The organism is Pseudarthrobacter kochi, assembly GCF_055412805.1.
Genome location: NZ_JBVAYV010000006.1, coordinates 1 through 57,011, shown reverse-complemented (window position 1 = coordinate 57,011; position 57,011 = coordinate 1). Strand labels below are relative to the sequence as shown.

At 66.9% G+C, this 57,011-nt stretch carries 51 protein-coding genes and 1 pseudogene (1 of these 52 running past the window's edge); 32 read left to right on the top strand and 20 right to left on the bottom strand.

The window, feature by feature from the left end; genetic code table 11:
- The 17 genes from ACZY0Y_RS05135 to ACZY0Y_RS05055 all read left to right on the top strand — a co-directional run.
- Positions 1-1,135 carry the 3' portion of a site-2 protease family protein gene (locus ACZY0Y_RS05135; RefSeq protein ID WP_463885027.1) on the top strand. Its footprint begins 74 nt before the window's first position, so the window shows 1,135 of its 1,209 coding nt (coding positions 75-1,209); its start codon lies beyond the left edge, outside the window; the stop codon is at positions 1,133-1,135.
- Between the two features lie 128 nt (positions 1,136-1,263).
- Positions 1,264-2,427 (top strand): tRNA (adenine-N1)-methyltransferase, encoded by a 1,164-nt coding sequence (locus tag ACZY0Y_RS05130; protein WP_463957012.1) that lies wholly within the window; start codon positions 1,264-1,266, stop codon positions 2,425-2,427.
- A gap of 82 nt (positions 2,428-2,509) precedes the next feature.
- Positions 2,510-4,306, top strand: a complete 1,797-nt coding sequence (gene arc, locus ACZY0Y_RS05125) for a proteasome ATPase (protein WP_160665856.1) — start codon at positions 2,510-2,512, stop codon at positions 4,304-4,306.
- A gap of 59 nt (positions 4,307-4,365) precedes the next feature.
- Positions 4,366-5,976, top strand: a complete 1,611-nt coding sequence (gene dop, locus ACZY0Y_RS05120; RefSeq protein ID WP_463957042.1) for a depupylase/deamidase Dop — start codon at positions 4,366-4,368, stop codon at positions 5,974-5,976.
- A gap of 88 nt (positions 5,977-6,064) precedes the next feature.
- Entirely contained in the window at positions 6,065-6,268 is a 204-nt protein-coding gene (locus ACZY0Y_RS05115) for a ubiquitin-like protein Pup (protein ID WP_354186615.1), read from the top strand.
- An 80-nt stretch (positions 6,269-6,348) separates the two neighbouring features.
- Positions 6,349-7,182 (top strand): proteasome subunit beta, encoded by an 834-nt coding sequence (prcB, locus tag ACZY0Y_RS05110; protein ID WP_160665854.1) that lies wholly within the window; start codon positions 6,349-6,351, stop codon positions 7,180-7,182.
- 1 nt (position 7,183) lies between these two features.
- Positions 7,184-7,891: a proteasome subunit alpha gene (gene prcA / locus ACZY0Y_RS05105; protein WP_463885022.1), complete on the top strand. Its 708-nt coding sequence runs from the start codon at positions 7,184-7,186 to the stop codon at positions 7,889-7,891.
- Between the two features lies 1 nt (position 7,892).
- Entirely contained in the window at positions 7,893-9,257 is a 1,365-nt protein-coding gene (pafA, locus tag ACZY0Y_RS05100) for a Pup--protein ligase (RefSeq protein WP_463957011.1), read from the top strand.
- A 110-nt stretch (positions 9,258-9,367) separates the two neighbouring features.
- A complete protein-coding gene (locus ACZY0Y_RS05095; protein ID WP_463957010.1) occupies positions 9,368-10,306 on the top strand; it encodes an FKBP-type peptidyl-prolyl cis-trans isomerase in 939 nt (312 codons plus the stop codon).
- A 44-nt stretch (positions 10,307-10,350) separates the two neighbouring features.
- Positions 10,351-10,746 (top strand): FKBP-type peptidyl-prolyl cis-trans isomerase, encoded by a 396-nt coding sequence (locus tag ACZY0Y_RS05090; RefSeq protein ID WP_463957009.1) that lies wholly within the window; start codon positions 10,351-10,353, stop codon positions 10,744-10,746.
- Positions 10,747-10,846: 100 nt separating this feature from the next.
- On the top strand, positions 10,847-12,865 hold the full coding sequence (locus tag ACZY0Y_RS05085) for a helix-turn-helix transcriptional regulator (RefSeq protein WP_463957008.1): 2,019 nt from the start codon (positions 10,847-10,849) through the stop codon (positions 12,863-12,865).
- Positions 12,866-12,891: 26 nt separating this feature from the next.
- Entirely contained in the window at positions 12,892-13,290 is a 399-nt protein-coding gene (locus tag ACZY0Y_RS05080) for a hypothetical protein (protein ID WP_463885012.1), read from the top strand.
- A 35-nt stretch (positions 13,291-13,325) separates the two neighbouring features.
- Positions 13,326-13,595 (top strand): Sec-independent protein translocase subunit TatA, encoded by a 270-nt coding sequence (tatA, locus tag ACZY0Y_RS05075; protein WP_160665839.1) that lies wholly within the window; start codon positions 13,326-13,328, stop codon positions 13,593-13,595.
- Between the two features lie 48 nt (positions 13,596-13,643).
- On the top strand, positions 13,644-14,438 hold the full coding sequence (tatC, locus tag ACZY0Y_RS05070) for a twin-arginine translocase subunit TatC (protein WP_463885010.1): 795 nt from the start codon (positions 13,644-13,646) through the stop codon (positions 14,436-14,438).
- Positions 14,439-14,462: 24 nt separating this feature from the next.
- Entirely contained in the window at positions 14,463-17,381 is a 2,919-nt protein-coding gene (locus ACZY0Y_RS05065; protein ID WP_463957007.1) for a DEAD/DEAH box helicase, read from the top strand.
- Positions 17,382-17,469: 88 nt separating this feature from the next.
- Positions 17,470-19,128: an amidohydrolase gene (locus ACZY0Y_RS05060; protein WP_463885006.1), complete on the top strand. Its 1,659-nt coding sequence runs from the start codon at positions 17,470-17,472 to the stop codon at positions 19,126-19,128.
- 441 nt (positions 19,129-19,569) lie between these two features.
- Positions 19,570-20,319, top strand: a complete 750-nt coding sequence (locus ACZY0Y_RS05055; protein ID WP_463885004.1) for a polyprenol monophosphomannose synthase — start codon at positions 19,570-19,572, stop codon at positions 20,317-20,319.
- 103 nt (positions 20,320-20,422) lie between these two features.
- Here ACZY0Y_RS05055 and ACZY0Y_RS05050 read toward each other — a convergent pair whose 3' ends face one another.
- The 4 genes from ACZY0Y_RS05050 to ACZY0Y_RS05035 all read right to left on the bottom strand — a co-directional run bounded on the left by ACZY0Y_RS05050 (position 20,423) and on the right by ACZY0Y_RS05035 (position 23,609).
- Entirely contained in the window at positions 20,423-20,770 is a 348-nt protein-coding gene (locus ACZY0Y_RS05050) for an RNA polymerase-binding protein RbpA (RefSeq protein WP_024367218.1), read from the bottom strand.
- Between the two features lie 297 nt (positions 20,771-21,067).
- Positions 21,068-22,030 (bottom strand): SPFH domain-containing protein, encoded by a 963-nt coding sequence (locus tag ACZY0Y_RS05045; protein ID WP_463957006.1) that lies wholly within the window; start codon positions 22,028-22,030, stop codon positions 21,068-21,070.
- 96 nt (positions 22,031-22,126) lie between these two features.
- Positions 22,127-22,588: an NfeD family protein gene (locus ACZY0Y_RS05040; RefSeq protein ID WP_463957005.1), complete on the bottom strand. Its 462-nt coding sequence runs from the start codon at positions 22,586-22,588 to the stop codon at positions 22,127-22,129.
- A 145-nt stretch (positions 22,589-22,733) separates the two neighbouring features.
- Positions 22,734-23,609, bottom strand: a complete 876-nt coding sequence (locus ACZY0Y_RS05035) for a methyltransferase domain-containing protein (protein WP_463957004.1) — start codon at positions 23,607-23,609, stop codon at positions 22,734-22,736.
- Between the two features lie 107 nt (positions 23,610-23,716).
- Between ACZY0Y_RS05035 and ACZY0Y_RS05030 the strand changes: the two genes are divergently transcribed.
- Positions 23,717-25,780: a S9 family peptidase gene (locus ACZY0Y_RS05030; RefSeq protein ID WP_463957003.1), complete on the top strand. Its 2,064-nt coding sequence runs from the start codon at positions 23,717-23,719 to the stop codon at positions 25,778-25,780.
- On the opposite strand, the gene ACZY0Y_RS05025 is transcribed toward ACZY0Y_RS05030, so the two are convergent.
- Together ACZY0Y_RS05025 and ACZY0Y_RS05020 are read right to left on the bottom strand one after the other, a co-directional pair.
- The gene (locus ACZY0Y_RS05025; protein WP_463884995.1) at positions 25,777-26,439 is read right to left on the bottom strand and encodes a peptide deformylase; all 663 of its coding nucleotides are present in this window, start codon (positions 26,437-26,439) and stop codon (positions 25,777-25,779) included. The two genes, ACZY0Y_RS05030 and ACZY0Y_RS05025, sit on opposite strands and share 4 nt — an antisense overlap.
- 9 nt (positions 26,440-26,448) lie before the next feature.
- Positions 26,449-27,420 (bottom strand): hypothetical protein, encoded by a 972-nt coding sequence (locus ACZY0Y_RS05020; protein ID WP_463957002.1) that lies wholly within the window; start codon positions 27,418-27,420, stop codon positions 26,449-26,451.
- A 70-nt stretch (positions 27,421-27,490) separates the two neighbouring features.
- Here ACZY0Y_RS05020 and ACZY0Y_RS05015 point away from each other — a divergent pair, with 70 nt between their 5' ends.
- Positions 27,491-27,895: a nuclear transport factor 2 family protein gene (locus ACZY0Y_RS05015; RefSeq protein WP_463957001.1), complete on the top strand. Its 405-nt coding sequence runs from the start codon at positions 27,491-27,493 to the stop codon at positions 27,893-27,895.
- 43 nt (positions 27,896-27,938) lie between these two features.
- On the opposite strand, the gene ACZY0Y_RS05010 is transcribed toward ACZY0Y_RS05015, so the two are convergent.
- The 3 genes from ACZY0Y_RS05010 to ACZY0Y_RS05000 are packed head-to-tail and all read right to left on the bottom strand — an operon-like array spanning position 27,939 to position 31,026.
- The gene (locus tag ACZY0Y_RS05010; RefSeq protein ID WP_463957000.1) at positions 27,939-29,072 is read right to left on the bottom strand and encodes an FAD-dependent oxidoreductase; all 1,134 of its coding nucleotides are present in this window, start codon (positions 29,070-29,072) and stop codon (positions 27,939-27,941) included.
- A complete protein-coding gene (locus ACZY0Y_RS05005; protein WP_463957041.1) occupies positions 29,065-29,754 on the bottom strand; it encodes a class I SAM-dependent methyltransferase in 690 nt (229 codons plus the stop codon). Before ACZY0Y_RS05005 ends, ACZY0Y_RS05010 begins: the two co-directional genes overlap by 8 nt.
- 48 nt (positions 29,755-29,802) lie before the next feature.
- Complete coding sequence (locus ACZY0Y_RS05000) at positions 29,803-31,026, bottom strand: type III polyketide synthase (RefSeq protein ID WP_463956999.1); 1,224 nt, start codon at positions 31,024-31,026, stop codon at positions 29,803-29,805.
- A 131-nt stretch (positions 31,027-31,157) separates the two neighbouring features.
- On the opposite strand from ACZY0Y_RS05000, the gene ACZY0Y_RS04995 reads away from it, so the two are divergent.
- Entirely contained in the window at positions 31,158-33,566 is a 2,409-nt protein-coding gene (locus ACZY0Y_RS04995) for an ATP-binding cassette domain-containing protein (RefSeq protein WP_463885495.1), read from the top strand.
- A 13-nt stretch (positions 33,567-33,579) separates the two neighbouring features.
- Here ACZY0Y_RS04995 and ACZY0Y_RS04990 read toward each other — a convergent pair whose 3' ends face one another.
- From ACZY0Y_RS04990 to ACZY0Y_RS04975, 4 genes are all read right to left on the bottom strand, one after another.
- A complete protein-coding gene (locus ACZY0Y_RS04990; protein WP_463885460.1) occupies positions 33,580-35,169 on the bottom strand; it encodes a long-chain-fatty-acid--CoA ligase in 1,590 nt (529 codons plus the stop codon).
- Entirely contained in the window at positions 35,166-36,362 is a 1,197-nt protein-coding gene (locus ACZY0Y_RS04985; RefSeq protein ID WP_463885462.1) for an acetyl-CoA C-acyltransferase, read from the bottom strand. The genes ACZY0Y_RS04990 and ACZY0Y_RS04985 overlap by 4 nt, the downstream gene beginning before the upstream one ends.
- Before the next feature lie 28 nt (positions 36,363-36,390).
- Positions 36,391-37,644 carry an acyl-CoA dehydrogenase family protein gene (locus ACZY0Y_RS04980; protein ID WP_463885464.1) on the bottom strand — a complete coding sequence of 418 codons (1,254 nt, stop codon included), beginning with the start codon at positions 37,642-37,644 and terminating at the stop codon, positions 36,391-36,393.
- Between the two features lie 128 nt (positions 37,645-37,772).
- Complete coding sequence (locus ACZY0Y_RS04975) at positions 37,773-38,483, bottom strand: TetR/AcrR family transcriptional regulator (protein ID WP_463956998.1); 711 nt, start codon at positions 38,481-38,483, stop codon at positions 37,773-37,775.
- A gap of 409 nt (positions 38,484-38,892) precedes the next feature.
- Between ACZY0Y_RS04975 and ACZY0Y_RS04970 the strand changes: the two genes are divergently transcribed.
- The 5 genes from ACZY0Y_RS04970 to ACZY0Y_RS04950 all read left to right on the top strand — a co-directional run bounded on the left by ACZY0Y_RS04970 (position 38,893) and on the right by ACZY0Y_RS04950 (position 43,361).
- A complete protein-coding gene (locus ACZY0Y_RS04970) occupies positions 38,893-39,636 on the top strand; it encodes a hypothetical protein (RefSeq protein ID WP_463956997.1) in 744 nt (247 codons plus the stop codon).
- Between the two features lie 46 nt (positions 39,637-39,682).
- Positions 39,683-40,015 carry a helix-turn-helix domain-containing protein gene (locus ACZY0Y_RS04965; protein WP_463956996.1) on the top strand — a complete coding sequence of 111 codons (333 nt, stop codon included), beginning with the start codon at positions 39,683-39,685 and terminating at the stop codon, positions 40,013-40,015.
- The gene (locus ACZY0Y_RS04960) at positions 40,015-41,727 is read left to right on the top strand and encodes an IS1096 element passenger TnpR family protein (RefSeq protein ID WP_463956995.1); all 1,713 of its coding nucleotides are present in this window, start codon (positions 40,015-40,017) and stop codon (positions 41,725-41,727) included. The genes ACZY0Y_RS04965 and ACZY0Y_RS04960 overlap by 1 nt, the downstream gene beginning before the upstream one ends.
- Positions 41,728-41,979: 252 nt before the next feature.
- Positions 41,980-42,198, top strand: a complete 219-nt coding sequence (locus ACZY0Y_RS04955; protein WP_463885482.1) for a three-helix bundle dimerization domain-containing protein — start codon at positions 41,980-41,982, stop codon at positions 42,196-42,198.
- A gap of 8 nt (positions 42,199-42,206) precedes the next feature.
- Positions 42,207-43,361, top strand: a complete 1,155-nt coding sequence (locus ACZY0Y_RS04950) for a phytase (RefSeq protein WP_463956994.1) — start codon at positions 42,207-42,209, stop codon at positions 43,359-43,361.
- A 70-nt stretch (positions 43,362-43,431) separates the two neighbouring features.
- On the opposite strand, the pseudogene ACZY0Y_RS04945 reads toward ACZY0Y_RS04950, so the two are convergent.
- Positions 43,432-45,170, bottom strand: a pseudogene (locus tag ACZY0Y_RS04945) (GTP-binding protein); the annotation flags it as partial.
- A 189-nt stretch (positions 45,171-45,359) separates the two neighbouring features.
- Between ACZY0Y_RS04945 and ACZY0Y_RS04940 the strand changes: the two are divergent.
- Positions 45,360-45,800 (top strand): DUF3054 domain-containing protein, encoded by a 441-nt coding sequence (locus ACZY0Y_RS04940; protein WP_463956993.1) that lies wholly within the window; start codon positions 45,360-45,362, stop codon positions 45,798-45,800.
- A gap of 97 nt (positions 45,801-45,897) precedes the next feature.
- Positions 45,898-46,179, top strand: a complete 282-nt coding sequence (locus ACZY0Y_RS04935; RefSeq protein ID WP_144670379.1) for an Lrp/AsnC family transcriptional regulator — start codon at positions 45,898-45,900, stop codon at positions 46,177-46,179.
- A gap of 51 nt (positions 46,180-46,230) precedes the next feature.
- Here the strand turns inward: ACZY0Y_RS04935 and trpD are convergent, their stop codons facing one another.
- Entirely contained in the window at positions 46,231-47,289 is a 1,059-nt protein-coding gene (trpD, locus tag ACZY0Y_RS04930; RefSeq protein WP_463884664.1) for an anthranilate phosphoribosyltransferase, read from the bottom strand.
- 112 nt (positions 47,290-47,401) lie between these two features.
- Between trpD and ctaE the strand changes: the two genes are divergently transcribed.
- From ctaE to qcrB, 4 genes are all read left to right on the top strand, one after another.
- A complete protein-coding gene (gene ctaE, locus ACZY0Y_RS04925; protein WP_463884663.1) occupies positions 47,402-48,076 on the top strand; it encodes an aa3-type cytochrome oxidase subunit III in 675 nt (224 codons plus the stop codon).
- A gap of 86 nt (positions 48,077-48,162) precedes the next feature.
- Positions 48,163-48,948, top strand: coding sequence for a cytochrome bc1 complex diheme cytochrome c subunit (gene qcrC / locus ACZY0Y_RS04920; protein WP_463884662.1), 786 nt, complete (start codon positions 48,163-48,165; stop codon positions 48,946-48,948).
- 101 nt (positions 48,949-49,049) lie between these two features.
- On the top strand, positions 49,050-50,120 hold the full coding sequence (gene qcrA / locus ACZY0Y_RS04915) for a cytochrome bc1 complex Rieske iron-sulfur subunit (protein WP_463884660.1): 1,071 nt from the start codon (positions 49,050-49,052) through the stop codon (positions 50,118-50,120).
- A complete protein-coding gene (gene qcrB / locus ACZY0Y_RS04910; RefSeq protein ID WP_463884659.1) occupies positions 50,098-51,777 on the top strand; it encodes a cytochrome bc1 complex cytochrome b subunit in 1,680 nt (559 codons plus the stop codon). The genes qcrA and qcrB overlap by 23 nt, the downstream gene beginning before the upstream one ends.
- A 139-nt stretch (positions 51,778-51,916) precedes the next feature.
- Here the strand turns inward: qcrB and ACZY0Y_RS04905 are convergent, their stop codons facing one another.
- Positions 51,917-52,684: a GntR family transcriptional regulator gene (locus tag ACZY0Y_RS04905; RefSeq protein WP_202129191.1), complete on the bottom strand. Its 768-nt coding sequence runs from the start codon at positions 52,682-52,684 to the stop codon at positions 51,917-51,919.
- Positions 52,685-52,871: 187 nt separating this feature from the next.
- On the opposite strand from ACZY0Y_RS04905, the gene ACZY0Y_RS04900 reads away from it, so the two are divergent.
- Positions 52,872-53,165, top strand: a complete 294-nt coding sequence (locus ACZY0Y_RS04900) for an HPr family phosphocarrier protein (protein WP_463884657.1) — start codon at positions 52,872-52,874, stop codon at positions 53,163-53,165.
- A 106-nt stretch (positions 53,166-53,271) separates the two neighbouring features.
- Here ACZY0Y_RS04900 and ACZY0Y_RS04895 read toward each other — a convergent pair whose 3' ends face one another.
- The 4 genes from ACZY0Y_RS04895 to ACZY0Y_RS04880 form a co-directional block, all read right to left on the bottom strand.
- The gene (locus ACZY0Y_RS04895; protein ID WP_463956992.1) at positions 53,272-53,673 is read right to left on the bottom strand and encodes a cytochrome c oxidase subunit 4; all 402 of its coding nucleotides are present in this window, start codon (positions 53,671-53,673) and stop codon (positions 53,272-53,274) included.
- On the bottom strand, positions 53,670-55,394 hold the full coding sequence (gene ctaD, locus ACZY0Y_RS04890; RefSeq protein WP_463956991.1) for an aa3-type cytochrome oxidase subunit I: 1,725 nt from the start codon (positions 55,392-55,394) through the stop codon (positions 53,670-53,672). Before ctaD ends, ACZY0Y_RS04895 begins: the two co-directional genes overlap by 4 nt.
- Positions 55,395-55,404: 10 nt before the next feature.
- Positions 55,405-56,277: an aa3-type cytochrome oxidase subunit II gene (ctaC, locus tag ACZY0Y_RS04885; protein WP_463956990.1), complete on the bottom strand. Its 873-nt coding sequence runs from the start codon at positions 56,275-56,277 to the stop codon at positions 55,405-55,407.
- Between the two features lie 199 nt (positions 56,278-56,476).
- Complete coding sequence (locus ACZY0Y_RS04880; protein WP_069951776.1) at positions 56,477-56,866, bottom strand: HesB/IscA family protein; 390 nt, start codon at positions 56,864-56,866, stop codon at positions 56,477-56,479.
- Between the last annotated feature and the right edge of the window lie 145 nt (positions 56,867-57,011).

Below are 57,011 nucleotides of genomic sequence, written 5' to 3'. Positions count from 1 at the left end.
GGGACGCATCTCCGGCATCCCGGTGATCCTTGCCTATTCGTGGTTCATCATTGCGGCGTTCACGGTGATCCTGTACGGCCCGGTCCTGCAGAGGAACAACCCGGAACTGGGACTTGGCGCGTACCTTGTGGCCTTCGGCTACGCCGTCCTGCTGCTGGTCTCGGTCCTGGTGCACGAACTCGCGCATGCGCTGACCGCCAAGATCTTCGGCTGGCCCAGCGAAAAGATCGTCCTCAACCTCTGGGGCGGGCACACCCAGTTTGAGAGTTTCACCGCGTCTCCGGGCCGTTCCGTCCTTGTCGCGATGGCGGGCCCCGCGGCGAACTTCGTCCTCGCCGCCGCCGGCTGGCTCCTACTGACCGGCAGCGACCTCACCGGCGTCGCGGGCATCCTCGCTAACATTTTCGTCTGGGCCAACCTCCTGATCGGCATCTTCAACGTCCTGCCCGGGTTGCCGCTGGACGGCGGCCGGCTGGTCGAATCCGCCGTCTGGAAACTGACGGGCAGCCAGGAAAAGGGCACCGTGGCGGCCGGCTGGGGCGGCCGGATCATCGTGATCGCCCTCGTGGGCTGGTTCGTGGCCCTGCCCCTGCTCAGCGGCGGCCGGCCCGACTACTCGCTGATCATCATCACCGCCCTTGTCTGCAGCTTCCTGTGGATGGGCGCCACCGCCTCGATTCAACAGGCGCGGCTGCGGGGCCGGCTGCCCCTCGTGGAAGCCGGCGCGCTGGCCGAAAGGGCCGTGGGCCTCCCGGAATGGGCTACTGTCGCCGAAGTGCTGGCGCTGTCCCCGGACCCCGTCACCGGTGCGGCTCCCGCCGTCGTGCTCTACCGTGCGGACGGGCGCCCGGCTGCCGTGGTCGACGGCGGGGCCGTCGCCACAGTCCCGGCGGCCGCCGCCGCCTCCACGCCCCTCACGGCCGTTTCCTACGCCCTCGGCGCGGGCGCCTATGTGCCCGAGTGGTCCAAGGGACAAGAGCTCATCCAGTACCTGGCCCAACTCGACGGCCTCGAATACGCCGTCGTGGACCGTGACGGAACCATCACCGGACTGCTCCGGCAATCCGCGGTCCTGGGCGCCCTCACCGGCAAGGCCGATGGCCCCGGCAAGCGGATGTTCGGCCAAAACCGGTAGAGTTACCTGCCGGTCGTGTATTTCCGGCCACGTATTTCCCATCCGGGGCCCAACGCCTTGGGCACCAGCAGCCGGACCGCCGGCACCATCCCCGGCAACACAGTTTTCCAGGAGCGAGGAACATCTTCATGAGCAGCGACACCGCCGCCAGCACCAGCCCGGACGACGCCGGAACCTCCGACGGCGCAGCCGTCACAAACGCAGCCGTCACAAACGCAGCCGTCACAAACGCAGCCGTCACTCACACAGCCGTCAGTCACACGGCCCCGGCGAACGGCACGGCACGTGCTGCCGTTGCCCCCGTCGGCGCAGCGCGCCGCCGCGGACCCTTCCGCGAAGGCGAACGCGTGCAACTCACCGACGAGCGCGGCCGGATGAACACGATCAGCCTCGAAGCCGGCGGCGCCTTCCACACGCACCGCGGCTTCCTGAACCACGACGAGATCATCGGCAAGCCGGACGGCTCCGTGGTGGTCAACAACGTCGGCCAGCAGTACCAGACACTGCGCCCCCTGCTCTCGGACTTCGTTCTCTCGATGCCCCGCGGCGCAGCCGTCGTCTACCCCAAGGACGCCGGCCAGATCGTCACCATGGCGGACATCTTCCCCGGCGCCCGCGTTGTCGAAGCCGGCGTCGGCTCCGGCGCCCTGTCCATCTCGCTGCTCCGCGCGGTGGGCGACAACGGCTACCTGCACTCCTTTGAGCGCCGCGAGGAATTCGCCGACATCGCCCGCGGCAACGTCGAGACGATCTTCGGCGGCCCGCACCCGGCCTGGCAGATCAGCATCGGCGACTTCCAGGAGGAAGTGGTCCGCACCGAGGAGCCCGGCTCCGTGGACCGCGTGGTCCTGGACATGCTCGCGCCGTGGGAATGCCTTGACGCCGTGGCCACGGTCCTGGCGCCGGGCGGCGTGTGGATCAACTATGTCGCCACTGTGACGCAGCTGTCCCGTACCGCCGAGGCCATCCGCGCTGACGGCCGCTTCACCGAACCCGACGCCTGGGAATCCATGGTCCGCGGCTGGCACCTCGAGGGCCTGGCGGTGCGTCCGGACCACAGGATGGTCGCGCACACCGGCTTCCTGCTCGTCACCCGGCGGCTGGCCGACGGCGTCACCGGCATCTCCGTGAAGCGCCGCCCGTCCAAGACCGACTTCAACGAAGAGGATGTCAACGCCTGGACGCCCGGGGCCGTGGGGGAGCGCGCCGTCTCGGACAAGAAGCTGCGCCGGGCCGCCCGGGACGCCATCGCCGGAACCAATGTCAAGGACGATCCGGACATTACGAAGTAGTCCGTATTTCGGAAGTCTTCAGCGTCACCCGGCTTCTTGGGGCTAATGTCTTAATAGAAGCGTAGGAAGGGGCTGATGCACGATGGAGACTCCGAACACTGATCCGGGCCTGACGCCGGCAGAGGACGCGGCTGTTGCTGCGGGACGGGCGCAGGCCGCCGACGGTGAGCGCTTCGGCGCCAGCGAACTGTCCGTGGCCGAACGCCAGGTCAACATCCTCCGGGACAAACTCCGGCATATCGACCGCCAGCTCGCGGCCGCCACACAGAACAACTCGAAGCTGGTGTCGATGCTGGAGACCGCGAAAGCGGAAATCCTGCGGCTCAAGAGCGCCCTCGACCAGGAGGGCCAGCCGCCATACAGCTTCGGCACGGTGCTGCAGCTGAACCCGAAGCGCCATCCCTCCGCCGGCAACGGCGGGCAGGCCGCCACCGAGGAATCGGTGGACATCTTCAACGCCGGCCGCAAGATGCGCGTGGGGATCAGTCCGCTGGTCAACATGAACCAGCTCGCGGTCGGCCAGGAGGTCCTCCTCAACGAAGCACTGATGGTGGTCGCCGGCCTGGGCTACGAACGGGCCGGGGACCTTGTCACGCTGAAGGAAATGCTGGGTACCGACCGGGCACTGGTGGTCGGCCGGGCGGACGAGGAACGCGTCATCCGGCTCTCCGGCGCCCTGCTCGCGCAGAAGCTCCGGGTCGGCGACGCCCTCTCGATGGATTCCCGCACCGGCTACGCCCTCGAGAAGATCCCGCGCTCCGAGGTCGAGAACCTCGTCCTCGAGGAAGTCCCGGACATCACCTACCAGGACATCGGCGGCCTGGGACCGCAGATCGAACAGATCCGCGACGCCGTGGAACTGCCGTTCCTGCACCCGGACCTGTACCGCGAGCACGGCCTCAAGGCGCCCAAGGGAATCCTGCTTTACGGCCCGCCGGGCTGCGGCAAGACGCTCATCGCCAAGGCCGTGGCCAACTCCCTCGCCGCCCGTGCAGCCGAACGCACCGGCAAGACGGACATGAAGAGCTACTTCCTGAACATCAAGGGCCCGGAGCTGCTGGACAAGTACGTCGGCGAGACCGAACGGCACATCCGGCTGATCTTCGCCCGCGCCCGCGAAAAAGCGTCCGAGGGCAGCCCGGTAGTGGTGTTCTTCGACGAAATGGACTCGCTGTTCCGCACCCGCGGCACCGGCATCTCCTCCGACGTCGAAACCACCATCGTCCCGCAGCTGCTCAGCGAGATCGACGGCGTGGAGCGGCTCGATAACGTGATCGTGATCGGCGCTTCCAACCGCGAGGACATGATCGACCCCGCAATCCTGCGGCCGGGCCGTCTGGACGTCAAGGTCAAGATCCACCGCCCCGACGCGGAAGCCGCCGCGGACATCTTCAACAAGTACATCACCGCCGACCTGCCCTTCCACGAGTCCGACCTCGCCGAGCACCACGGCGATGTCCAGGCCACCGTGGATGCGATGATCCAGCGCACGGTCGAGGCCATGTACTCCACCGACAAGTCCAACGAATACCTCGAGGTCACGTACGCCAACGGCGACACCGAAATGCTCTACTTCAAGGACTTCAACTCCGGCGCCGTAGTGCAGAACGTCGTGGACCGGGCCAAGAAATACGCCATCAAGGACCTCCTCACCGTGGGCCAAAAGGGCATCCGGATCGACCACCTGCTGCGCGCCGTCGTCGACGAATTCCGCGAGCACGAGGACATGCCCAACACCACCAACCCGGACGACTGGGCCAGGATCTCGGGCAAGAAGGGCGAGCGCATCACCTACATCCGCACCATCGTCCAGGGCAAGGCCGGGCAGGAGCCCGGCAAGTCCATCGAGACGATGCCGAGCACGGGCCAGTACCTGTGACGTCCGCTGTGCCCGGGAAGCCCGCCGGGGTATCCGGCGGGCTTCCCGCAGGCGGCGCCATGCGGGTGATGGGCTCCGAGACCGAATACGGCATCCACGCGCCCTCCGCGCCCGGGGCGAACGCCACGATGATGTCCGCCCGGGTGATCCAGGCCTACGCCCAGGTGACGCGGCAGCGCGCCGCCGGCGGCGCCGAAACCCGTTGGGACTACACCGACGAGGAACCGCTGCACGACGCCCGCGGATGGACGCTGGAGCGCAGCCAGGCCGAACCGGACCAGTTGACCGACCAGCCGCCCGTCCTCGACGCCGAAGCTGTCGCCCTCGCCTACGGGCGGCAGGAGCTGGAGGCCGACGGCGGGGACGAATCCGGCACCCTGCTGATGAACATGGTGCTCGGCAACGGTGCCCGCCTCTACGTCGACCACGCCCACCCCGAGTACTCCAGCCCGGAAGTGACCAACCCGCGCGCCGTCGTCGCCTGGGATGCCGCCGGAGACCTCGTGGCCCTGGCCGCGGTGCGGCGGCTTGCGGCCGACCCTGAACTGCCCCCGGTCAATCTGTACAAGAACAACACCGACAACAAGTCGGTCTCCTACGGCTCGCACGAGAACTACCTCATGCCCCGCAGCGTGCCGTTCGGCGACATTGTCCGCGGACTGACCCCGTTCTTCGTCGCCCGGCAGATCTTCTGCGGCGCCGGCCGGGTCGGCATGAAGCAGGACGGCTCCCGCCCCGGCTACCAGATCAGCCAGCGTGCCGACTTTTTCGAGACCGAAGTCGGCCTCGAAACCACGATCCGCCGCCCCATCATCAACACCCGCGACGAACCCCATGCGACGGCGGACAAGTACCGGCGCCTGCACGTCATCATCGGCGACGCCAACCTCAGCCAGGCCTCCAATTTCCTCAAATTCGGCACCACCGCCATGGTGCTGAGCCTGATCGAGGCCGGCCTGGCCCCCAAGCTCGAAGTCCATGAGCCGGTTGCCTCGCTGCAGGCCGTCAGCCATGACACCTCACTCACGGCCACCCTGCGGCTGCTCGACGGGCGGCGGATCACTGCCCTGGACCTGCAGTGGATCTACTTCGAAGCAGCCGCCAAGCATGCCCAGGACACCGGTGTCGCCGATGCCGTGGACGGTGACGGCCACACCCATGAGGTGCTGGAACGCTGGTCCGCGACACTGACGGAACTTGCCAATGACCGGGCGGCCGCCGCGTCCTCGGTGGAATGGCTGGCGAAGCTCTCGCTGCTGGAGGGCTACCGGGACCGCGACGGACTGGACTGGGGCCACGCGCGGCTGGGCCTCGTGGACCTGCAGTGGGCGGACATCCGGCCCGAAAAGGGGCTCTACTACCGCCTGCTGGCCCGCGACCGCATGCAGCGGATCGTCGACGACGGCGTGATCCAGCGGGCGGTCACGGAGCCGCCGTCGGACACCCGCGCCTATTTCCGGGGCCGCTGCGTCAGCCGCTTCGGGGCCGACGTTGTCGGTGCCAGCTGGGACTCCGTGATCTTCGATGTGCCAGGCCGCGGCAGGCTTCAGCGGGTCCCCACCCGGGAACCCCTGCGCGGAACCGAGGCCCTCACCGGCGGTCTCTTCGCCCGGCACCGGGAGGCCGGAGCGTTCCTTTCCGAACTGCTGGGACTCCCACCCGGTTCCTAGGGACATAGAGCCCCGCGGGGGCTCCGGGCGTGGCAATATGGCTACAGGAAGTCCCTTGCGAAGAAGGGGCGGACAGAAGGAGAAAACAATGGCAGGCCAGGAGCAGCAGAAGCCGCAGTCGCGGGACACCGAAGTCGACGAAGACGTTCCCGCCGCGCCGCCGGCCCCCGCGGAGGGCCAGGCGTCAGCCGCCACCCAGGGCGTCGACGACCTGCTCGATGAGATCGACGGTGTGCTGGAGTCCAACGCGGAGGAGTTCGTCCGCGCTTTCGTCCAAAAGGGCGGCCAGTAGCGCGGCGGCCCCTTAGGTTGTGCCGGCACAGGGCTGAGGGCCGGAAAGTCGTTGATTCACTACGTTGAGGGAGTGCACCAGTGCAGGAAACCACCGCCAACCAGGTAGCAGCCAACGCCACGTCCTCCTTCACTGAACATCTGCAGCGCCAGCGCCCCGACCTGCTCCCGTTCGGCCAGCAGCACTTCGGCCAGCAGCTTCCGGCGGGCAGCGCCGCCACGCCCCTGCAGGCGCCGCACGGGACGACGATCGTCGCCCTGACCTACGCAGGAGGTGTGCTGATGGCGGGGGACCGGCGTGCCACCATGGGCAACGTCATCGCCAGCCGGCACATCGAAAAGGTGTTCCCGGCGGACCAGTATTCCGTGCTCGGAATCGCCGGGACCGCGGGAATCGCCCTCGACATTACCCGGCTCTTCCAGGTCGAACTCGAACACTACGAGAAGATCGAAGGGACCCTCCTGAGCCTCGACGGCAAAGCCAACCGGCTCGGCGCCATGATCCGCAGCAACCTCCCCATGGCGATGCAGGGCCTCGCCGTCGTGCCACTGTTCGCAGGCTTCGACCGTCCCGCCGGCCTGGGCCGGCTCTTCTCCTACGACGTCACCGGCGGCCGGTACGAGGAGCAGGAACACCATACCGTCGGCTCGGGCTCGATGTTCGCGCGCGGGGCGCTCAAGAAACTCTGGCGGCCCAACCTTCCGGAGCAGGACGCCGTCGCCGTCGCTGTCGAGGCGCTCTACGACGCCGCCGACGACGACTCCGCCACCGGCGGACCCGACCCCGTCCGGCAGCTCTGGCCCGTGGTTTACGTCGTCAACCGAACAGGTGCCTTCCGGGTTCCGGAGCGCGAGCTCGCGGCAGTCGCCGGCACCATCATAGAGTCCAGGGCCGTGGCCCAGCGGGAGGCCTGAGATGACCCAGCAGTTCTACGTATCGCCTGAACAACTGATGAAGGACCGCGCGGATTTCGCGCGGAAAGGCATCGCACGCGGGCGCTCCGTGGTGGTCATCAGCTGCCGGGACGGAATCGCCCTTGTGGCCGAAAACCCCTCGCCGTCACTGCACAAGATCGGCGAGATCTACGACAAGATCGCGTTTGCGGCCGTGGGGAAATACAACGAATTCGAAAGCCTCCGCCAGGCCGGGGTGCGCTACGCGGACGTGCGCGGGTACTCCTACGACCGGGAGGACGTCACGGCCAGGGGCCTCGCGAGCGTCTACGCGCAAAGCCTGGGCGCGGTGTTCACCGCGGAACAGAAACCCTTCGAAGTCGAACTGGCGGTGGCCGAGGTGGGGTCCTCCCCGGACGCGGACCACCTCTACCGGCTGACCTTCGACGGGTCGATCGCGGACGAGAAGGGCTTCATCGTGATGGGCGGCCAGGCGGACAAGGTCTCCGAGTCCGTGGCGGCGGGCTGGCAGGTCGAGCTCGACTTCGCCGGCGCCATCAGGCTGGCCCTGGCCGGGCTCGTCGCGGACAAGGAAGCCGACACGCTGCCGGCGTCGGCCGTGGAGGTGGCGGTGCTGGACCGCGGCTCCGAAAGCAGCCGGGGCACCCGCCGCGCCTTCCGCCGGCTCGACGACGCAGACATCACGGCATTGCTGGCTGAGGAGAACTGAGATGGACAAGCGCATTTTCGGCATCGAGACCGAGTTCGGGATTTCCTACTCGAGCCCCGAGTCCCGTCCGCTGGCCCCCGAGGAGGTGGCCCGCTACCTGTTCCGCAAAGTGGTCAGCTGGGGGCGGTCCTCCAATGTGTTCCTGACCAACGGCTCCAGGCTGTACCTCGACGTCGGATCACACCCGGAGTACGCCACCGCGGAATGCGACGACCTCGCCCAGCTGATCGCCCACGACCGGGCCGGGGAACTCATCCTGGACGACCTCGTCGACGAGGCACAGGAGCGGCTCGCGGCCGAGGGCTTCAACGGCACGGTGTACCTGTTCAAGAACAACACCGACTCCGCCGGGAACTCCTACGGCAGCCACGAGAACTACCTCATCCCGCGGCGCGGGGAGTTCTCCCGGCTGGCCGAGATCCTGATTCCGTTCCTCGTGACCCGGCAGCTGATCGCCGGTGCCGGCAAGATCCTCAAGACCCCGCACGGTGCCACGTTCGCGTTCTCCCAGCGCGCCGACCACATCTGGGAGGGCGTCTCCTCAGCCACCACGCGGTCCCGCCCGATCATCAACACCCGCGACGAGCCGCATGCGGACGCCGAGTTCTACCGCCGGCTGCACGTGATCGTGGGCGACTCCAACATGTCAGAGACCACGGCCCTGCTCAAGGTCGGCACCGTTGACCTGATCCTGCGTATGATCGAGGCCGGGGTCATCATGCGCGACATGCGGATGGAGAACCCGATCCGCAGCATCCGGGAAATCTCCCACGACCTCAGCGGCCGCGCCCTGGTCCGGCTCGCCAACGGCCGGCAGCTCACCGCCCTTGAAATCCAGCGCGAGTACCTCGCCAAGGTCACCGCGTTCGTCGCGGAGCAGGGGGCCCACAACGCCCACGTCCCGCTGATCCTGGATCTCTGGGAACGCACCCTGGACGCAATCGAAAGCGGCGACACGTCCAGGATCGACACCGAGGTGGACTGGGCGATCAAGAAGAAGCTCATGGACAACTACCGCGAACGGCACAACCTGGGCCTCGACGCGCCCCGGATCGCACAGCTGGACCTGACGTACCATGACATCTCGCGCACCCGCGGGCTCTACTACCTGCTCCAGTCCCGCGGGGCCGTCCGCCGCGTGGTGGATGACACGGCGGTTAAGGATGCGGTGGACGCCCCGCCGCAGACCACCCGCGCCAAGCTCCGCGGCGACTTTGTCCGGCGGGCGCAGGAACTGGGCCGCGACTACACCGTGGACTGGGTGCATTTGAAGCTCAACGACCGCGCCCACCAGACCCTGTTGTGCAAAGACCCGTTCCGCAATGTGGACGAGCGGGTGGATGCCCTGCTGGACTCTATGGGCTGATACCCAGCTTTCCACGTTATTCTGGAGGGGTGCCGTTCGCGGCCAACGCTTGCTTTGCCGCTGGCATGTGCCCGGCGAGGCGTCCATCCTGCCCCGACGAAAGTTCTTAAGTGCGCCGACTATTAGCAATTCTTCTTCCCGGACTGCTGCTCCTGACCGCCTGCGGCGGCGGCGAACCAGCTGCCCCGGAACCCACCAGCCAGTCCGCCGGCGAGACCGCCAAGCTGGACTCCCTCAAGCTGACGGAGAACGGCGACAAGAAGGCACCAGGTGTTGAATTCACCAAACCCCTCGAGGTCAAGGAACCCACCGTCAAGGTGGTCACGGAGGGCAGCGGCGACCGGGTCAAGGCGAACCAGATCGCCTCGATCTCCATCGTTGCCCTCAACGGCAAGGACGGCTCCACCCTGGAAGACACCTTCCCGAAGGATCCCGAAGAGCTCGAACTGAACGACGAGCTCAAGACCAGCAGCGCCGTCATCTACAACGCCTTCGTTGGCGCCAAGATCGGCTCCCACCTGGCACTTGCCGTTCCGGGTGCCGCGGCCGCTGAGGGCGCAGAAGCGCAGCCCGCCCAGCTCCTCGTCGTCAAGGTGCTCTCCGCCAAGGACGCCCCCAGGGTCCTGGACAAGCCCGAGGGCGAGACCGTCACCCCGCCGGCAGGCCTGCCGGCCGTCAAGGACAATGACAAGGGCATCCCCGAGATCTCCGTCGACGGCGTCGCCGCCCCGACCGCCCTCGTCGCCCAGGACCTCATCAAGGGCACCGGCCCCGTGGTCAAGGAAACTGACACCCTCACCGTGAACTACGTCGGTGTGGCACTGGCCGGCGGCAAGGTCTTCGACTCCAGCTTCGACCGCGGCCAGAAGGCCACCTTCCCGCTCACCGGCGTCATCAAGGGCTGGACCAAGGGCCTGGCCGGCAAGACAGTCGGCTCCCGCGTCCTCCTGGTCATCCCCAAGGACCTTGCCTACCCCGACGCCACGGCTGCCAGCGGCCAGCCTGAAGGCGACCTCGTCTTCGTCGTCGACATCCTCGGCGTCAAGTAACCACCACACCCGCAGCACACAGGACCCCCTAGTAAGGAGCACCCATGTCATTTGGACAGCGCAACATTGACCGCCAGAAGCCGGAAATTGATTTCCCCGCAGGCGCCGTTCCCACGGAACTGGTCATCACCGACCTGATTGAAGGCGACGGCGCCGAAGCCAAGGCCGGCGACACCGTCTCCACCCATTACGTCGGTGTGGCCTGGTCCACCGGCGAAGAGTTCGACGCCTCCTGGGGCCGCGGCGCACCGCTGGACTTCCGCGTCGGCGTCGGCCAGGTCATCCAGGGCTGGGACCAGGGCCTGCTGGGCATGAAGGTCGGCGGCCGACGCCGCCTGGAAATCCCCTCGGAGCTGGCCTACGGCTCCCGTGGCGCCGGCGGAGCGATCGGTCCCAACGAGGCCCTCATCTTCGTCGTCGACCTTGTCGCCGTCCGCTAGCACACAGAACACGTCAAAGCGCGGTAACAATCGGAGAAGTTCTTCCGGCTGTTACCGCGCTTTTGTCAGTTTCGGGCGGGGACTTTAGTACCCTTGCGGGGTGTCAGCCTCACGTACCGAACGCCTCCTGAACCTGCTCATTGCCCTGCTCAACACCAGGTACGGCCTGCGGCGCAGTCAACTGCGCGACAAGGTCTACCACGACACCACCAGCACCGACGTCGCCTTCGGCCGGATGTTCGAACGCGACAAGGTCGAGCTGCGGCGGTTCGGGTTCGACGTCGAGACCGTCACGGACAAAGGCTGGGGCTCGGACGATCCCGCGACCACCCGCTACCGGATCGGCAAGGAATCCAACAGGCTTCCGGACGTCAGCCTCACCCCGGCAGAATGCACCGTGCTTATCCTCGCCGCCCAGCTCTGGGAGCATGCCGCCCTGGGTTCCGCGGCCGTCAACGCGGTGCGCAAACTGCGGGCCTCCGGCGGCATGGTCGACGCCGAACTCCCCGCCGGGCTCCAGCCGCGGATCCGGCCGGCCGGCCAGGCCTTCGAGGACCTCGTCGCCGCCATGCACTCCCAGCACCCCGTCAGCTTCCGTTACCTCGCCGGCAGCACCGGCAAGGAGGAAACGCGGCTGGTGGAGCCCTGGGGCCTCGGCAGCCGCTTCGGCCAGTGGTACCTCGTCGCCCATGACAGGACCCGCGGGGACAAGCGCTTCTTCCGTCTCTCCCGCCTCACCTCCGCCGTGACCGTCCTGGAAAAGGAAAGCTTCACGCCTCCGGCTGATTTCAACGTCCGGGCCGAACTGGCCGGGCTGGCGGAGCTGCCGGTCCGGGCCGCCGTCGTCGACGTCGATGCCGGCACGCTGCGCGGGCTCCGCAAACGGGCCCTCCGGGATCCGGTACCGGAAGCCGGCGCGGGACTGCCCCCGGCCGGGCGGGACCGCCTCAGCGTGCCGTACCGGGACGCCGAGACCCTCGCGGAGGAGCTCGCCTCCTACGGTCCCCGGGTCCGCGTTATGACCCCGCCCGAACTCGTCACGTCCGTGCGCCGCCGCCTCGCCGCCGCCGCTGAGTTCGCGGCGGCGCCCGTTCCGCCGATCGCTTTCCCGGCGTTCGGCCCGGCAGCCGCTTCCTTTCCAGGGGGGGCGCCCCGGCAGGGCCGCAAACGCACGTCCGAGGACCAACTGGCGCGGATGCTGCAGCTCGTGCCGTTCCTGGTGCACAACCAGGGCCTGCACATCAGTGAAGTAGCGGCAAACTTCGGCATCACCCGCAAGGAACTGGAAGCGGACCTGCGGATCCTGATCTGCTCCGGCCTGCCCGAGGGCTACCCGGATGACCTGCTGGACATCCAGTGGGACGACGACCACGTCACCATCACCCAGGACCTCGACCTGAACCGGCCGGTCCGCTTCACCGTGGAGGAAGCCTGCGCCCTGCTGACCGGACTGGAAACCCTCAATGGCCTGCCGCAGCTTGCCGAGGGCGGCGCGCTGGAATCCGTCACGCTCAAGCTCATGGCGGCGGCGGGGGAGGAAGGCCTCCAGGCGGCCGCCCTGTCCGGGCCGGAGGTGGTGCCTGGAAACTCCGCGGCCCTGGAAACGGCCCGCGAGGCCATCCGGACCGGTGCCCAGCTGCGGCTGCGCTACTTCTCGCCGCTCAGGGACACCGTCTCCGAACGCAACATTGACCCGCTGCGGCTCTATTCACTCGACAACACCTGGTACCTGGAGGCCTACTGCCACGCCGCGCAGGGCCTGCGGAACTTCCGGCTGGACCGGATCGAAGCCCTGGAAACCAACGGCCTGCCCGCCTCCGAGCGGTCGGCGCCGGACGGCAGTTTCCCCGTCAAGCTCTTCACCCCGAACGACGACGACACCGTCGTTGTGGTCGAACTCACCCGCCGTGGCATCGGCCTCGCCGACGAGTACTACGCGGAGCAGACGGCTCAACTGCCCGGCGGGGGCCTGCTCGCCGAAATCCGCTTCGGCAGCACGGACTGGCTGCCGATGTTCGTGGCCCAGCACGGCGGGACGGCCCGGATCCTGGCGCCGGAAGAGCTCGCGCGGGCTTCCCGCGAGTGGCTCGCCGCGGCCCTGGCCCAATATGAAGACTAGCCAGTGCGGCGGCTAGACTACTCAGCATGCCTTGGTGGTCCTGGATCGTGATCTGGATAGCGCTCGTCGCGCTGTCGCTGTTGTTCTTCGTCGTGCTCGGGGTCCGGCTGTTCCGGAAGTTCATGGCCACGGTCAAGGAACTCGGGGAAGCGGGGGAGCGGTTCTCCGCCTTCCCGTCCGGCCCGCTCACCTCCGGTTCAGCTGATGTTCATGTGGGCCGGGTAGGTTCGGACGGCGGCGATGCGGGCGGCCAGTCCGGACCGCGTGCTGTACCCGGGTCCGCCGTTTTTGCCTCACCTGTTCAGATGGGGCATGACTACCGCGCATCCAACTTCGCCCGCCAGGAAGCCCGCCGCACGCGGCGCGTCCAGCGCAAGAAGGACCGTGGGCAGCCCCAGCGGCTGAACGACATCGAATTCAGTTAGACGTAGGATGTACTCAAACGAAAGGACCTCCTGTCATGAGGCTTGAAGGCTGGCATCTCATCATCATCATCGTCCTGGCACTGGTGCTTTTCGCTGCACCGAAGCTGCCCGGCATGGCCCGGAGCCTTGGCCAGTCCATGCGCATCTTCAAGTCCGAAGTCCGGGAGATGAAGAAGGACGGCGCCACGGAGGCCACTGACGGTTCTGAGCCCGTCGAGGGCCGGGTCGTGAACCACCCGAAGCCCGCCGGCACGGAAACCCGCGCCGCAGACGGAACCGACGTTCCGCCGCCGAACCGCGCCTAATACCGCGTGGCAGTAACCATGGGCCGCCGGTCGAACCCCGAGGGGAGGATGGCGCTCCTCGATCACCTCAAAGAGCTGCGGAACCGTCTCTTCAAGTCCGCAATCGCCGTCGTGCTGGGTACCGTCGTCGGATTCCTCGTCTACCAGCCCATGCTTGCGGCGCTGATCAAACCGATCAGCGACCTCAACACACATGAGGGCCGGCAGGCGACGCTGAACTTCGACGGCGTGGCAAGTTCTTTTGACCTGATGATCCAGGTCTCCGTCTTCCTCGGCCTGATCGTCGCCAGCCCGGTCTGGCTCTACCAGCTGTGGGCATTCATCGTCCCCGGCCTGCACAAGAAGGAACGCCGGATGGCCCTGTCCTTCGTTGCTGCCGCCGTCCCGCTCTTTGTGGGCGGTGTCCTGCTGGCGTGGCTGGTGCTTCCCAACGCCGTCCGTGTGCTGACCGATTTCACCCCGACCGGCGGCTCCAACTTCATCAGCGCCCAGGTCTATCTGTCCTTCGTCCTGCGGCTCCTGCTGGCCTTCGGCATCGCCTTCCTGCTGCCGGTGATCCTCGTCGGACTGAACCTGGCGGGATTCGTCAAGGGCAAGCAGCTCGTCAAGAGCTGGCGCATCACCGTCTTTTTGGTCTGCCTCTTCGCCGCCATGGCCGCGCCCGGAGCCGACGCGATGAGCATGTTCTACCTTGCCGGGCCCATGCTCCTGCTCTTCTTCGCCGCCATCGGGCTGTGCCTGCTCAACGACCGCCGGCGTGAACGGCGTGCCGTCAAACGGGCCGCCGAGACCGAGGCCACCGCGGACCAGGCAACTCCCAGCTCCGAGCTGGAGAATCTCTAGCCCTTGGCGCACTAGGCTGGAAGCATGTCCTCACTACCCGGGCCGGAATCGCCGTCTGAACGCTACCGAGCCAGTGCCGAGCGGGCCGCAGAAGCCAAAACCTATCTGGGCGGCTTCATCCGTTCGCTCGCTTTCGAACTCGACGACTTCCAGCGTGAAGCCTGCCTGTCCCTCCAGGCCGGCCGTGGCGTCCTGGTGGCCGCCCCCACAGGTGCCGGCAAGACGATCGTGGGGGAGTTCGCCATCTACCTCGCGCTCCAGCGCGGACTCAAGGCCTTCTACACCACCCCGATCAAGGCCCTGTCCAACCAGAAGTACTCGGAGCTGGCGGACAAGTACGGTGCCGACCGGGTGGGGCTGCTGACCGGCGATACCAGCATCAACGGCGACGCCCCGGTCGTGGTGATGACCACCGAGGTGCTCCGCAACATGCTCTACGCCGACTCCAGCACCCTCAGCGACCTCGGCTACGTCGTCATGGACGAGGTCCACTATCTCGCGGACCGCTTCCGCGGCGCCGTCTGGGAGGAGGTCATCATCCACCTCCCCAGCGAGGTCCAGGTCGCCTCGCTCAGCGCCACCGTTTCCAACGCCGAGGAGTTCGGCGCCTGGCTGGACACGGTGCGCGGCCAGACCGACGTCATCGTCTCCGAGCACCGGCCCGTGCCGCTGTGGCAGCACGTCATGGTGGGCCGGAAGATCGTGGATCTCTTCGCCGGCGACACGAGCTTCGATGAGATCGCCCCGGCCGGTGAGGCCGCAGTGTCCGCCGCCGCCGTGTCCGCCGCCGGCACTACGGAAACCGCCGGCCCCAAGGCCGTCATCACCGAGCGCCCCGGCTTCGAGGTCAACCCCGAGCTGCTCTCCATGGCCCGCGCCGAGAGCCAGATGAACTTCCGCGGACGCTTCGGCCACGGCGGCCGCAACCAGCGGCGCCAGAGCAGCCGGCGTGACGACGACCCGCAGGGCGGGCCGCGCAGCCCCGTCCGGAAGGCCAGCCGCCCCCAGGTCATCGCCAGCCTGGACCGGCAGGACCTCCTGCCGGCGATCACCTTCATCTTTTCCCGCGCCGGCTGCGATGCCGCCGTGGCGCAGTGCGTCGCTGCCGGCCTGTGGTTGACCACCGAACAGGAACAGCTCATCATTGCGCGGCGTGTTGATGAGGCAGCGCAGGACATCCCCTCCGACGACCTGGACGTCCTGGGCTTCTGGAGCTGGCGCGACGGGCTGCTCCGCGGGCTGGCGGCCCACCACGCCGGCATGCTGCCCACTTTCAAGGAAGTGGTGGAGAAACTCTTTGTCGACGGCCTGGTCAAGGCCGTGTTCGCGACCGAAACCCTCGCGCTCGGCGTCAACATGCCGGCGCGTTCCGTCGTGCTGGAAAAGCTCGACAAGTTCAATGGCGAGGCGCACGTGAACATCACCGCGGGGGAGTACACGCAGCTGACCGGACGCGCCGGCCGCCGCGGGATCGACGTCGAGGGCCACGCCGTCGTCCTGTGGCAGCCGGGCACGGATCCGGCGGCCGTTGCCGGCCTCGCCTCGCGGCGCACGTACCCGCTGAATTCCAGCTTCCGGCCCACATACAACATGTCCATCAACCTCCTGGCGCAGTTCGGCCGGCCCCGGGCCCGGGAGATCCTGGAGTCCTCTTTCGCCCAGTTCCAGGCCGACCGCTCGGTCGTCGGGCTGGCGAAGCAGGTGCGCGGCCGCGAAGAGTCCCTGGCCGGCTTCAGCAAGGCGATGAGCTGCCACCTGGGGGACTTCACCGACTACTCGCGGCTCCGGCGGGCGCTCTCCGATGCGGAGAAGAACGCCTCGACGACCAGTTCCCGGGCCAGGAAGTCCGTGACCGAGGACTCCCTGAGCCGGCTGCTCCCCGGGGACGTGGTGGATGTGCCCACCGGGCGGGCGCCCGGACTCGCCGTCGTCCTCAGCTCCGACCACCACTCCCGCGAACCACGGCCCGCCGTCATGACCCTGGACAACCAGTTGCGCCGGATCGGCACCCAGGATGTGGAAGGGCCGCTGTCTCCCATCACCAGGGTCCGGATCCCGAAGTCCTTCAACGCCAAGGTGCCCAAGTCACGGCGTGACCTGGCGTCCTCCGTGCGCAACGCCCTTCGGGAGAACCGGCCGCCGGCGCCGCCGGGCCGCAACGACGACTTTGGCCGCGCCGCCGCCCAGCCGGACCAGGAAAAGAAGATCGCCGAGCTGCGCCGTGAGCTCCGCGCCCACCCCTGCCATGGCTGCAGCGAACGCGAGGACCATGCGCGCTGGTCCGAGCGCTACTGGAAGCTCCGGCAGGAGACCGACGGGCTGGTCCGCCAGATCCAGGGCCGCACCAACACGATCGCCAAGACCTTCGACCGGGTCTGCGGAGTCCTGTCCAGCTACGGCTACCTGGAAACCGCCGACGACGGGGTGCTCACCATCAGCCCCGACGGACAGCGTCTGCGCCGGATCTACGGCGAAAAGGACCTGCTGATTTCGCAGTCCCTGCGGCTGGGCGCCTTCGGCGACCTTGACGCCGCGGAGGTCGCCGCCCTGGCCAGCGTCCTGGTCTACCAGGCCAAGCGTGAGGACCGCGGACTCCGGCCCAAGATGCCGAGCATTGCACTGGAATCCGCCGTCGACATTGTGGTCCATGAATGGTCCGCCCTGGAGGACGTCGAGGAAGCCAGCAAGCTCCCGCTGACCGGCGAACCCGAACTCGGCCTGGTCTGGCCGATCTTCAAGTGGGCCAAGGGCCGGCACCTGCAGGACGTCCTCAGCGGCACGGACCTGGCCGCAGGCGACTTTGTCCGGTGGGTGAAACAGGTCATCGACCTGCTGGACCAGCTGGCAAAAATCCCGACGCTGGACCCGCGGGTCTCCCGGCTGTGCGGCGAAGCAATCAAACTCATCAAGCGCGGCGTCGTCGCGTATTCCTCCGTGGCCTGACTGCCACGGCCGCCCGGCCAAACCCTCCCCACCGTCGTCGAACACGTCCGGCCCGTGCCGGTCACCAGTTGCAAGGAGTCCCAGACCCATGACCGATTCACCGGCCGCCCCCGCGCCGCGCAAGGTAACGCTGTACAGGAACGGCTCCGTCTACACCGCCGCTGATCCCTTTGCGTCGGCGATGCTGGTCGACGGCGACACCGTCGCGTGGGTCGGTTCCGAGCAGGCGGCCACCTCGATCGCCGACGCCTCGATGGAGGTCATCGACCTGCACGGGGCGCTCCTCGCCCCCGGTTTCGTCGACTCCCATGTCCATCTCACCGAAACAGGCATCGCCCTGGACTCCCTGCAGCTCGGCAGCGTCCGCTCCGCCCGGGAACTGCTCGACGCCGTCGCCGGCTTCTGCGCCGCCGCTGCCAGCGAGGGCGGCGCCGTGCTGGGTCACGGCTGGGACGAGACCCGGTGGACGGACCCGGCACTGCCCTCCCGCGAGGAACTCGAACGTGCCGCCGGCGGGCGCAACGTCTACCTCTCCCGCGTCGACGTGCACTCGGCCCTTGTGTCCACGTCGCTGGCGGCAGCCGCCGGCCTCGACGGGATCGACGGCTCCGGTGCCGGCAGCCAGGTCAAGAGTGCCGCCCACACCGCCGCCCGGCTGGCGACGCGCCACTTGCCCGCCGCGGCGCTCCGGAGCTACCAGCAGCAGGCCCTCACCGAGGCGGCAGCCAACGGCTATGTGGCCGTCGCGGAAATGGCGGCACCGCACATCGGCAGCATTGAAGACCTCCGGCTCGCCGCCGCCTGGAACACGGGCCCGGACGCCGTCCCGGAAATCCTGCCGTACTGGGGCGAGCTGGCCACCTCGGCGGACCACGCCCGGTCCATCCTCGACGGCCTGGGCGTGCCCGTGCTGGGGCTGGCGGGCGACCTGAACATGGACGGCTCGATCGGTTCGCGGACCGCGGCCCTGCGGGCGGACTACAGCGACGCCCCGGGGGAGCGCGGGAGCGTGTACCTCTCGGTCGCGGAGGCCGCGGCACACGTGGCCGCGTGCTCGCTGCTGGGCATCCAGGCAGGATTCCATGTGATCGGCGACGCCGGCCTCGACGCCGCGCTGGACGCCCTGGACCAGGCGGCGGCGGAAGTCGGCGAGCAGAAGGTCCGGGCCGCCGGCCACCGCCTCGAACACGTCGAACTCGCCGACGCCGAATCCATCCGCAGGCTGGCCGCGTACTCCGTCACCGTCAGCGCCCAGCCCGGCTTCGATGCTGCCTGGGGCGGCGAGGACGGTCTCTACCGGCAGCGCCTGGGCTCCCGGCGGGTCGGCATGAACCCCTTTGCGTCCTTCTACGCCGCCGGCGTCCCTATCTCCTTTGGCAGCGACAGCCCGGTCACGCCCCTGCGGCCGTGGGCCAGCGTCCGGGCCTGCCTGCAGCACAACAACCCCGCGGAACAGATCTCGGCCCGCGCAGCGTTCCTGGGCCATACGCGGGCCGGCTGGCGCGCTGCCCGGTACCGGAACCCGATGGCCGGCCAGCTGGTACCCGGCGCCCCCGCCAGCTTTGCCGTGTGGGAAGTCGATGAGCTTATGGTCCAGGTCGCTGACGGCCGGGTCCAGTCCTGGAGCACGGACCCCCGGGCCCGGACGCCGCTGCTGCCCGCGCTGGACACCGGCTCCGAGCCGGCCTGCCTGCAGACCGTCAGGGACGGCCGCGAGCTGTTCGCCAGCGGCTCCCTGCGGGGCTGACCGCCAGCCGGCCCGGCCGGTGCCACACCGAAACTTCGACAGGCTTGAGGCGCCCCTGACCTGCGACGATGGATGAATCGGCAGGTCACGGAGCGGTTGACAGATCGGGGCGTGCCCGTAGCATTGAGGGTCAACGGAGGGTTGCGTAAGGCGCAGACTCCGGACGTCCCCCCGGTCAGGTCCAGTTGCCGCAAGCGCGGCAGCTCCCTTGGCCGTGGCCATGGGTACCCCCAGGGGGCGGGTCCACTTCGCAGCAGAAAACGGTTCCGGCGGCGCTTTCCGCGGGCTGCCGGAACTGGCCCGAAGCGGGTGGACCTGCCCGGGGGCCGGCATCGGCCCCCGGAGGGTCCGGCGACTCCCTATAATGGAGAGTTGCGCCTGGTGTCAGCTCCTGAGTGACCGCCCGGCGTTTGACCGCTCCCTTCAAGGAAAGGCCTCGCTGTGCGTGTCCTCACGATCATCCCGACCTACAACGAGCTGGAATCGTTGCCCAAGACCCTCGGGCGCCTGCGCACGGCTGTGCCAGGCTCCGACGTCCTGGTTGTCGACGACAACAGCCCCGACGGCACCGGGCAGCTGGCGGACCGCTTCGCCGCCGAGGACAGCCAGGTCCATGTCCTGCACCGTGCGGGCAAAGCCGGACTCGGAGCGGCATACATCGCCGGTTTCAAGTGGGGCCTCGACGCCGGTTACGACGTCCTCGTCGAGATGGACGCCGACGGCTCGCACCAGCCGGAGCAGCTTCCCCAGCTGCTGGAGGCCGTGGAACAGGGTGCCGACCTCGCCATGGGCTCCCGCTGGGTACCCGGCGGGAGTGTCGTCAACTGGCCCCTGTACCGGCAGGCGATTTCCCGGGTGGGCAGCACCTACGCCCGGATCCTGCTGGGCCTGAAAATCAAGGACGTCACCGGGGGCTTCCGTGCGTTCCGCCGGAGCACCCTGGAGAAGCTGAACCTGGACGCCGTCGACTCAGTCGGGTACGGCTTCCAGGTGGACCTCGCCTGGCGCGTGGCCAAGCTTGGCCTGACGATTGTCGAACGCCCCATCACTTTCGTCGAGCGTGAGCTGGGCGCCTCGAAGATGAGCGGAAACATCGTGGTCGAAGCCATGATCAATGTGACGAAGTGGGGCCTGGCCGCCCGCTGGAACACGCTCTCCGGGAAAATCACCGGCAAGGCTGCCGCCAAGTAGTCCCCCTAACGAAGCAACGCGGGGTCACTTCCGGCCCATCCGATGCGTCGGGATGGGCTGGAAGTGACCCCGCGTTGTGTGAAACGGCGGGTGCGCGGGCTGTTTAGGCCGAGCGCCGTTCGCCGCGGCGTTCGCGCAGGATCGTCAAGCGGTCTTCGAGGATCTGCTCGAGTTCGGGCAGCGACCGGCGTTCCAGGAGCATGTCCCAGTGCGTGCGGACTGCCTTTTCGTTGAGGTTCACAGGGCGTTCGCCGTCGACGAGCAAGGCTTCCTTGCCGGTCTTGGATACCCATACCGGGGGGATCTCCGCTTCGGAGGAGAAGGTCACGAATACCTGTTCGCCGTCCGCGCAACGGTACTCAACCCGCTGGCGCGGAGCCGGTTCGACACCGGATTCGGTCTCCATGCTCTGTGCGCCAAGGCGCATACCCCGCAGGCTGCGATCGCTCATCTTTTCTCCCTCTATTCGGTTCGCAGGGTCATGCCCTGCGTTAGCCGGGGGCTGTGAGGCCGCGCCGGACTACTGTTTGCATCGCGCCGTCTCACGGGACCCATACCGGACATATCGTCACTGGATTAAACGCTTTGCGAAGCTTAATTGTTCCGCCGGACTGAACCAGCCGGACAAATACCCAAGTATACGGGCACAGACCACCCCTGGTAAAGCCGGCAGGGACCTGGCAGCGGTTCCGGACAAGCGAAAAGGGAGCACCCGGCGAGCGGGTACTCCCTTCTTTCCTTGAAACGCTTAGGCCTCCGGCGCAGCCGGCCTGGCAGCGGAGGGTTCCGCCGCGGCGTCGGAACCGGGGCCGAACAGCCCGTCATTGGACTGGGCGTCCTTGCTGCCGCCGAGCGCGTTCCCGATGCCCTTGAGGGCCTCGCCGACCTCACTTGGGATGATCCACAGCTTGTTCGCCGAGCCCTCTGCGATCTTCGGGAGGGTCTGCAGGTACTGGTAGGCCAGGAGCTTCTGGTCGGGGTTGCCCTTGTGGATCGCGTCGAACACCTTTTGGATGGCCTGGGCCTCGCCGTCGGCCCGCAGGATCGCCGCCTTCGCGTCGCCTTCGGCCTTCAGGATCGAGGACTGCCGCTGGCCTTCTGCGGTGAGGATGGCGGACTGCTTGGTGCCTTCCGCGGTGAGGATGGCGGCGCGGCGGTCACGCTCGGCGCGCATCTGCTTCTCCATCGAATCCTGGATGGAGTGGGGCGGATCGATTGCCTTGAGTTCCACCCGGGAGACACGGATGCCCCAGCGGCCGGTCGCTTCGTCCAGCACGCCGCGGAGCTGCCCGTTGATCTGGTCACGTGAGGTCAGGGCCTCTTCGAGGTTCAGGCCGCCAACGACGTTTCGGAGCGTCGTGGTGGTGAGCTGCTCGACCGCCTGGATGTAGTTGGCGATCTCATAGGTTGCCGCCCGTGCGTCGGTGACCTGGAAGTAGACCACCGTGTCGATGGAGACGACGAGGTTGTCCTCGGTGATCACCGGCTGCGGCGGGAAGGAGACCACCTGTTCACGCAGGTCAAGCAGCGGCAGCAGCCGGTCCACGAACGGGATCAGGATCGTGAGGCCGGGGTTCAGCGTCCGCTGGTACTTGCCCAGCCGTTCGACGACGCCGGCACGGGCCTGCGGGACAATCCGCACCGACCGGACCAGCACAATTATTACGAACGCAACGAGAACCAGCAGCACGATTGCGACTGCGATATCCATACATCACCTATTCCCCGGATTGGTCTTGCTATGGTGTGCGGCGGTGTCCCGCCGCGTCCCCGGCGCCGGTGGCGGCAGCCGGAATTCTTGTGCGGGCTATTGGATGGCGGTTTCCGGCTGCGGGGCAACGACGGCGGTGGCGCCGTCGATCGCGCTGACGATTGCATGCTGGCCGGGGGCCAGCACTCCGGTCTCAGAACGGGCGCTCCAAACGTCGCCGCCGATTTTGACGAGCCCGCCGCTGGCACTGACGGGCTCCATCACGAGGGCGGATTCGCCGATCAGCCGCTCAACATTGCTCCGACGGTCAGCCGGGCCCTTATGGAGGTGCTTGAGCGCAAGGGGCCGGACGAAGCCGATCATCAGAAGGGACACCACGCAGAACGCCACGATTTGCAGGCCGAGGTCGACGCCGGCGAAGGATGCCACCAGCCCGGCAAGGGCTCCGCCGCCGAGCATGATGAAGAACAGGTCCAGGGTGAGCATCTCCACCACGGCGAACACCAGGAACACGGTGAGCCATAACGCCCACCAATTTTCAGGCAGCCATTCGAACATCATTTCCCCCTTCGCACCGGGATCTGCAGGGGCAGACCCTCAGTAACTGTGATTCCATCCTAAGCCGAACGGCCGCGCGCGCGGAGGGCCAAGGAACGCAGTTGATGAAAGTGCCCAAGTCGTTACCTTCGGGCAGCCCGGCGGGCTAGCGGAGCGGTTCGAAGACACCGATCCGGAACCGGGCCGACACGGCGGTGAGCGGCGGCAGGCCGGCCGCGAGGGTTCCCAACGCGGCCCGGTCAAGGTGGTGCCCGGCCGGGCCCATGAGGGCCAGCCGGGCGACGTCGTCCGGGGACAGCAGGAGGGGCACATCCAGGTCGTCGGCGGAGAGCGCCAAAAAGTGCCCTTCCAGGGAGGCAGCGAGCCGTTCGTCCTTGGCCGGGTCGATGCCGAGCATGCCGGCCTGGCCGGCGACCTCCTCCAGGTGTCCCGGCCGCGGAGTGACCACTATCAGCCGGCCGCCGGGGCGGAGGACCCTGGCAAACTCAACTGCGTTGCGTGGCGCGAAGACCACGGTGACGAGGTCGACTCTGCCGTCGGCCACCGGCAGCGGCTGCCACACGTCGCCGACGAGGTTCACGGCCTCGGGGTTCAGCTTTGCGGCCCGGCGGAGGGCGAACTTTGAAATATCAAGGCCAATCGCCCGGGCGGGCGTCCGGTCCTGCGCCGCCCGGTCCAGCACGGCACGGAGGTAGTGGCCGGTCCCTGTTCCGGCGTCCAGCACGGTCCCGGGGGATCGCGGCGTACCCCCGGCGAGGGTGCGCGCGGCCAGTTCCGCCACGGCGTCGGCGAGGGGACGGTAGTGGCCGGCGGAGAGGAAATCGAAGCGTGCTGCCACCATGTCGGCCGTGTCCGCTTCGAAGACGGTGCCTTTGCCCACGAGGAAGTTGAAGTACCCCTGCTTTGCCGCGTCGAAGCTGTGGCCGCCCTGACACACCAGGGTGCGTCCGCCGCCGTCCTTGAAGGCGAGCCTGTCCCGGCAGACCGGGCACAGGAGGGAGTCGGCGGAGACAGGGGGCATAGTGTCCATCCTAGGGGCGGCGCGTCGCGGACGGCCGCGGTCCGCCCCGGCCCGGGCCGGACGTGAGCTATTTCACTGCCGGGGAAAGTCGGGCTAGGCTCGCACACGTGAAATCCGAAGATCTCCCGCTGCTGAATTCCGTCTCCGCTCCTGCCGTGCATCCGGACGGTGCGCGCGCCGTGGTGTCCGTGACCCGGCCCGACTTCGACGCCGATGCCTACGTCGGACAGTTGTGGACGGTCCCGCTGGACCCCGGCCGGTCCCCGCGCCGCCTGACCCGCGGTTTCCGCGACACGGCACCGGACTTCTCCCCGGACGGACAGGTCCTCGCGTTCCTGCGCGCCGCTGCCGGCGGCAAACCCCAGCTCCACATCGTCGAGGCCGGCGGCGGGGAGCCGCAGCCCGTCACGGACGCACCGCTGGGAGTATCAACGTTTGCGTGGTCGCCCGACTCGAAGCGCATTCTCTTCAGCGCCCGGACCCCGGAGGACGGCCGTTACGGCAGCACCGACGGCGTCTCCCCCGGCAGCGAGGACGCACGGCTGATCACGGATTACCAGTACCGGATGAACGGCGTCGGCTACACCGCCGACAAGCCGGTGCAGCTCTTCCTGATCGAGCTGCCGGAGCTCGGCGCGGAACCCAAGGTAGCGCCGACGGGCCGGGCCCTGAAGGCGGTCACCGCCGGCGGCGCCAGCGCCGGCACAACCGCCGGCCTGCTGCCGGCCGCGCAGCAGCTGACCACCGCTGCCACGGACCATACCGGCGCGGGCTTCGGCGCCGACGGGCGTACCGTCTACTGTGTGGCCGCCCTGCATGAGGGCAGCGACGGCGATCTCGCCAGCGGCATCTACCGCATCACGGTTGGCGATGCCGCCGGGGGAGGGGAACCCGAACCCGTTGTCCCGGCAAATACCGGCCGGCAGTCCGTGCACGCCGTCCGCGAGTCACGGGACGGGCAGCTGCTGTTCTTCCTCGCCCAGGACCTTGGTGCATCGGGCCAGGACTTTGTCGCCCGCAACACAGCCCTCTACGTCATGCCGGCGGGAGGCGGCGACGCCACCCGGCTGAGCGACGTCGAGACGATGGACCTGGGCTGCAACGGCAGGATCGAACTCGCCGGCCACGAGTCGGCGCTGCTGCTGAACAACACCCGGGGAACGGTCGAACTGGTCGAATTCGGGGCTTCCGGGAACCACCAGTCACTGGTCCGCGGAGAGCGGGTGGTCACCGGCGCCGCTGCCTGCGGGGAGTCGCTTGTGGTCAGCTTCGCCGACGCGGCAACCGCTGGGGATGTGGCCGTGCTCGAGGACGGAGAGCTCCGCGTCCTGACCGACTTTTCCGCGGCGCTGCTTTCCGACGCCGGAATTATCGAGCCGCTGGAGCTCACGGTCCCCTCAACCGACGGCTACCCCGTCCATGGCTGGCTCGTGAAGCCGCCGGGGCGCGGACCCCACCCGGTGCTGCTGAACATCCATGGCGGCCCCTTCGCCCAGTTCACCGGAGCCCTTTTCGATGAAGCCCAGGTCTACGCTGCGGCCGGCTACGCGGTTCTGATGTGCAACCCCCGCGGTTCCGCCGGCTACGGACAGGATCACGGACGGGCCATCAAGGAAAAGATGGGAACCCTTGACATGCAGGACGTCCTGGCCTTTCTCGACGGCGCGCTCAGCAAGTTCGAGGAGCTCGACGCCGGGGCGCTCGGCATCATGGGAGGGTCCTACGGCGGTTACCTCACCGCGTGGACCATCAGCCACGACCACCGTTTCAAAGCAGCGATCGTGGAACGCGGGTTCCTTGATCCCGTGAGCTTCATCGGCTCCTCCGACATCGGCTGGTTTTTCGGCGGGGAATACACCGGACGCGCGGCCGAACAGATGGCGGCGCAAAGCCCGATGGCCCGGGTGGACCGGGTGCGCACCCCGTCGCTGGTCATCCACAGCGAAGAGGACCTCCGCTGCCCGGTGGAGCAGGGCCAGCGGTATTTCACTGCGCTCAAGCAGCTGGGAGTGGAGGCTGCGTTCCTGGTCTTCCCCGGGGAGAACCATGAGCTCTCACGTTCCGGGACGCCGCACCACCGCAAGCAGCGCTTCGAGCAGATCCTGCAGTGGTGGGCGCGCCACCTTCCGACCGCGGCGAATCCCGCCGCTGCGCCCCTGGGCGGGGGTTAGTCGCCCGGCAGGAACCCGAGTTCCTTACGGGCCAGGGTGATATCGGGTTGCGCCCAGCGCGCGGAGTATTCTGCATTGTTGCTGAGGGAGCGCAGCTCGGCGCGGTCCAGATAGAGGATGCCGTGCAGGTGGTCGGTTTCGTGCTGGACGATCCGCGCCTGCCAGCCACGGAACTCCCGCTGCTGCGGGCTCCCGTCCGGTGCGGTGAACTTGAGCCGGACGTGCTCGGGACGGTTGACAGCGGCCTGGAGCCCGTTCAGCGACAGGCAGCCTTCATAGAACGCCACGCTGGTGGTGCCCAGCGGCTCGTAGACCGGGTTGAGCATGGCAAAGAACGGCAGGGGTTCACGTCCGCGGGCGGCGGCGACGCCGGGATCGACGTCGAACTGGTCTTCGAGCACCGCGAGCTGCAACGGTATGCCGAGCTGGGGTGCGGCCAGACCCACACCGGGCGCCTTGTGCATCACGCTGCGCATCAGGTCGATCAATTGGCCAAGTTCGGCGTCGCTGATCTGCCCGTTGAAGGGCGCTGCGAACTGCCGGAGCACGGGATGTCCTGCCTGGACAATGGTGGGGAGCACCCCGCCGGTCAGTAGCTGCTGGACGTTTTCGTGGATGCGGGCGGCGCTGAGGTCCGTCGGCTTGGCGTCAGGGGACATGGCAACAGACTACTGGCGTCCGCAGGCCGTGGTGACAAATTCGTAAATGCGTCCACGCAGCACCGCTCCGGCATCGATTTTCAGGACGCCGTCGCGGCCGCCCACGGATACCCGGAGGGGCAGCAATGTCCCCACTTTGTCGTCCGCAATGGCGTGCGGATCGCAGCGTGCGGGCCGGATCCCCAGCCGGACCTGCTGGAAGGCCCCGCCGGCGCGGACCGACACCGAGCGCGGCCACGGGGCGCGCTGGTCCTCGTCGAGCAGTGGGGTCCCATCGATCCAGTTGATGGTCAGGCTTCCCGTTGAGCCGGGATTCACGGCGCCAGGGGTGCTGCGCGGGGTGATGGCAAGCGTCAGGACGGCGCCCTGCGCGTCCGCAGACACCTCGAGGTCCGGGGCCAGCCGGATGTCGGCGACCGCGGCGGCCGCCTGGGCGAGGCACATCTCCGTGTTGTTCCGTTCCATCACCCCGTAGGGATCGCCGGCGGGCACCGTCGCTGCCGGCCCGGGTCCGCTGCCCCCGGCAATCCGGAGCGACACCGCCGTGACCCCGGCCGCGGGCGCTGTCTGGATGCCGCACTCGGGAGCGCGCAGCTGTGCCGGAAGGATCTTGGTCTGGCGCGGCGGAAGCTCGATCCCACCGGGCGTCGCCGGCCACTCCACGGCGCCGGAAAAGAGCGGGCTGGACAGGCTTGCACTGAGCACGGTCAGCGGCCCTGCCGTGTTGTTCGTCAACTGGACGGCAATGACTTGCCGGCTGTAGTCGTCGCGGAGCTGGTTGATCTCGGCGGAGATGGGGGCGGCGGAAGCCGCTGGCGCTGCCGTTGCCGTTGGTGTGGCGGACGGAGTGCCGGTCCCGGGGGTACCCGCGCTGCAGGACGCCGTCAGGGCGAGGGCAGCCATAACGGCGGCAACCCTGCCCGCGGCGACGTGACGGGTTCCGGCGGCAGGGCGCCGCAGCGGCGGAAGGAAGCAGCCCATGGGGTCAGTGTATTCCGGCGGAGACCGCGCGGCCGTGGCCGGGACGGGTCTTTGCGTTAGTCTCGGTGCCATGACTTCACCGACCCCCCTGGATTGTGTTCTCGAGCTGCTGCGCGTTATCGAAGCCGGTGGCGGCCCGGCGGACATCGCTCCCTTCCTGGCCGAGGATTACGTCCTGAGCGAGGCGCCCCACCTGCTGGCCCCGACCGGGGCGGTGCGGAACCGCGACGAGGCCCTGGCCGGGGCGGCCGCAGCCCATCAGGTGGTTGCGGGGCAGCGCTTCGTAGTGCGACGCACGACGTGTGAGGGGAACCGTGTGGTGGTGGAAGCCGACTGGACAGCGACGCTGCTGATGGACCTGCCGCATTGGGATACCGGCGAGGTCATCCGCGCCAGGATCGCGAGCGTTTTTGAGGTCCGGGACAGCAGGATTGCCAGCCAGGACAGCTACGACTGCTATTTCATGCCCGCCTGAACCACGCCGTCCCGCGTCCTGCCGCGCGGTTCGGGCAGCGTCTTCACTGCATGGTGAACCGGCGGGCCACGAGCCCGTTGACGGCGGGCACGGCAGCCGCCGCCGCCAGGGCGCGGTTACGCACCGACCATGGTGCTGCCGGCAGCGGCCGCCCCAGCGCCATGTTGATTTCGGACTGGCGGGCCGCCCGGGCGGCTGCGGCCGTGCGGCCCGCCTCGAATGTGCGCAGTCCTGCTCCCACGTTCGCGCCGCCCAGCGCAGCGAGAACCAGCGGAGCCAGGGCCACGGCGTCGAGCCAGCCCAGGTTCATGCCCTGGCCGCCGATCGGGCTGATCTCGTGCGCGGCGTCGCCGATCAGCACCGTCCGGCCGGCCACCATCCGGCGTACCAGCCTGGAGCGGACGCCAAAGCGGCTCAGCATGCTGTTGCTGGCGGGATCGACGCCGATCCCGGTGCGTTGTTCTATCATGCGTGCGAGCCCGACGGCGTCCCGGCCGTTTCCGGTGTCCCCGAGGCGCACCACCCAGCGGCGCAGCGATCCCGGCAGCGGGAAGGACTCCACGATCCCCGCGGCTTCCAGGAACAAGGCCGCGTCCGGACCGAATCCGGTCGTGTCGGCGAAGTCGCCCATCAGGTAGCTGTCCGGGTAGTCCTTCGCCCGGACAGCGGTGCCGAGCTGCGAGCGGACGGCGGAGCGGACACCGTCAGCGGCAACGGCGATGGACGCCGTGTAGCGGACCGCCGAACCCGCCGCCGTGGCTTCCGCGGTGACCTGGCCGCCGTCGTGGTGCAACCCCGTGACCCGGACACCGCGGTGGAGGGCGTCAGGGTCGAGCTGCCGGATGCGCTGTTCCAGGAGGGCCTCCGTGCGGGACTGCGGCAGGGCCAGGACGAACGGGAAAGTGGCCGAGACGCTGGCGAAGGACATCCGCGCGAGGGTCCGGCCGCCGCCCACGGCGATGCCGCGCCGGATCGCGACCCCTTCCGCCACCAGGGCCTGCCCCACCCCGATTCCCTGGAGCGCGTCCAGCGACGGGGGATGGATGCCGATGGCCCGGGAGTGCGCCTCGGCGACGGTCCGCTGCTCCAGGATCCGGACGCTGGCACCCTCCTGGAGCAGCAGGGCTGCCATGAACAGGCCCACCGGCCCGCCGCCGATCACCAGGACATCAGCCATCCGCGGCACTCCTGTCCGCCTTGTCCTTGTCGGCGTTGTCCTGGTCAAGCATCAGCAGGTTGCGGAAGGGGGCCCGGCGGACGACGGTCCAGCCCGGGGGAGCCACCAGCTGGAGTTCGGCGGCGGTGTAGCTGCGGCGGATGGAGGTGAGCCCGTCCGGCCTGATGTAGGAGCCGGTGAACGGCCAGGAGCCGGCGAAGAAGAGGGCGTAGGCGCCCGTGCTGCGCCGAAGGTCGCTGTGGATGACAGTTCCGTGGGAGAGCGCCGCGGACTCAGCCAGGAACGACGGAAGTTCATCCTCTGCCAGATGGTGCAGCACATGGTTGGACACGACCAGGTCGAAACTGAGGCCTTCGCCGGCCAGCTCGGCGGCCGTGGACTGCCGGAACCTCACGCCGGTGGCCGCATGCCGTTCCGCCGCGAAGCGGCTGGCGCGCGGATCCGGATCGATGGCGGTGATCTCAAGGCGGAGCCCGTCCCGGGCCGCCCAGCGGGAGAGCATCACCGGCACATCACCGCCCCCGCAGCCGATATCCAGGAGGGTGGTTTTCATGCCCTGGCGGAGGCGTGGCCGGAGCTGGGAGCGATAGATGCCCCGCCAGCCGGAGACGGCCCGGTTGACCAGGGCGAACTGGGCATAGGTGCGGTCCAGCCGGACCGGGTCGCAGCCGGGCAGGTCCATCTCCTCGACGGCGTGCGCCGCACGTTCGCGCAGTAGCTGCACTGGATCTCAGGCCAGCGCCGATTCCGGCTGCGTGGTCCCGGCGTCGCCGGCCGCACCCCCGGTCCAGGCCGGTGGTGCTTCGCGGAGCGGGCTTCCCAGCTTCGTGAACAGCGCCGTTTCCACCGTGAGTCCGGGTCCGAACGCCATGGAGCAGATCCGTTCGGCGTCGGCGTCGGCGCCGACGGCCGTCGGCTGGTCCAGGATGTGCCGGAGCACGAACAGCACGGTGGCGCTGCTCATGTTCCCGAAGTTGCGCAGGGTCTCGCGGGCCGGGACCAGCTGCTCGTCACTCAGGTCCAGCCGGGACTGGACCTTGTCCAGGATGCTGCGGCCGCCGGGGTGGATGGCCCAGTGCCGGATATCGCGGTAGGGGAGCCCCCGCAGGGCGTCCTCCCGGGAGAGAAGCGGCTCCAGCGCGCCGATGATGTGGTCATCGATGATGTGCGGGACGTAGTTTCCCAGGACCATCTCAAAGCCCTCGTCGCCGATGTTCCATGCCATGGATTCCTCGCCGACGGGCGTCAGCACGGTCTCGAAGTGGTCCAGCTGCAGGAGCGCGCGTACGTCCGGGTCCTCGCGGGCGGTCACGATGGCGGCAGCGGCGCCGTCGGCAAACAACGCCGACCCCATGATGGTGTCCGGGTCGTTCGAGGTCCGCACATGGAGCGAGCAGAGCTCGGCGCACACGACCAGGACGACGGCGTCCGGGTCCGCCTCGCAGAAGGATTTGGCCGCCCGCAGTGCGGGGAACGCGGCGTAGCAGCCCATAAACCCGAGGTGGTAGCGCTGCACAGCGGGATTCAGGCCGAGGGCCCGGACGATTTTGTAGTCGGGCCCGGGGTTGAAGAAACCGGTGCAGGACACGGTGACGAGGTGGGTGATGTCGTGTGAGGTGATGCCGGGGCTGGCATCGAGGGCTTTCCCGGCCGCCTCAATGAAGAGCTTGGTGGCCTCCGTGGCGAAAATCTCGTTGCGGACCTTGGTGCTTGGGCTGAGGAGCAGTCCGGTGCCGGCGTCGAAAAACCGTGGATTCTCCGACTGGTTGTCCCTGGTCATTTCCGCAACGGCAGTGTGGCGGGTGTCGATCGCGGCGGAGTCGAAGCAGGTGCTGACCAGGCGGGTACCAAGCCTGGTGAGCCCCGGTTGGGCTGCAAACACGTCGCGGGCTTCCGTTTGGATCAGAACAGTTGGCGGGACAGCAGTTTCCAGGGACCTCAGGTAGACCGTCATGGTTCATTCTCAGTGAGGCCGGCGCAGAAGACAATGGATGCAGCCCCGGATGCGGGCCGGAAGCTGGTTAGATGGAGCCAGATGACGCCGGGGGCCGCGGCCCCCGCCCTCGAGATGGAGACACGATGAGCATGGCTACCACGCCGGAAACGCAGAAGAATGCGCAGCCGGACACGCAGCCGCCGGTGCGCCATGTTGCTGACACGCACGATCTGATCCGTGTGGTCGGCGCACGCGGGAACAACCTCAAGGACGTCACCCTGGAGATCCCGAAACGCCGTCTGACGGTGTTCACTGGTGTCTCCGGCTCGGGAAAAAGCTCTCTGGTGTTCGCGACGATCGCCGCCGAGTCGCAGCGGATGATCAACGAGACCTACAGCGCCTTTGTGCAGGGCTTCATGCCCACACTGGCCCGGCCCGACGTCGATTTCCTGGAGGGCCTGACGACGGCGATCATCGTCGACCAGGAACGGATGGGTGCGAATCCCCGCTCCACGGTGGGCACTGCCACGGACGCCAACGCCATGCTCCGAATCCTTTTCAGCCGGCTGGGGATGCCGCACGTGGGGCCGCCCACGGCGTTCTCCTTCAACGTCCCGACGCGCAAGGCGAGCGGGGTGATGAGCACGGAGAAGGGTGGCAGGGTCGAGAGGAACGTGGTGCACGATGCGGTCTACCTTGGCGGGATGTGCCCGCGTTGCGAGGGCATGGGTTCGGTCTCGGACTTCGACCTCACGGCGCTCTACGACGACAGCAAGTCCCTCGCCGAAGGTGCGCTCACGGTCCCCGGCTACAGCATGGACGGCTGGTACGGCCGCATCTTCAGCGGCGCCGGCTTCAACATGGACAAGCCGATCGCGAAGTTCACCAAGAAGGAGATGAACGACCTTCTCTACAAGGAGCCGACCAGGATCAAGGTTGAGGGCATCAATCTCACCTACGAGGGGTTGATTCCGAAGATCCAGAAATCGATGCTCTCCAAGGATGTCGAAGCGATGCAGCCTCACATCCGGGCCTTCGTGGAACGCGCCATCACGTTTCAGGCCTGTCCCGAGTGCGACGGCACGCGGCTCAGCCCGGAGGCCAGGTCCTCGAAGATCCAAGGCAAGAACATCGCCGAGCTGTGCGAGATGCAGATCAGCGACCTGTCCAGGTGGGTCCGGGAGCTCAAGGAGCCCTCGGTTGCACCGCTCCTCAAAGGCTTGCAGCACCTGCTCGATTCGTTCGCCGAAATCGGGCTGGGTTACCTCTCGCTGGACCGGCCGGCGGGCACCCTGTCCGGGGGAGAGGCCCAGCGCACCAAAATGATCCGGCACCTCGGCTCGTCCCTCACGGACGTCACCTACGTCTTCGACGAGCCGACGATTGGCCTGCACCCGCATGACATCGAGCGGATGAACCGGCTTCTGCTGCAGTTGCGCGACAAGGGCAATACTGTCCTCGTCGTCGAACACAAGCCCGAGACCATCGCGATCGCTGACCACGTCGTTGACCTTGGTCCGGGTGCGGGCACCGAGGGCGGCCGCGTCTGCTTTGAGGGAAGCACGGAGGGCCTTCGGGGGAGTGACACCATCACCGGCCGCCACCTCGATGACCGGGCCAGGGTTAAGGAATCGGTGCGTACGCCGTCCGGGACGCTCCCGGTGCGTGGCGCCTCGACGCACAACCTCAAAGCCGTGGACGTCGATATCCCGCTCGGGATGCTGTGTGTGCTCACGGGTGTAGCCGGGTCGGGCAAGAGCTCGCTGATCCAGGGGTCGGTCGCCGGCCGGGACGGCGTGGTGGTGATCGACCAGGGGGCCATCAAGGGGTCCCGGCGCAGCAACCCTGCGACGTACACGGGTCTTCTCGCGCCAATCCGCAAGGCGTTCGCCAAGGCCAACGGCGTGAAGCCGGCGCTGTTCAGCTCCAACTCAGAAGGGGCGTGTCCCACCTGCAACGGAGCGGGCGTCATCTTCACCGAACTGGGCGTGATGGCCACCGTCGAGTCCACCTGCGAGGACTGCGAGGGCCGGAGGTTCCAGGCGTCAGTGCTGGAATACCAGCTGGGCGGCCGCAACATCGCTGACGTGCTGGCAATGTCGATGACCGAGGCCGAGGCGTTCTTTGCTGCCGGTGAGGCGAAGACACCGGCAGCGCACAAGATCCTCGACCGGATCGTGGACGTCGGGCTTGGCTACCTGACCCTCGGACAGCCGCTCACCACCCTGTCCGGCGGCGAGCGGCAGCGCGTCAAGCTGGCCACGCAGATGGCCGAGAAGGGCGACGTGTACGTCCTCGACGAGCCCACCACAGGCCTGCACCTGGCCGATGTCCAGAACCTGTTGGGCCTCCTCGACCGGCTCGTCGACTCCGGCAAGTCGGTCATCGTCATCGAGCACCACCAGGCCGTGATGGCGCACGCCGACTGGATCATCGACCTCGGCCCGGGCGCCGGGCACGACGGCGGCCGGATCGTCTTCGAGGGCACCCCGGCGAACCTCGTCGCCGGCCGGTCCACCCTCACCGGCCAGCACCTCGCGGCCTACGTCCAACGGTGACCGGGCCGGCCTCCTAGGACACGGTGGACCCGGACGACAGGTTTCGTTTGAGGATTTTTCCGCTGGGCCCGAGGGGAAGCTCCGCGAGCAGCCTGATGATTCGCGGGTATTTGTAGGCGGCCAGCTGTGCGCTTGCGAATTCGATCAGCTCGGTATCGGTGGCGGTGGCTCCCGCGTCGAGCACAATCGCGGCCGCGACCTCCTGGCCGTGGACGTCGTGCGGGACGCCGTAGACGGCGGCGCTGACTACCTGCGGGTGGGTAAGAAGGATTTCCTCCACCTCCCGGGGGTAGACGTTGTAACCGTTCCGGATAATCATGTCCTTCTTGCGGTCCACGATTCGCAGGTAGCCGTCGTCGTCCTTGGTCCCAAGGTCCCCCGTGCGGAACCAGCCGTCGACGATCGCCTCGGCGGTGGCCTCGGGCCGGTTGAGGTAGCCCTTCATCAGCAGGTGTCCACGGACGACGAGCTCGCCCAGTTCGCCCGCGGGCAGCAATTCGATGCTCTCGACTGTTTCGGCGCGTGCAATTTCGATGTCAACACCCCAGATCGCGGTCCCGATGGTACCGGGCCGGGGTGGTGTGCCCACGTGGTTGAACGCTGCCACCGGGGACGTTTCGGTCAGCCCGTAGCCTTCATGGATTTCGATGCCGAAGACGTCGTGGAATTTGTCCATGACGGCCAGCGGGAGCGACGATCCGCCGGAGATGCCGTAACGCAGCGCGGACGGGCGGTTTGCACCGGCCTTCGCCGCTTCCAGAAGGGCCACATACATGGTCGGCACCCCCACGAAGATGTTCACGTTGTGCCGGTCCATCAGGTCCAGTGCGCCCGCACCGCTGAAGCGGGGCATCATGACGATGGTTGCGCCGGCCCGCAGTCCCGTGTTGAGAACGACTGTTTGGCCGAAAGTGTGGAACAGCGGCAGGCCGCCGAACAGGACATCGCCGGGCTTGAAATCCATGACGCTCGTCAGCAGGACGGAAGTCTGTTCCACCAGGGCGAAATGGGTGCCGAGGGCGCCCTTCGGCTTGCCGGTGGTGCCGGAGGTGTACAGGATCGTGGCGGTGTCGGAGGGCCGGCAGGGGACATAGCTGTCGATCGGCCGGGACACGGCTGCCTCGGCTTCAAGCCGCGGCAGACCGCCGTCGTCGGGCGCCATCACGGTCAGAAGGTCGATCCCGGTGCTCGCGGCACCCGCGGCACCTTCCGTCAGCAGCGGCGCAGCGCAGACCAGCATCCTGGCGCCGCTGTCCTGGAGCACGTATTCGATTTCGCGTGCCTTGAGCAAGGCATGCACCGGAACCACAATGGCTCCCAGGGACAGGACGGCGTAGTACACCCGGGCGAAGTCCGAAACATTGGGGATCAGGACGGCGACGGCATCTCCAGGGCCGATGCCACGCGCGCGCAGCGCCCCGGCGTAGGCGCGGGTCTCGTGCCAGAGGCTGGCATAGGAAGTTTCCTCCCCACCAACGATCAGCGCGGTGCGGTCCGGGGTCCTACGAGCGGACTCGGCCAGGATGGCTGCGACGGAGATGGTGCCGAAGCCTTCTGTGGGGTGGTTGGTATTCATGGCCTGCTTCTTCGTTGGGATGGTCATGCCTTCAGGATCAGGGCGTCGCCCTGGCCGCCGCCGCCGCAGAGGGCGACGACGCCGGTGCCTCCGCCGCGGCGCTTCAGGGCCAGGGCCTGGTGCAGGACCAGGCGCGCGCCCGAGGCCCCCACCGGATGCCCGAGGGCGATGGCGCCACCCTCGGCGTTGATGTCCTCCGGCTCGATGCCGAGGTCCGTGGCGGACTGGATGAGCACGGAAGCGAAGGCTTCGTTGATCTCGACGAGGTCAAGCTCCTGCGCGGTGATGCCTTCACGCTTGAGGGCGAGTTCGATGGCACGGGCGGGCTGGGAATGCAGGGATCCATCCGGTCCCGCGGTCTGGCCGTGGGCACCGATTTCGGCGATCCACTCGAGCCCCGCAGCTTCGGCTGCCGCCTTGCTGGCGATCACCAGGGCCGCGGCACCATCAGAGAGCGGTGAGGAGGATCCTGCGGTAATGGTGGCCGCTGCGTCTTTCGAGAAGGCGGGGCGCAGTTGCGCCAGGGATTCGGCGGTGGTGTCCGGGCGGATGCCCTCATCGTGCTCGAGGGTCAGCGCGGGCCCTTTGCGTTGGGGGAGGGTGATCGGGGCGATTTCCGCAGCGTACAAACCGGCGGCGCGTGCCGCTTCCGCCCGCTGGTGGGACCGGGCCGCGACGGCGTCCTGCTCGGCGCGGGCGATGCCCCGCTCCGCGTTTCCTGCGTCCGTGGCTTCGCCCATCAGCAGGCCGCTGACCGGATCCTGCAGCCCGTCCCGGTAGAGCGAGTCCAGCATCGGGGCCTCCCCGATAACGACGCCGGCGCGGAGCCCGGGCACCAGGTGCGGGGCGTTGGTCATGGATTCCTGGCCGGCGGCAACAATGAAGTCGGCTTCCCCGGCCCGGATCATCCGGGCAGCGTCAATCACGGCGGTGAGCCCGGAAAGGCAGAGTTTGTTGATCGTCACGGTGGGCACGTCCCAGCCGATGCCCGCGGCCAGGCTGGCCTGCCGCGCGGGGCCTTGGCCGGCTCCGGCCTGGATGACCTGGCCGACGATGACGGCCTGGATCTGTTCGGGGGCGACGCCGGCCCGGTCCAGGGCGGCCCGGATGGCGTGGGCGCCCAGTTCGCTGGAGGAGAAGGGCGTGAGGCCGCCGCGGAAGCGTCCGAAGGGTGTCCGGGCGCCGCCGAGGATGACGGGGATGCTGGCGTTCTGGTTCATGAGAGTCCTTTCGGGTTGGGTGCGTGGATCAGGCGAAGGCGGAGATGCCGGTGATCCCGCGTCCGATGATCAGCGCCTGCATCGTTTCGGTGCCTTCGTAGGTGTGGATGGCTTCGATGTCGGCGAGGTGCCGGGCGACCCGGTTTGCCAGCAGAATGCCGTTTCCACCGAGGAGGTCCCGGGCATTGGAGGCAATACCGCGGGCAATGCGGGTGCAGGTGTATTTGGCCAGTGATGCCTGTTCGGGTGTGAGGGACCCTGCCTCGTCGAGGCGGGTCATCTGAACCACCATCAGTTGCATGGTGGCCAATTCGCTCAGCATCCGGGCCAGTCTTTCCTGCACGATCTGCGAGGCGGCCAGCGGCCGGCCGAACTGCAGACGCTGCCTGGCGTACTGGACCGCGGTTTCGTAGCAGGCTGTGGCGTGCCCGACGGCGGACCAGGCCACGCCCAGCCGGGTGGCCAGCAGCACCCTCGCGGTGTCTTTGAAAGTCCGTGCCCCAGGCAGGGCATTCTCCTGGGGGACAAAGACATTCTCGAGCCGGATGTGTGCCTGCCAGATGGCGCGCAGGGCCAGTTTGCCTTCGATTTTCGTTGCGGCGTAGCCGGGGGAGTCCTGCGGCACCAGATATCCGTGAACCTGGCTGTCCTCGCCCCTGGCCCACACGACGCAGACTCCGCCGACGGAGCCATTGCCGATCCATTTCTTCTCGCCGTTGAGGAGGAAACCGCCGTCCGTGCTGGTGGCCGTGGATTCCAGGGCCACCGCGTCGGAGCCGTGGGTGGGCTCCGTCAATGCGAACGCGGCGAATTCCTTGCCGGCGGCGATGGCCGGAAGCCACCGTTCTTTCTGTTCGGCGGACCCGCACTCCGCTACGGACCGCAGGGCGAGGCCGCCCTGCACCGCGATCATGGTTGCCACCGAGCCGTCGCCGCGGCTGATCTCCATGTTCACCAGCCCGGCAGCCATCCTGCTCATCGCGGGGAAACCTTCCACGTGGACGCCGTCGCGCAGCAGGTCCAGCTCGCCCAGGCGCCTGAGAAGATGCACCGGGTAGTCGGCGCGCTCCCAGTAGCTGTCTATGACGGGGAGGACCTCTTTCTGGACGAAGTTTCGGGCGCGCTCCCAGTAGCCGCGGTCCTCGTCGGTGATGCCGGCGAACACCGACGCCGGGTCCGTGCCCAAAGCTTCGGTCAGGACGTAGTCGGGTTCCACGGTGCCGGCGGGAAAATGGTCCGATGCCCGTGCGGTGAACCCGGATTCGGGTGACGTCGTCGTCATGTGTTGGTCCTTTGTCTCGGCAGCGGATGGTGCCGCCTTCGTGTTGTGGCTCACGCCACATCAACCAAGGATGTACTGAAACGCAGTTCCACGTCAAGAAACTGAGTGTCAGCAAGTGTGCGCCAGCGTCAGGGCAGGGCGTCGCGGACTGCCTGCATGATCGCTTCCTTGCCCGCTCCTGCCGCAAGTACGGTTACGACGACGGCGGGGGACGCCTGAGCCGCGGCGAAGGTGCCCGCCAACGCGGGCCGGAAGATCCCGGAGAGGGCGCGGAGTTCGTTCGCGAGCGCCGTGGACCGCTCCCGGTCCGCGCCCTCTGCCTCCTGGGCAGCCGGTGCCGAGCGGAGCCACTGCCGGAGAAAGACGTTGTGGACGGCGACGACGGCCGCCGCGAAGGAAACAGCCTTGTATTCACGCAACTCGCCCTCCGGAAGTTTATCCAGGAGGTGCAGCATGAACGCCCGCTCGTACCGGTGGGAGGTAACAAGCTCACGGTCCCGAAGCGCCGGCACGGCCTGCATCAGCTCGTACCGCGCGCGCGACGTCTCGCGGTTCCGCAGGTGATGAGTAAAAACCAGCAGGGCCGCGTCCTCGATGGCCGCGAGGGGTTCCTGCATCGTTTCCGCCAGGCGCTCCGTCACCAGCCCCAGGATCCGCTCGTGATCGGCAAAAACAACGTCCTCCTTCGACCCGAACTTTCGAAAGAACGTGCTGCGGCTCATGCCCGCGGCGTCCGCGAGTTCGTCAACGGACGTTGTGTCATAGCCCTGCTTCGCCAGCAGTCCGATAGCAGCAGCAACGGGCCTGTCGGCGTCATGGCTTGTGGGGCGCGGGATCATGGGCCGCAATCTAACACAGCTGCCGGTGGCACCTCCGAATCCCGGCGTGGGCTGCCGGACATCCGGCGGGTCACGAAGCGGGGCGTTCTCCGGTCAGGAAGGTGATATTCAACCCCTCCCGCAGCCACCAAGCTAACGCCGATAATCAACATTATGTAAAGTAGAACCCGGAGAATCGCATCCGTTGCGAATTCGACGGACTTTGATACCGGTCCCCGCGCTGGTGACCGGCTGACCCGGGATTCCCTTGAATCTTAGGCTCCTGACAGGCCCAGCGGGACGGCTGGCACGGTGAAGAAGCTCTCCGGAGAAGCGTCATGCGACAGTGAAAAATCCCTGTAGTTACATGCTGTTTTGCCATCGACTCGCATAATATGCGAAAGTATCGCGTTTTATGCGAAGAGAAAATATGAGCAGACAGCGTGGCCCTGCCGGGGCGGCCTGGCAGCAGATCGCCCGGGATGTGGCGCTGTTCAACCCTGCCGAGCAGGTGTTCCAGGGGATGCTGGACGGGTGGCGCAATCAGCAGCTGAGCCGCAACCTGGCATTCACGACGATCGCCAAACGCGAGCAAGTCGTTCAGCGTTTCCGTTCGTTCACCGGTGAGGATCCGTGGTCCTGGACCGTGGGTGATGTGGACGAATTCTTCATGGAACTGCGCGCCGTCCGCTCCGCGAGCCATTCGACGCTGCTGGCGTACCAGAACGCCCTTCGCCTGTTCCTGGGCTACCTGACCGGCCCCGCCTACGGCGGGGAGCCGGAATGCATGGAGCGGTTCGGTACTCCCAAACGCCGCAGCGTCCTGACAGTCCCCCACACCGGCTGGGCCGTGGACTGCCTGAGACAATGGACCGAGGAGGTCCGGCCGGCCGGAACCGGTGAAGAACAGGCGTCCCTCTGGCCCACCGAGCGCAGCGGCCGGGTCACCGCCGACTCGCTCACCCGGGAATTCACGCTCCTGCGCACCGGACTCGGGCTCGCCGACGGCATCGATTTCCACTCCCTCCGCCGCTCCTATGTCACCCACCGATCGAGGACGGCTACGACGCCCTGTTCGTCCAGCAACAGGTCGGACACGAGCACTCCTCCACCACCGCCCTCTATACCGGTGTCTCCTCCGATTACCGCACCCGCACCCTGCGGGCGGCCATGAACAAGATGGCCGCAGAGGCCACCGGCATCGATCAGCGGAAGGCACCATGAAACGGCACATCGAATACTCCTGGCGACTGCGCGAAATCATGGCAGCACGCGGACTGTTCAACATCTCCGACCTCATCCCCCTGCTCGTCGAACGCGGCATCGAACTCTCCCCCTCGCAGATCTACCGGCTCGTGGGACAGAAACCCGAACGCATTTCCATGCCCCTGCTCGGCGCCCTCTGCGATGCCCTCGACTGCACGGTCGAGGACTTATGCCAGTTCCACGTCGCTGCCACAGCGCAGCGGAAAAACGTCGTGAACGGCCCGAAAGTGGTTGACCTGACCACGACCATCCGGCCTAAACGCGCCCCCGCCCGCCCCGCCGACTGATGCTCGCCCCCGAAGAGAAACTCTGCGCCCGCTGCCGGAAACCGGCCGCAAGGCTCGGGGCAAAATGGCCCGAGGGCTGTGTCTGCCGGCTCTGCTACCAGCGCGCCGCCCGGACCCACGGCACCTGCCCGGGGTGCGGGACTGGCCGGCTCCTGCCCGGCCTGGACAGCACCGGATCCCCGGTCTGTGTCGACTGCGCCGGCATTCCGGCCGACTTCCACTGCACCCAATGTTCAGCCGAGGAAGAGCCATACCGGGCCCGGCGCTGCGCCCGCTGCTGCCTGCGCGGCCATCTGGCGGAACTCCTCGATGACGGCACCGGGACCATGGCTGAACCGCTCAAGCCCCTGCACGAGGGAATCTGTGCCCAGCCCCATCCCCGCAGTGCCCTGACGTGGCTGCGCAACCCCGACGTCCGCCAGCTGCTTGCCGCCATCGCCACCGGTACCCGGCCGCTGGCCCACACCACTTTCGATGCCCACCCGTCGCCGCGCACGGCCATGCACCTGCGGGAACTCTTCATCGAACACGGGCTGCTCGCGCCTATCGACCGGAACCTGCTGCACTTCGAAGCCTGGCTGGACCGGATCCTGGCAGAGCTAACCGACCCCGCCCACTATGCCCTCATCAAGCAGTTTGCCACCTGGCACCATCTGCGCCGGATGCGCCGCCTCTCTGCCGCCGGCCAGCTGCAATGGGGCACCGCCCGGGCTGCCAAACAAGACAACTCCGTAGCCAGGGACTTCCTCCGTCATCTCTCAGAACGAGGGAAACTGCCGTCCCAGTGCCGGCAGGCGGACATCGACCACTGGCTTGCCACGGGACCGACAACGCGCAGCATGGCCAGGACCTTCGTGCGCTGGGCCGTCCGGAACCAGCATCTTTCTGTCCTTGAATTCCCCTACCGGAAGGCAGAAACCCGCCCCGTCCTGGATCAGAAGGAACGGCTCCGGCTGCTCCGCGAAACCCTCGAGCACGAGGACAGGCCGCTGCACTACCGGGCCGCGGCTGTCCTGCTGCTCCTCTACGCCCAGCCGCTGACACGCATCGCCAGCATGAGGGTGGACCAAATCAGCCGCACCCACGACGGCGAAACCGTCGTGGTCTTCGACGACCAGCCGGTGCCAGTCCCCCACCCCTTTGACGTAATCCTTCAAGAACACCTCGCCGACCGGCCGAACATGAACACTGCAGCCAACCGCGCCTCGGATTGGCTCATTCCCGGATACCGCCCGGGCCAGCACCTCCATCCCGGCCATCTCATGAAGAAGCTGCGCGAAAGCGGCATCCACCTCTCTCGGGGCCAGGAACGCCACGCTCCGCGCACTCGTCCTGACCATGCCCCCACCGGTTGCCGCCCAGGCCCTGGGCTACAGCACCCAAATCACCGAACAGCACGCCAAACAAGCCCGCAACACCTGGGCCACCTATGCCTCCTACCGTCGATAGCTCAGCGGACACCGCGAGCCCGGACCGAGGCGTCCCCCAAGGACTGGGACTGGCAGGATAGTGCTGTGATGATACGCGCTGCAGATGGCGATCCCGGGTCGATGTTGCTGCAGGTGAAGGTGTCGATCGAAGGCAGCGATCCGGCCATCTGGCGGCTCCTCGAGGTCGATTCTTCCCTGACCCTGGACAGGATCCACGACATCATCCAAACGGCCGTCGGCTGGCGGGATGCGCATCTGCATTCCTTCACCGACACCGGCTGACAGCGCACACCGTCACGTCGCCAGGGCGAGCCTTCGCCCGCGCCGCCCTTCACTCCTAAACCACCCAACCCAACGACCGCGAACAGGCAGGCGGCTCACGATCCAGGACGTCTGACGGCTGATTCCTGCGTATGAAACCAGTGGTATTCGCAGGTTTCGAATACACCGGCTCACCAGTAGAGGTAATTGGACTCCGGTCCGGGCTCACCAGGGTTGATTGACGCCGATGTCGGGCTGACTCACAATGGCTGGGTGAGCGATGAACATAAAGACCTGATCATCAGCAAGGTCGTCGACCGGCTCGCCGCCCGCTTTCCCGCAGCTCCGCGGCACCGGATAGAAAGTATTGTCGGAGAGGAATATGACTCCCTGGACACCGGCAGGATCAGAATCTACATCCCCACACTGATCGAAAACAGCGCCCGGACCAGACTTCACCGCGAGGTTTCGCGGGAATCAGTCCAGGACTAGACCCGGGTATGGCCGGCCGCGCCCGATCCTTGCCAGCGTTGCTCGTGCTCGCGGCGTTGGGCGCCCCCATCCTGCTTGGTTGCGGACCCGGCACAGCCGCGCCCACTCCCCCGCCGGGCCGGAGTGCCGCCGCAAGCGTGACTGAAAACCCGACGCCGGGTCCGGCAACATCACCCCCCACTCCGGCGCAGGCTGATCCGAAGGCTGTGCCCGCGCTCGAGACCGAGGCATTTTCGGGGTCGGGCGATATTTCGGACGACTCCGCGATTTGGATCGATCCGGCAACACCAGCGAACAGTGTGGTGATTGCGGACAACAAATCGAAGTCCGGCGGTGGCATCGGCGTCTTCGACATGGCCGGAAGGCTCCTCCAGTTCCGGCCAGACGGGATGATCGGCAACGTGGACCTGAGGGCCGGCTTCCCGTCGTCGGGATCATCAATGGTCCTGGTCGGCGGAAACAACCGGTCTGACAACACGCTGGCACTCTGGGCCCTGGACACTGCAACGAGGACCCTGTCTCCAGTCGAAGCCAGGAGCATCGGGACCGAGGCCCCCAACTACGGTTTCTGCATGTACCACAGCAGGGCCAGCGGAAAGTTTTATGCCTTTGTCACCCCCAACGGGCCGGGCTCGGTCCAGCAATTCGAGTTGGCGGACAACGGGGCGGGCAAGGTCGACGCCACTCTTGTCAGGTCGCTGCCGGTCAGCAGCATTACCGAGAGCTGTGTCGCTGACGATCAGCTCGGACACCTGTACGTCGGCCAGGAGGACGTAGGCATCTGGAAGTACGGCGCGGAACCTGATGCAGGGTCGGATCGCAGTTCCGTGGACGCGGTGGGCTCAGGCCGGCTGGAAGCCGACATCGAGGGGATGAGCATCGCCTACGGCGCGGACGAAGCCGGCTACCTCTTCGTGTCCAGCCAGGGCAACTCCACGATCGCCGTCTATGACCGTTCCGGGAGCAACCGGTTCCTGAAGAGCTTTGCGGTGTCCGCCAACGGTTCAGTCGACTCCGTAACGGGCACGGACGGCCTGGACGTCACCACCGGCAACGCCGGACCGCAGTTCGAGCAGGGGCTGCTGGTGGTCCATGATGAATCCAACGCGGACGGCGCCACGTCAAACCTCAAGTACGTCCCCCTCAGCGCCGTTCTGCGCTGACACCCCTGCGCAGGGCCGGGACTCCGCCGTCCGGAACAGCACCCCAGTCCTTCGTGGCGGCACGGGCGGCGGCCGCGGGCACCGGTTCGTGGCGCAGGTATCTCCGGTCGAAGCGGCCGCTCCCGGCGGTCAGCGCCCGCAGCTCGATCGCGTACCGCAACAGCTCCTGGTCCGGCACTTCGGCCGCGATTTCCGTCAGGTCTCCCCCGGTCGACGTCGACCCGGTCAGTCGCGCGCGGCGCGACGACAGGTCGCTCATCACCGCGCCCACGTGTTCGTCCGAAACGCTGACCGTCACGGCCGAAACAGGCTCCAGCAGTTGGATGCGCCCGGCCGCCGCAGCCTCCCGCAACGCCAGCGCCCCGGCTGCCTGGAAGGCCGCATCCGACGAGTCCACGCTGTGGGCCTTGCCGCCGAGCAGGGTCACCCGGATGTCCACCACCGGGAAGCCGGCGAAGACCCCCTTCTGCATCTGTGCCCGCACACCTTTTTCCACCGAGGCGACAAAGGGTCCCGGGATGACTCCGCCCACGGTCTTGTCCACGAATTCAAAGCCGCCGCCCCGTTCCAGCGGTTCAACCGCGATGTCACAGACGGAGTACTGGCCATGTCCCCCGGACTGCTTGACGTGCCGGCCGTGGCCCGCAGCCGGCCCGGCGAACGTCTCGCGCAGGGGGGGGTGTGACGACGTCGACAGTCTGCAGGTTGACGCCCTGCTCCCGCAGCCTGCCCAGGACCACGTCCGCATGCGCCTCGCCCATGCACCAGAGGACCAGCTGGTGTCCTTACCACCTCGCCGAGCAGCGGCCCGGCAGGGTCGCACTCCGGTGGGGCGGCCGGGCTGCCGTCCGGGTGGGATACCGCCGGCCGCTCATGTTCGGTTGGATCAGGAAAGGCCCGTGTCACCACGTCCAGGAGTTCCGCCAGCCCGACGCCGGTTTCGGCGGAGGTCGCGAGCACCGGATGGAAGGACCCCCGGGCGATTGCTGTCACCAGGTCGCTGACCAGGATTTCCGGGGGGATGTCCTCGCCTCCGAGGTACCGGTCCATCAAGGTTTCGTCCTCGCTTTCAGCGATGATGCCTTCGATGAGCGCGCCCCGGGCGGCCTCCGAGCCGGCACGTTCGACGTCGTCAGCGTTCCGGTACACCGGCGGCGCGTCGCCTGTCGTCTGTCCCGAAACGGTGTCCGCGAGCAAACCCAGCAGAACGGTGATACCGCCTCCCTCGCTGACCGGAAGGTAGAGCGGCAGGACCCCCTCGCCGAAGGCCCGCTGGCATCCTGCAAGGGCGGCGTCGAAGTCCGCCCTGGGGTGGTCCAGCCGGCTGATCACCACGGCCCGCGGAACCCCGGCACGCTGGCACTCGCCCCACAGGGCCGTGGTGGAAGCATCGATGTCGTCAACCGCCGAGACGACGAACAGCGCCGTGTCTGCCGCCCTCAGCCCGGCGCGGAGTTCCCCGACGAAGTCCGGGTAGCCCGGCGTATCGAGCAGGTTCACTTTGATGCCGCCCGCCACCAAGGGCACTACGGAGAGAGCGACGGATCGTTGCTGGTGGACTGCGGCGGGCTCAGAGTCACTCACGGTGGTGCCGTCGGTGATGGACCCCTTGCGCGGAATCGCGCCGGTTGCGGCAAGCAGCGCCTCGGCCAGCATGGTCTTGCCCGATCCCGAGCGGCCAACCAGCGCCACATTCCGGATCTGCTCCGGCTTCTCCGGCGGCAGGGTGCCGGAGGCATCGGCCCGCCGGAGTTCGGACGTGCCCCGGGCGGCCGCCTTAGCCGGGACCCTGGCGTCTTTCGCAGGCATGGGAACCTCCTGGGTTGCATCGCCGGGAACAGGCCGGGCCGCCAGCTTCCCGGCCGCGTGGGCTGTCTCCATGGATTTGACACCCTGGGACGTCCCGACGGCAAGACGCAACCGCCAGCCCCGCTGCTGCAGCGCCGCGGCTGGAGCGGACCTGACGCCTGGCTCAGCTTCCGGCGTAGGCTTGGACGCATGCCTTCCGCAACGCCTCCCCTCCCCCGCCCCGCAGGCACCCGCCCCACCCCCGGCCCGGGGGCAAGCCGGTCCGTAGTGCTGGCCGCCTGCGCCGATGCCGCGCTGATCCTCATTTTCGCCGCCATCGGCCGCGACGCCCATCAGCGCGGCGACGTCATCAGCGGGGTGCTGTCCACTGCCTGGCCGTTCCTCGTTGGGGCGGCACTGTCCTGGCTGGTCCTGCGGCTGTGGCGCTCGCCGCTGGCCCTCTGGCCCGCAGGCGTTGCAGTCTGGCTTGGTGCGGTCACGGTCGGCATGCTCCTGCGGGCCGTCACCGGACAAACCGTGGTACTGCCGTTCGTCATTGTTGCGCTGATCAGCCTGGGAATCCTGCTGCTCGGGTATCGGCTGGTGGCCGCCGGTGCCCGGCGGCTCAACACACGCCGCAGCAAGGCGTAATGGACTAGGCTTGCAGGGACACGGCCGAGGCCCGCGGAGCACCATCCGGGCCTGAACTCGGCCGGCAACGGCGCAACAGATCCGGAAAGGTTCACACGTGGTCACCGCTTTCGTCCTGATTAAGACAGACGCTTCCCGTATCCCGGAGACCGCGGAAGAAATCTCCGCCATCCAGGGCATCAGCGAGGTCTACTCCGTGACCGGCGAATGGGATCTCATCGCGATCGCGCGGGTTCCGAAGCATGAGGACCTCGCCGACGCCATCGCGGACAAGCTGTCCAAGGTTCCCGGCGTTGTCCACACCACCACACAGATCGCTTTCCGGGCCTACTCCCAGCACGACCTGGACGCGGCCTTCGCCCTCGGCTTCGAACAGTAGGGCCCGGCGGCTGCGGGGCCGGGATCGCCGGCTGCCGTTTCCGCTGGCGGTTCAGCTGCGCGAGAGCGCGACCCAGCGGTCCAGCACGGCAGTGGCAGCACCTGACTCGATGGACTCTTCTGCGCGCTTCAACGCCGCGGCCATCCGCTCGGTGAACGGGCCGACAGCCTCCAGGTCAAACGCCACGAGTCCGGCAGCGGCGTTCAGCAGCGCGGCATCGCGCGCGGAACCGTGGGCACCGGAGAGGACGGACCGCACGACGGCGGCATTGGCCGCGGCGTCCCCGCCGCGGAGCTCCTCGAGGGTTGCCTGCCGGATGCCCAGCTCGCGCGGGTCGAAGATCTCCTCATTCACTGCCCCGTGCCGGATTTCCCACACCCGGGACGGGCCGGTGGTGGTGAGCTCGTCCAGTCCGTCGTTTCCGCGGAAGACGAGCCCCCGGCTGCCGCGCTTGGCCAGCACTCCTGCCACCAGCGGCGCCATCCGCTCGTTGGCGACGCCAACCGCCGAGGCCTGGACATGGGCAGGGTTAATCATCGGACCCAGGAAGTTGAAGGCCGTCGGCACTCCAAGTTCGCGGCGGGCGACGGCGGCATGCCGCATGGAGGGGTGGAATACCTGGGCGAAGCAGAACGTGATGCCGGCCTCTTCGGCGTTGAGGGCAACCCGGGGGATCGGCAGGTCCAGCCGGACCCCCAGGGCTTCAAGCACGTCGGCCGACCCGGAGGTCGAGGACGCTGCGCGGTTGCCGTGCTTAACCACCTTCGCACCGGCACCGGCCGCGATCAGGGCAGCCATGGTGGAAATATTCACCGTGTCCTGCTGGTCCCCGCCGGTTCCCACGATGTCCAGCTTCTGCCCTGCTATCTCAATGGGGCTCGCATTCGCGACCATCGCCTCGACCAGGCCAACAAGTTCCTCGACGGTTTCACCCTTGGACCGCAGCGCTACGAGGAACCCGGCAACCTGAACCGGGCTCGCCTCCCCGGACATGATCGAGTTCATCGCCCACTCCGTGTTGCCGGTCGTGAGATCCGTCCCGTCGATGAGTGCCTTGATGAGCCGCGGCCACGTGTTGACTGCCGCCTGTGCAGATGCCTGAGAAGTCACGTTCTGATGCTATCGAGGTGCGCACCGCAAAGACCAATGTGAACCGGTCCGGGAACTTTTCCGCGCGAATTCGCGTCTTTGTAGAAAAAGTCCCCGCAAAACGCGGTTTGCGTTGGGCAGGAGGGAGTTTTATAGACATAATGTCTATGTGACATCTTCGACCCATGCCCCCAGTACCCCGGCGCACCCGACGCTGAATCGCCCGAACATGGTTTCTGTTGGAACCGTAGTTTGGCTGTCCAGTGAGTTGATGTTCTTCGCCGGTCTCTTTGCCATGTACTTCACACTCCGTTCGACTTCCGGACAGATGTGGGCCGAAGAGACAGCCAAGCTCAACTTTCCCTTTGCGCTCGTCAACACGATTGTCCTCGTGGCAAGTTCCTTTACTTGCCAGATGGGCGTCTTCGCCGCCGAGCGGCTTCAGCCGCGTCGAAGCGGCGGCCGCCTCAGCTTCACCCGCTGGGGTATGAACGAATGGTTCACCGTGACATTCATCATGGGTTCCGTCTTCGTGGCCGGCCAGGCGACTGAGTACGCCATGCTCGTTTCCGAGCATGTCTCGCTCTCCTCCAACGCTTACGGTTCGGCCTTCTACATCACCACGGGCTTCCACGGCCTGCACGTTATCGGCGGTCTGGTTGCGTTCCTCCTCATCATGGGCCGCTCCTTCGCAGCGAAGAAGTTCGGCCACTTCGAAGCAACCTCCGCGATCGTCACCTCGTACTACTGGCACTTCGTCGACGTCGTCTGGATCGGCCTCTTCCTGGTCATCTACGTCCTCAAGTAGCAAGACTTGACTCTTTTTCTACAAGAGGCAGAATTTCAAGAAGCGGCTCCCGGAGCCAACGCACGATCGAATAAAGGAACCACCACGTGAAGGCACTCTCGCAGAAGCGACGTCACCCACTGGCAGCAATTGCACTTCTGCTGATGGGCCTCCTGGTCACTGGTGGGCTGTACGCCGTTGCCACCACAGTCAACCAGGCCAAGGCCACCACCAGCTTCAGCGCAAATGACGCAGAGGAAGGCGGCAAGCTCTTTGCCGCCAACTGCGCCACCTGCCACGGCATGGGGGCCAGCGGGTCCCAAGCCGGACCGTCCCTGGTAGGCGTCGGCGCTGCCGCCGTTGACTTCCAGGTTGGCACCGGCCGCATGCCCATGCAGATGAACGGCCCGCAGGCCTACAAGAAGCCCGCCCAGTTCAACGAGGAGCAGACCCACCAGCTGTCCGCTTACGTTGCCTCGCTCGGCCCGGGCCCGTCCATTCCCGAGGCAGGTGTCCTTGATGAAAAGGGCGACGCCGCCAAGGGTGGCGAGCTGTTCCGCACCAACTGCGCCATGTGCCACAACGCTGCTGCCGCCGGCGGCGCGCTGACCCGGGGCAAGTTCGCCCCGGCCCTCGCCGACGTCTCCGGCAAGCACATCTACGAAGCAATGGTCACGGGCCCGCAGAACATGCCGGTCTTCAGCGACGCCAACGTCGGACCCGAAGGCAAGCGTGACATCATCACCTTCCTGAAGCAGATCGAAGCCAACGGTTCACCCGGTGGCGCGGATCTGGGTTCTTTGGGCCCGGTGTCCGAAGGCCTGTTTGTCTGGATCGCCGGCCTCGGCGTCATCATCGCCTTCACCATCTGGCTGACGTCCCGGACGTCCTAGCCCACCTGTTGCACCTGTAAGAGTTTTCTGCTGACCCGTCAGCAGTTTGAATTGAAAGCTAACTCGGCACTCGCCGAGACGAGAGAGGGATGAGGCGAATTATGGGCAACCATAGTGACGGCAGTCCGAACCACTCGGGCACCGTAGCTACGGCTGGTCAGAATGAGGTGGAGAAGTTCCAGGATCCTGGAATTCCTCCGCATCGTTTGCGCCTGGCCGACACGGACCCGAAGGCCGCAAAACGAGCAGAACGGCAGGTAGCCCTTCTTTTCGGGATCTCGGTCGTTGGCACCCTGATTTTCCTGGTGGCCTACTTTGCCATCGATCTGGGCCATGACACCGCGATCGCGACGATCCGGCTGCAGAACGCGCTGCTCGGCATCGGTACCGCCTTTGCGATGCTCGGCATCGGCACCGGCATCGTGCACTGGGCGAAGGCCCTCATGCCGGACCATGAAGTCTCGGAAGAGCGTCATGCCATCCGCACCGAGGAAGACCGCCTTGCCGCCGTCCGGATCGTCGACGATATTGTCGAGGAAACGGGCATCAAGCGCCGGCCGCTGATCCGCAACACCCTTCTGGGCGCCGTGGCGCTGGCTCCCCTGCCGGCCCTCGCCGTCTTCGGTGACCTGGGTCCGCGTCCTGACAACGCACTGGCCCACACCATGTGGGCACCCCAGGACGGAAAGCTCAAGCGGCTCACCCGCGACCCCGATGGCACCCCCATCAAGGCCTCGGACGTCACCATCGGCTCGGCGTTCCACGTCATCCCGGAAGGGCTGAACGAACTGCACCAAGGCAAGCTGAACGAAAAGGCCAAGGCCGTCGTTCTGCTCATGCGCCTGAACCCCGAGTCCCTCAACCCTTCCGCTGGCCGTGAGGACTGGGGCTACAACGGGATCGTTGCATATTCGAAGATCTGCACCCACGTTGGTTGCCCTGTTGCCCTGTACGAGCAGCAGACCCATCACCTGCTGTGCCCGTGCCACCAGTCAACCTTTGACCTGACCCAGGAATGCAAGGTTATCTTTGGCCCGGCCAGCCGTCCTCTCCCCCAACTGCCAATCGCAGTAGATGCCGAGGGCTACCTGGTCGCCACCAGCGACTTCCATGAACCTGTTGGACCTAGCTATTGGGAGCGTGATGAGCATGAGCGCAACATCAACGCCTAATGCCCCCGCCTTCGTCGCCAAGACCAAGGGCGGCCGTATCACCAACTTCGTTGACGAGCGCGTCGGCGGTTCCGGGATCCTGCGTGAATTCGGCCGCAAAGTCTTTCCGGACCACTGGTCGTTCATGTTTGGTGAAGTGGCGCTGTACTCCTTCGTCATCCTGCTGCTCTCGGGCACCTTCCTGACATTCTTCTTTGATCCGTCCATGGCGGAGACGCGCTACGCCGGTTCGTACACGCCGCTGAAGAACGTCGAAATGTCCGTGGCGTACAGCTCCTCCCTGAACATCTCCTTCGATGTCCGTGGCGGCCTGTTCATGCGCCAGGTCCACCACTGGTCCGCGCTGCTGTTTGTGGCCTCGGTGTCGGTGCACATGCTGCGCGTATTCTTCACCGGCGCCTTCCGCAAGCCACGCGAAATGAACTGGGTGGTGGGCAGCGTGCTGCTCATCCTTTCGATGGCTGCCGGCTTCACCGGCTACTCGCTTCCCGATGACCTGCTGTCCGGCAACGGCCTGCGCATCATCGACGGCGTGATCAAGTCCATCCCGGTCATCGGAACGTACATTTCGTTCTTCCTCTTCGGCGGAGAGTTCCCCGGCACGGCCATCATCGGCCGCCTGTACATGCTGCACATTCTGCTGGTTCCGGCGCTTATCCTCCTGATGATCGTGATGCACCTCTTTATGGTGGTGGTGCACAAGCACACCCAGTACCCCGGCCCGGGCCGCAACGACGGCAACGTCGTCGGCTACCCCCTTGGCCCGGTCTACGCAGCCAAGGCCGGCGGCTTCTTCTTCATCGTGTTCGGTGTCGTCGCACTCATGGCCGGCTTCTTCACCATCAACCCGATCTGGAACTACGGGCCCTACGATCCCTCCCCCGTGTCGGCGGGCACCCAGCCTGACTGGTACATCGGCTTCGTTGACGGCGCCCTGCGCCTGATGCCGGGCATCATCGGAGACTGGAAGATCGAGCAGATCTGGTTCGGCCACGTCTTCACCTTCAACGTCCTGCTCCCGGCCCTGGTGCCTGCAGGCATCCTCTTCACCGTGATGTTCACCTACCCGTGGATCGAGCGCTGGATCACCAAGGACAACCGTGAGCACCACGTCCTGGACCGTCCGCGGAACGCTCCGACGCGTACCGCCATCGGCATGGCCGGCTTTGTCTGGTACTGCGTCATGTGGGCAGCTGCCGGCTCGGACCTCATCGCCACGCACTTCCACGTGTCGCTGAACGATGTGACCTACTGGCTGCGTGCCCTGTTCTTCGTCGGCCCGGTCATTGCCTTCATCGTGACGAAGCGCATCGCCCTGGCCCTGCAGCGCAAGGACCGCGAAATTGCCCTGCACGGCCGTGAAACCGGCCGCATTGTGCGCCTGCCGCACGGGGAGTTCATCGAGGTCCACGCGCCGCTGGATGAGTACAAGCGCTACAAGCTGGTTGGCTTCGAGTCGCCGTCGCCCCTTCCTGCGGAGCCGAACGCCCATGGTGTCGTGGACAAGAAGGAAAAGCGCCGCGCGAAGCTCTCCCAGTGGTTCTTCGAGGACCGGGTCGCCCCGGCAACGCCCGCTGAGCTTGCGGCGGCCCACGGCCACCAAGGTGTCCACGAGGCTATTGAGTCCGGCGATACCCAGAAGACGCTCAGCCACTAAGCGTCTGCAGTGAACACCAGAAAGGCCCGGTCCACCAGGACCGGGCCTTTCTGCATCCCCCGGCACCACACACCAACGCGGGGTCAGCCAGCGCCCATCCCGGGCCCCCGGATGGGCCGTAGCTGACCCCGCGTTGGTGTCAGGGGCGGTAGCCCGTGGCGTAGTTCCGAGTCGGGCGGACGCCGGGGCGCTGCAGCGGCACCCAGAGCTTGTAGCGGTCGGCCCGGTAGTAGGACACCGAGTAGTCCACCATGGCCCGCGCCACAAAGGCGTGGCGCTGGATCTTCAGCAGCGGCGACCCCACCTCGACATTGAGCAGACGGGCCGTCGACGGCGACGCCGCGGTCGCCTCAATCATGTCTTCGCCCCATTCCATCACCAGTCCGTAGCGTTCACTCAGGACGTTGTAGAGCGAGGTGGGCGGTTCGCCGTCGAGCAGGCCGGGCACCCGGTGGGCCGGGATGAAGTTCTCGTCCACGCTCATGGGTTCGTTGTCCGCCAGGAGCAGGCGGCGGAACCGCACCAGCGGCGTCCCCTCCTCCAGCTGGAGTTCCCGGGCCAGGAAAGCGCTGGCACCGATCTGCTCGAAGCTGAGGACCTTCGCCGCCGGGACCATGCCGCGGCGCTGCATTTCCTCGCTGTACGAGGTCAGCTTGACCTGCAGGTCCAGTTTGGGTTTCCGGACGAAGGTGCCCAGGCCCACCACACGCTCGATGACTTCCTCGCCGACGAGGGCATCGATGGCTTGGCGGACGGTCATCCGGGCCAGGCCGAATCGTTCAGCGAGATCCCGCTCCGAGGGCAGGGCAGAACCCGGCGGGCAGGCACTGACAATGTGGGCCCGGAGGATTTCCCTCAACTGGACATAGATGGGCGTACCGTTGTGCCGGTCAATCTCGCCGGCCATGCAGGCCGCGTCAGAGGGTGCCACTGCGCTGCCTACGGGAAGGAGTCATACCTCAAGGTTAAACCACGCCGGGTTCAGGTCTAGACCAGTCCGGCGTCTTGGTTCGCCCGGGAAGCCGGCCGCGGCTAGGCTTAAATGCGCCGGTCTCCCCCGGCGGAAAACCCCTCCTACAGACAAGGGAGTCCCGTTGCCAGTTCGGACCGCAATCGTCCAGGCCACCATCGGACTGCACGCACGGCCCGCGGCGCTGTTTGTCCGCGCTGTCCATGAAACCGGGCTGCCCGTCACCATCAGCAAGGACGGCCGGCATGGAGTGGATGCCCGGTCCTTGCTCGAAGTCATGACCGAGGATTTCCACTGCGGCTGCGTGGTGAAGCTCGCCGTTGCCCTTGAGGCCGTCCCGGCCCGCTACAGCCCTGACGACGTCGAGAGAGCCCTGGACGTCCTCAAGGACGTGCTGGAATCCGCCCGGTCCCGATAAGCGGCACAGGCCGCCCCAGGGCCTCTCCTGACGCACCAGCGACGGCGGGCCCCACCAAATGGTGGGGCCCGCCGTCGTAGTTGATGAGTATGTGTCCTTGCGGACGCTAGTGTGCGTGGTCTCCGCGGCTGTATTCGTAGACCCAGCCGACCAGGCCAACGAGCGCAAGCCCGCCGGCGATGTAGACGATCCAGAACCCGATGGCCAGGCCGAGGAATCCTGCGGCGGAGGCCAGGCCGAGGACCAGCGGCCACCAGCTCCACGGGCTGAAGTGGCCCTGCTCGCCGGCGCCCTCGTGGATCTCAGCGTCGCTGCGGTCCTCGGGGCGCATCCCGACGCGCTTCGCCGTGAAGGCGAGGTAGGCGCCGACCATGCCAGCGAGGCCAGCGACCAGCAGGAGCGCGAGGTAGCCTACCGGCTCAGTCCAGTTGGTCAGAACACCATAGACGATGGCGATCGGGACAAAGAAGAAGGCTCCGTATCCGAACAGCCTTGATTCGATTTTCACTGGGCCTGGTCCTTCTGGTCGGCGTTACCGAGCGCTGCTGCTGCCGGGGCAGGAGAATCGACGGTGTATGACTGGGAGAGCTCGGGGTGGTGCAGGTCCAGGGCAGGACGCTCCGAACGGATCCGCGGCAGCGAGGTGAAGTTGTGGCGCGGCGGCGGGCAGGAGGTTGCCCACTCGAGGGAGGCGCCGAAGCCCCAGGGGTCATCAACTTCGACCCGCTCGTTGCTGCGCCAGGTGATATAGACGTTCCAGAAGAACGGGATCAGCGAGGCACCCAACAGGAACGAGGAGTACGTGGAGAACTGGTTCATCCAGGTGAAGTTGTCCTGCGGCATGTAGTCCGCGTAGCGGCGCGGCATACCCTCAACGCCCAGCCAGTGCTGGATGAGGAAAGTGCCATGGAAGCCGAGGAACAGCATCCAGAAGTGGATCTTGCCCAGCCGCTCGTTGAGCATCTTGCCGGTCCATTTCGGCCACCAGAAGTAGAAGCCGGCGAACATCGCAAACACGACGGTACCGAACACCACGTAGTGGAAGTGCGCGACGACGAAGTAGGAGTCGGAAACGTGGAAGTCCAGCGGCGGGGAGGCCAGGATGATGCCGGTCAGGCCGCCGAAGAGGAACGTCGCCAGGAAGCCGATGCTCCACAGCATGGGGGTTTCGAAGGTGAGGGAGCCCCGCCACATGGTGCCGATCCAGTTGAAGAACTTCACTCCGGTCGGAACGGCGATCAGCATCGTCATAAAGGAGAAGAACGGCAGCAGGACCGAGCCGGTGACGTACATGTGGTGCGCCCACACGGTCACGGACAGGGCGGCGATGGAGATGGTCGCGTAAACGAGGCCCTTGTAGCCAAAGATCGGCTTCCGGCTGAAGACCGGGAAGATCTCCGAGACGATGCCGAAGAACGGCAGGGCGATGATGTAGACCTCGGGGTGCCCGAAGAACCAGAACAGGTGCTGCCAGAGGACGGCGCCGCCGTTCTCCGGGTCGAAGATGTGGGCTCCGAAGCGGCGGTCCGCGCCGAGGGCGAACAGTGCAGCTGCCAGCGGCGGGAAGGCCATCAGGACCAGGATGGACGTGACGAGGATGTTCCAGGTGAAGATCGGCATCCGCCACATGGTCATGCCCGGGGCCCGCATGCAGATGATCGTGGTGATGAAGTTGACCGCGCCAAGGATGGTACCGAAGCCGGTGAGCGCCAGGCCGAAGACCCAGAGGTCACCGCCCACGCCCGGGCTGAACGTCGTGTTGGACAGCGGCGCGTACGCGAACCAGCCAAACGATGCCGCGCCCTGCGGGGTGATGAAGCCGGACACGGCGATCGTCGAGCCGAAGAGGAAGAACCAGAAGGCCAGTGCGTTCAGCCGCGGGAAGGCGACATCGGGTGCGCCGATCTGCAGCGGCATCATAACGTTGGCGAAGCCGGCGAACAGCGGTGTCGCGAACATCAGCAGCATCACGGTGCCGTGCATGGTGAACAGCTGGTTGTACTGCTCTTTGGTCTGCAGGATCTGCATTCCGGGCTCGAACAGTTCGGCGCGGATCAGGAGCGCCATGACTCCGCCGAAGCAGAAGAACACGAAGGACGCGATCAGGTACATGTACCCGATGGTCTTGTGGTCGGTCGTGGTGATCCAGTTGACGACGATGCGTCCCTTGGATTTCGGTACTACGGGAGCCTCAAGGATCCCGGTGGGCTGGGAATAGGTAGTTGCCACGTCGCTCCCCTTACTTGGTTTCGGTCGGGGCCGGGTTGCGGTCGTACTCTTCGCCGAGGAGTCCCGTGTTGCCGTCCTGGCGCAGCTTCTCCAGGTGTGCCTGGAACTCGGCGTCGGAAACGACCTTCACGCGGAACAGCATTTCGGAGTGGTATTCGCCACAGAGTTCGGCGCATTTGCCGTCGTAGGTTCCCTCTTTGGTGGGGGTGAACCTGATGTAGTTGGTCTTTCCGGGGATCATGTCGCGCTTCTGGAGGAAGGCGGGAACCCAGAAGGAGTGGATGACGTCGCGGGCGTTAAGCTCCACGTCAACCGACTTGTTGACCGGAAGGTACAGGGTGGGCAGCTTTTCCTTGTCCACGGCCTCGCCGGTGAGGTGGGCCTGGACTCCGGCTTCGTGGACATCCTCGCGGATGACGTCGCCCTTTTTGTAGTTGAAGTCCCATGCCCACTGCTTGCCGCGGACGTCAACGACGACGTCGGCGGGCACAGCGCGGTTGTCGATCGCCTGCTGGTCACGGTCGGTGAAGTAGAAGAACACCAGGACCATGAACAGCGGGATCGTCAGGTAGAAGACCTCGAGGGGCAGGTTGAAGCTGTTCTGCCGGGGGAACCCGACGGTGCCTTTGCGGCGCCGGTAAGCGACGATGCACCAGATCATGAGGCCCCAGGTAATGACACCCACGACCAGAGCGGCAATCCATGAGTTGACCCAGAGGTCCATGATGCGGTCAGTGTGGTTGGTGGTGCCACGCTCAGTGGGCAGCCACCCTTTCTGTACCTCTGGTGAACATCCAGTCAAAGCCAACGCGCCGGCGAGTGCCAAGCCAGTGATCGTAGTGATCTGTTTGCGTCGGCTGCCGGTTCGGTTCTGCGAACTCACAGACGGCCCTTCCTACTTGTTGCTGTTGCCCGGGCCGCAAAATGACGGTCAAGGCACACGAAAAGTTTTACTACTCGGTGTAGAGCTTACCGCTCCCCGCGAGGTTTCGCCCACATGTCCGCGCCGTGCGTCGGAACCTTTTTGACGGGCCCGCTCGTTATGGATCCTGCGGCACTAAGGCCGGGCAGATTGCCCGGCCTTAGTGGAAGGAATCACCGCACGCACAGGAGCCGCCGGCGTTGGGGTTGTCGATCGTAAAGCCCTGCTTGGAGATGGTGTCCTCGAAGTCGATGCTGGCACCGCTGAGGTACGGAACGGACATTTTGTCGACAACAACTTCAACGCCGTCGTAGTCGCGGACGGCGTCGCCGTCGAGGAGCCGCTCGTCGAAGTACAGCTGGTAGATCAGGCCAGAGCAACCACCGGGCTGCACGGCCACGCGGAGGCGCAGATCGGTGCGGCCTTCCTGCTCGAGCAGGCTGCGGACCTTGCCGGCGGCGACGTCGGTCAGCTTGACCTCGTGCGTGGCCAGTTCCCCGCCCGCCGTGGCGGTGGTGTCGGCGCTGTTTTCATTGGTTGTAGTGCTCATGGCCTACCTTCTTATCGACAGTGGTGGCGGGGGGGGGGGCTTCGAGGCCCCCCCCCCCCCCCTCCCACTACACTCCTCCCCCCCCCCCCCCCCACCCCCCCCCCCCCCCCCCCCCCCCCCCCCCCCCCCCCCCCCCCCCCCCCCC

Excerpts from the sequence above, each read along its gene's own strand:
- arc (WP_160665856.1), top strand. The coding sequence starts at position 2,510 with ATGGAGACTCCGAACACTGATCCGGGCCTGACGCCGGCAGAGGACGCG.
- ACZY0Y_RS05020 (WP_463957002.1), bottom strand. The coding sequence starts at position 27,420 with ATGGGCTGCTTCCTTCCGCCGCTGCGGCGCCCTGCCGCCGGAACCCGT.
- prcA (WP_463885022.1), top strand. The coding sequence starts at position 7,184 with ATGACCCAGCAGTTCTACGTATCGCCTGAACAACTGATGAAGGACCGC.
- ACZY0Y_RS05060 (WP_463885006.1), top strand. The coding sequence starts at position 17,470 with ATGACCGATTCACCGGCCGCCCCCGCGCCGCGCAAGGTAACGCTGTAC.
- ACZY0Y_RS04975 (WP_463956998.1), bottom strand. The coding sequence starts at position 38,483 with ATGATCCCGCGCCCCACAAGCCATGACGCCGACAGGCCCGTTGCTGCT.
- ACZY0Y_RS05080 (WP_463885012.1), top strand. The coding sequence starts at position 12,892 with ATGCCTTGGTGGTCCTGGATCGTGATCTGGATAGCGCTCGTCGCGCTG.
- ACZY0Y_RS05130 (WP_463957012.1), top strand. The coding sequence starts at position 1,264 with ATGAGCAGCGACACCGCCGCCAGCACCAGCCCGGACGACGCCGGAACC.
- qcrB (WP_463884659.1), top strand. The coding sequence starts at position 50,098 with ATGAGCGCAACATCAACGCCTAATGCCCCCGCCTTCGTCGCCAAGACC.
- ACZY0Y_RS04970 (WP_463956997.1), top strand. The coding sequence starts at position 38,893 with ATGAGCAGACAGCGTGGCCCTGCCGGGGCGGCCTGGCAGCAGATCGCC.
- ACZY0Y_RS04985 (WP_463885462.1), bottom strand. The coding sequence starts at position 36,362 with ATGAACCAGAACGCCAGCATCCCCGTCATCCTCGGCGGCGCCCGGACA.
- pafA (WP_463957011.1), top strand. The coding sequence starts at position 7,893 with ATGGACAAGCGCATTTTCGGCATCGAGACCGAGTTCGGGATTTCCTAC.
- ACZY0Y_RS04995 (WP_463885495.1), top strand. The coding sequence starts at position 31,158 with ATGGCTACCACGCCGGAAACGCAGAAGAATGCGCAGCCGGACACGCAG.
- ACZY0Y_RS04980 (WP_463885464.1), bottom strand. The coding sequence starts at position 37,644 with ATGACGACGACGTCACCCGAATCCGGGTTCACCGCACGGGCATCGGAC.
- ACZY0Y_RS05010 (WP_463957000.1), bottom strand. The coding sequence starts at position 29,072 with ATGGCTGATGTCCTGGTGATCGGCGGCGGGCCGGTGGGCCTGTTCATG.
- ACZY0Y_RS05035 (WP_463957004.1), bottom strand. The coding sequence starts at position 23,609 with ATGCCCCCTGTCTCCGCCGACTCCCTCCTGTGCCCGGTCTGCCGGGAC.
- ACZY0Y_RS05090 (WP_463957009.1), top strand. The coding sequence starts at position 10,351 with ATGTCATTTGGACAGCGCAACATTGACCGCCAGAAGCCGGAAATTGAT.
- ACZY0Y_RS04950 (WP_463956994.1), top strand. The coding sequence starts at position 42,207 with ATGGCCGGCCGCGCCCGATCCTTGCCAGCGTTGCTCGTGCTCGCGGCG.
- ACZY0Y_RS04905 (WP_202129191.1), bottom strand. The coding sequence starts at position 52,684 with ATGGCCGGCGAGATTGACCGGCACAACGGTACGCCCATCTATGTCCAG.
- ACZY0Y_RS05115 (WP_354186615.1), top strand. The coding sequence starts at position 6,065 with ATGGCAGGCCAGGAGCAGCAGAAGCCGCAGTCGCGGGACACCGAAGTC.
- dop (WP_463957042.1), top strand. The coding sequence starts at position 4,366 with ATGCGGGTGATGGGCTCCGAGACCGAATACGGCATCCACGCGCCCTCC.
- ACZY0Y_RS05040 (WP_463957005.1), bottom strand. The coding sequence starts at position 22,588 with ATGTTCGAATGGCTGCCTGAAAATTGGTGGGCGTTATGGCTCACCGTG.
- tatA (WP_160665839.1), top strand. The coding sequence starts at position 13,326 with ATGAGGCTTGAAGGCTGGCATCTCATCATCATCATCGTCCTGGCACTG.
- ACZY0Y_RS05025 (WP_463884995.1), bottom strand. The coding sequence starts at position 26,439 with ATGTCCCCTGACGCCAAGCCGACGGACCTCAGCGCCGCCCGCATCCAC.
- ACZY0Y_RS05045 (WP_463957006.1), bottom strand. The coding sequence starts at position 22,030 with ATGGATATCGCAGTCGCAATCGTGCTGCTGGTTCTCGTTGCGTTCGTA.
- ACZY0Y_RS05005 (WP_463957041.1), bottom strand. The coding sequence starts at position 29,754 with ATGGACCTGCCCGGCTGCGACCCGGTCCGGCTGGACCGCACCTATGCC.
- ACZY0Y_RS04960 (WP_463956995.1), top strand. The coding sequence starts at position 40,015 with ATGCTCGCCCCCGAAGAGAAACTCTGCGCCCGCTGCCGGAAACCGGCC.
- ACZY0Y_RS05015 (WP_463957001.1), top strand. The coding sequence starts at position 27,491 with ATGACTTCACCGACCCCCCTGGATTGTGTTCTCGAGCTGCTGCGCGTT.
- ACZY0Y_RS04990 (WP_463885460.1), bottom strand. The coding sequence starts at position 35,169 with ATGACCATCCCAACGAAGAAGCAGGCCATGAATACCAACCACCCCACA.
- qcrA (WP_463884660.1), top strand. The coding sequence starts at position 49,050 with ATGGGCAACCATAGTGACGGCAGTCCGAACCACTCGGGCACCGTAGCT.
- tatC (WP_463885010.1), top strand. The coding sequence starts at position 13,644 with ATGGCGCTCCTCGATCACCTCAAAGAGCTGCGGAACCGTCTCTTCAAG.
- ACZY0Y_RS05000 (WP_463956999.1), bottom strand. The coding sequence starts at position 31,026 with ATGACGGTCTACCTGAGGTCCCTGGAAACTGCTGTCCCGCCAACTGTT.
- ACZY0Y_RS05050 (WP_024367218.1), bottom strand. The coding sequence starts at position 20,770 with ATGAGCGATCGCAGCCTGCGGGGTATGCGCCTTGGCGCACAGAGCATG.
- ACZY0Y_RS05065 (WP_463957007.1), top strand. The coding sequence starts at position 14,463 with ATGTCCTCACTACCCGGGCCGGAATCGCCGTCTGAACGCTACCGAGCC.
- ACZY0Y_RS04965 (WP_463956996.1), top strand. The coding sequence starts at position 39,683 with ATGAAACGGCACATCGAATACTCCTGGCGACTGCGCGAAATCATGGCA.
- ACZY0Y_RS04940 (WP_463956993.1), top strand. The coding sequence starts at position 45,360 with ATGCCTTCCGCAACGCCTCCCCTCCCCCGCCCCGCAGGCACCCGCCCC.
- ACZY0Y_RS04880 (WP_069951776.1), bottom strand. The coding sequence starts at position 56,866 with ATGAGCACTACAACCAATGAAAACAGCGCCGACACCACCGCCACGGCG.